Annotated in this window: 51 protein-coding genes; 25 read left to right on the forward strand and 26 right to left on the reverse strand. The window is 58.9% G+C overall.

Annotated elements, in window-relative coordinates:
• Nucleotides 1–75 precede the first annotated feature (75 nt).
• The 3 genes from rpoD to rpsU all read right to left on the reverse strand — a co-directional run bounded on the left by rpoD (nt 76) and on the right by rpsU (nt 4,673).
• Nucleotides 76–1,923 (reverse strand): RNA polymerase sigma factor RpoD, encoded by a 1,848-nt coding sequence (rpoD, locus tag BK662_RS00005; protein WP_123355685.1) that lies wholly within the window; start codon nt 1,921–1,923, stop codon nt 76–78.
• A gap of 67 nt (nt 1,924–1,990) precedes the next feature.
• Nucleotides 1,991–3,976 (reverse strand): DNA primase, encoded by a 1,986-nt coding sequence (gene dnaG, locus BK662_RS00010; RefSeq protein ID WP_123355687.1) that lies wholly within the window; start codon nt 3,974–3,976, stop codon nt 1,991–1,993.
• 481 nt (nt 3,977–4,457) lie between these two features.
• Nucleotides 4,458–4,673 carry a 30S ribosomal protein S21 gene (rpsU, locus tag BK662_RS00015; protein ID WP_002551877.1) on the reverse strand — a complete coding sequence of 72 codons (216 nt, stop codon included), beginning with the start codon at nt 4,671–4,673 and terminating at the stop codon, nt 4,458–4,460.
• A 199-nt stretch (nt 4,674–4,872) separates the two neighbouring features.
• Here rpsU and tsaD point away from each other — a divergent pair, with 199 nt between their 5' ends.
• Entirely contained in the window at nt 4,873–5,898 is a 1,026-nt protein-coding gene (gene tsaD / locus BK662_RS00020) for a tRNA (adenosine(37)-N6)-threonylcarbamoyltransferase complex transferase subunit TsaD (RefSeq protein WP_095052664.1), read from the forward strand.
• A 23-nt stretch (nt 5,899–5,921) separates the two neighbouring features.
• Here tsaD and plsY read toward each other — a convergent pair whose 3' ends face one another.
• Nucleotides 5,922–6,491, reverse strand: coding sequence for a glycerol-3-phosphate 1-O-acyltransferase PlsY (plsY, locus tag BK662_RS00025; RefSeq protein ID WP_123355689.1), 570 nt, complete (start codon nt 6,489–6,491; stop codon nt 5,922–5,924).
• 74 nt (nt 6,492–6,565) lie between these two features.
• Between plsY and folB the strand changes: the two genes are divergently transcribed.
• The gene (gene folB, locus BK662_RS00030) at nt 6,566–6,919 is read left to right on the forward strand and encodes a dihydroneopterin aldolase (RefSeq protein ID WP_123355691.1); all 354 of its coding nucleotides are present in this window, start codon (nt 6,566–6,568) and stop codon (nt 6,917–6,919) included.
• Complete coding sequence (folK, locus tag BK662_RS00035; RefSeq protein ID WP_123355693.1) at nt 6,910–7,428, forward strand: 2-amino-4-hydroxy-6-hydroxymethyldihydropteridine diphosphokinase; 519 nt, start codon at nt 6,910–6,912, stop codon at nt 7,426–7,428. The genes folB and folK overlap by 10 nt, the downstream gene beginning before the upstream one ends.
• A gap of 81 nt (nt 7,429–7,509) precedes the next feature.
• Here folK and BK662_RS00040 read toward each other — a convergent pair whose 3' ends face one another.
• The 11 genes from BK662_RS00040 to BK662_RS00090 all read right to left on the reverse strand — a co-directional run bounded on the left by BK662_RS00040 (nt 7,510) and on the right by BK662_RS00090 (nt 21,693).
• The gene (locus BK662_RS00040; protein ID WP_123355695.1) at nt 7,510–8,739 is read right to left on the reverse strand and encodes a multifunctional CCA addition/repair protein; all 1,230 of its coding nucleotides are present in this window, start codon (nt 8,737–8,739) and stop codon (nt 7,510–7,512) included.
• Between the two features lie 64 nt (nt 8,740–8,803).
• On the reverse strand, nt 8,804–10,366 hold the full coding sequence (locus BK662_RS00045; protein ID WP_123355697.1) for a SpoVR family protein: 1,563 nt from the start codon (nt 10,364–10,366) through the stop codon (nt 8,804–8,806).
• The gene (locus BK662_RS00050; protein WP_123355699.1) at nt 10,363–11,634 is read right to left on the reverse strand and encodes a YeaH/YhbH family protein; all 1,272 of its coding nucleotides are present in this window, start codon (nt 11,632–11,634) and stop codon (nt 10,363–10,365) included. Before BK662_RS00050 ends, BK662_RS00045 begins: the two co-directional genes overlap by 4 nt.
• A 202-nt stretch (nt 11,635–11,836) precedes the next feature.
• Nucleotides 11,837–13,759, reverse strand: a complete 1,923-nt coding sequence (locus BK662_RS00055) for a PrkA family serine protein kinase (protein ID WP_007904259.1) — start codon at nt 13,757–13,759, stop codon at nt 11,837–11,839.
• A 297-nt stretch (nt 13,760–14,056) separates the two neighbouring features.
• Nucleotides 14,057–14,386, reverse strand: a complete 330-nt coding sequence (glpE, locus tag BK662_RS00060; protein ID WP_030130002.1) for a thiosulfate sulfurtransferase GlpE — start codon at nt 14,384–14,386, stop codon at nt 14,057–14,059.
• 33 nt (nt 14,387–14,419) lie between these two features.
• Nucleotides 14,420–15,301: a symmetrical bis(5'-nucleosyl)-tetraphosphatase gene (locus BK662_RS00065; protein ID WP_123355702.1), complete on the reverse strand. Its 882-nt coding sequence runs from the start codon at nt 15,299–15,301 to the stop codon at nt 14,420–14,422.
• Nucleotides 15,301–15,681 carry a Co2+/Mg2+ efflux facilitator ApaG/CorD gene (gene apaG / locus BK662_RS00070; protein ID WP_123355704.1) on the reverse strand — a complete coding sequence of 127 codons (381 nt, stop codon included), beginning with the start codon at nt 15,679–15,681 and terminating at the stop codon, nt 15,301–15,303. Before apaG ends, BK662_RS00065 begins: the two co-directional genes overlap by 1 nt.
• 115 nt (nt 15,682–15,796) lie before the next feature.
• Nucleotides 15,797–16,615 carry a 16S rRNA (adenine(1518)-N(6)/adenine(1519)-N(6))-dimethyltransferase RsmA gene (rsmA, locus tag BK662_RS00075; RefSeq protein ID WP_123355706.1) on the reverse strand — a complete coding sequence of 273 codons (819 nt, stop codon included), beginning with the start codon at nt 16,613–16,615 and terminating at the stop codon, nt 15,797–15,799.
• The gene (gene pdxA, locus BK662_RS00080) at nt 16,612–17,601 is read right to left on the reverse strand and encodes a 4-hydroxythreonine-4-phosphate dehydrogenase PdxA (RefSeq protein ID WP_123355707.1); all 990 of its coding nucleotides are present in this window, start codon (nt 17,599–17,601) and stop codon (nt 16,612–16,614) included. Before pdxA ends, rsmA begins: the two co-directional genes overlap by 4 nt.
• Nucleotides 17,598–18,914, reverse strand: a complete 1,317-nt coding sequence (gene surA / locus BK662_RS00085; RefSeq protein WP_148057901.1) for a peptidylprolyl isomerase SurA — start codon at nt 18,912–18,914, stop codon at nt 17,598–17,600. The genes pdxA and surA overlap by 4 nt, the downstream gene beginning before the upstream one ends.
• A complete protein-coding gene (locus BK662_RS00090) occupies nt 18,895–21,693 on the reverse strand; it encodes an LPS-assembly protein LptD (protein WP_123355709.1) in 2,799 nt (932 codons plus the stop codon). Before BK662_RS00090 ends, surA begins: the two co-directional genes overlap by 20 nt.
• 130 nt (nt 21,694–21,823) lie before the next feature.
• On the opposite strand from BK662_RS00090, the gene BK662_RS00095 reads away from it, so the two are divergent.
• The 3 genes from BK662_RS00095 to BK662_RS00105 are packed head-to-tail and all read left to right on the forward strand — an operon-like array spanning nt 21,824 to nt 24,280.
• On the forward strand, nt 21,824–22,843 hold the full coding sequence (locus BK662_RS00095) for an aminoglycoside phosphotransferase family protein (RefSeq protein WP_123355711.1): 1,020 nt from the start codon (nt 21,824–21,826) through the stop codon (nt 22,841–22,843).
• Entirely contained in the window at nt 22,840–23,511 is a 672-nt protein-coding gene (murU, locus tag BK662_RS00100) for an N-acetylmuramate alpha-1-phosphate uridylyltransferase MurU (protein ID WP_123355713.1), read from the forward strand. Before BK662_RS00095 ends, murU begins: the two co-directional genes overlap by 4 nt.
• A 1-nt stretch (nt 23,512) precedes the next feature.
• Nucleotides 23,513–24,280: a TerB family tellurite resistance protein gene (locus BK662_RS00105; protein WP_123355715.1), complete on the forward strand. Its 768-nt coding sequence runs from the start codon at nt 23,513–23,515 to the stop codon at nt 24,278–24,280.
• Between the two features lie 142 nt (nt 24,281–24,422).
• Here BK662_RS00105 and BK662_RS00110 read toward each other — a convergent pair whose 3' ends face one another.
• Entirely contained in the window at nt 24,423–25,415 is a 993-nt protein-coding gene (locus BK662_RS00110; protein ID WP_123355717.1) for an alpha/beta hydrolase family protein, read from the reverse strand.
• A gap of 73 nt (nt 25,416–25,488) precedes the next feature.
• On the opposite strand from BK662_RS00110, the gene BK662_RS00115 reads away from it, so the two are divergent.
• The 10 genes from BK662_RS00115 (at nt 25,489) to trpE (ending at nt 38,248) form a co-directional block, all read left to right on the forward strand.
• Nucleotides 25,489–27,882 carry a PAS domain-containing sensor histidine kinase gene (locus BK662_RS00115; protein WP_123355719.1) on the forward strand — a complete coding sequence of 798 codons (2,394 nt, stop codon included), beginning with the start codon at nt 25,489–25,491 and terminating at the stop codon, nt 27,880–27,882.
• Nucleotides 27,883–27,985: 103 nt separating this feature from the next.
• Nucleotides 27,986–28,615, forward strand: a complete 630-nt coding sequence (locus BK662_RS00120; protein WP_003210977.1) for a response regulator — start codon at nt 27,986–27,988, stop codon at nt 28,613–28,615.
• A gap of 387 nt (nt 28,616–29,002) precedes the next feature.
• A complete protein-coding gene (locus tag BK662_RS00130; RefSeq protein WP_123355723.1) occupies nt 29,003–30,130 on the forward strand; it encodes an ABC transporter ATP-binding protein in 1,128 nt (375 codons plus the stop codon).
• A 308-nt stretch (nt 30,131–30,438) separates the two neighbouring features.
• Nucleotides 30,439–31,482: an ABC transporter substrate-binding protein gene (locus BK662_RS00135; RefSeq protein WP_123355725.1), complete on the forward strand. Its 1,044-nt coding sequence runs from the start codon at nt 30,439–30,441 to the stop codon at nt 31,480–31,482.
• Nucleotides 31,483–31,664: 182 nt separating this feature from the next.
• Entirely contained in the window at nt 31,665–32,912 is a 1,248-nt protein-coding gene (locus BK662_RS00140; protein ID WP_123355727.1) for an ABC transporter permease, read from the forward strand.
• A gap of 12 nt (nt 32,913–32,924) precedes the next feature.
• Nucleotides 32,925–33,749, forward strand: coding sequence for an ABC transporter permease (locus tag BK662_RS00145; RefSeq protein WP_123355729.1), 825 nt, complete (start codon nt 32,925–32,927; stop codon nt 33,747–33,749).
• 222 nt (nt 33,750–33,971) lie between these two features.
• Nucleotides 33,972–35,120, forward strand: coding sequence for an iron-containing alcohol dehydrogenase (locus BK662_RS00155; protein ID WP_123355731.1), 1,149 nt, complete (start codon nt 33,972–33,974; stop codon nt 35,118–35,120).
• A gap of 86 nt (nt 35,121–35,206) precedes the next feature.
• Nucleotides 35,207–35,881: a ribulose-phosphate 3-epimerase gene (gene rpe / locus BK662_RS00160; protein ID WP_007906892.1), complete on the forward strand. Its 675-nt coding sequence runs from the start codon at nt 35,207–35,209 to the stop codon at nt 35,879–35,881.
• Complete coding sequence (locus tag BK662_RS00165; RefSeq protein ID WP_123355733.1) at nt 35,878–36,696, forward strand: phosphoglycolate phosphatase; 819 nt, start codon at nt 35,878–35,880, stop codon at nt 36,694–36,696. The genes rpe and BK662_RS00165 overlap by 4 nt, the downstream gene beginning before the upstream one ends.
• A 70-nt stretch (nt 36,697–36,766) precedes the next feature.
• On the forward strand, nt 36,767–38,248 hold the full coding sequence (trpE, locus tag BK662_RS00170; RefSeq protein ID WP_123355735.1) for an anthranilate synthase component I: 1,482 nt from the start codon (nt 36,767–36,769) through the stop codon (nt 38,246–38,248).
• Nucleotides 38,249–38,346: 98 nt separating this feature from the next.
• Here trpE and estP read toward each other — a convergent pair whose 3' ends face one another.
• Nucleotides 38,347–40,257 carry an esterase EstP gene (gene estP / locus BK662_RS00175; RefSeq protein WP_123355737.1) on the reverse strand — a complete coding sequence of 637 codons (1,911 nt, stop codon included), beginning with the start codon at nt 40,255–40,257 and terminating at the stop codon, nt 38,347–38,349.
• Nucleotides 40,258–40,667: 410 nt separating this feature from the next.
• Between estP and BK662_RS00180 the strand changes: the two genes are divergently transcribed.
• The 4 genes from BK662_RS00180 (at nt 40,668) to BK662_RS00195 (ending at nt 44,004) form a co-directional block, all read left to right on the forward strand.
• Nucleotides 40,668–41,261 carry an aminodeoxychorismate/anthranilate synthase component II gene (locus BK662_RS00180; protein ID WP_123355739.1) on the forward strand — a complete coding sequence of 198 codons (594 nt, stop codon included), beginning with the start codon at nt 40,668–40,670 and terminating at the stop codon, nt 41,259–41,261.
• A gap of 10 nt (nt 41,262–41,271) precedes the next feature.
• Entirely contained in the window at nt 41,272–42,321 is a 1,050-nt protein-coding gene (gene trpD, locus BK662_RS00185) for an anthranilate phosphoribosyltransferase (protein WP_007906883.1), read from the forward strand.
• Nucleotides 42,318–43,154, forward strand: coding sequence for an indole-3-glycerol phosphate synthase TrpC (gene trpC, locus BK662_RS00190; protein WP_123355741.1), 837 nt, complete (start codon nt 42,318–42,320; stop codon nt 43,152–43,154). Before trpD ends, trpC begins: the two co-directional genes overlap by 4 nt.
• A 148-nt stretch (nt 43,155–43,302) precedes the next feature.
• Nucleotides 43,303–44,004, forward strand: coding sequence for a lipoate--protein ligase family protein (locus tag BK662_RS00195; protein WP_123355743.1), 702 nt, complete (start codon nt 43,303–43,305; stop codon nt 44,002–44,004).
• A gap of 24 nt (nt 44,005–44,028) precedes the next feature.
• Here the strand turns inward: BK662_RS00195 and crp are convergent, their stop codons facing one another.
• On the reverse strand, nt 44,029–44,673 hold the full coding sequence (crp, locus tag BK662_RS00200) for a cAMP-activated global transcriptional regulator CRP (protein WP_007941656.1): 645 nt from the start codon (nt 44,671–44,673) through the stop codon (nt 44,029–44,031).
• Between the two features lie 249 nt (nt 44,674–44,922).
• On the opposite strand from crp, the gene BK662_RS00205 reads away from it, so the two are divergent.
• The gene (locus BK662_RS00205; protein WP_007941657.1) at nt 44,923–45,345 is read left to right on the forward strand and encodes an OsmC family protein; all 423 of its coding nucleotides are present in this window, start codon (nt 44,923–44,925) and stop codon (nt 45,343–45,345) included.
• A 238-nt stretch (nt 45,346–45,583) separates the two neighbouring features.
• The gene (speD, locus tag BK662_RS00210) at nt 45,584–46,378 is read left to right on the forward strand and encodes an adenosylmethionine decarboxylase (RefSeq protein WP_123355745.1); all 795 of its coding nucleotides are present in this window, start codon (nt 45,584–45,586) and stop codon (nt 46,376–46,378) included.
• A 115-nt stretch (nt 46,379–46,493) separates the two neighbouring features.
• Here the strand turns inward: speD and coq7 are convergent, their stop codons facing one another.
• The 6 genes from coq7 to hemJ form a co-directional block, all read right to left on the reverse strand.
• Nucleotides 46,494–47,141 (reverse strand): 2-polyprenyl-3-methyl-6-methoxy-1,4-benzoquinone monooxygenase, encoded by a 648-nt coding sequence (gene coq7 / locus BK662_RS00215; RefSeq protein ID WP_008008345.1) that lies wholly within the window; start codon nt 47,139–47,141, stop codon nt 46,494–46,496.
• 202 nt (nt 47,142–47,343) lie between these two features.
• Nucleotides 47,344–47,682: a histidine triad nucleotide-binding protein gene (locus BK662_RS00220; protein ID WP_007906873.1), complete on the reverse strand. Its 339-nt coding sequence runs from the start codon at nt 47,680–47,682 to the stop codon at nt 47,344–47,346.
• Nucleotides 47,683–47,763: 81 nt separating this feature from the next.
• Complete coding sequence (locus BK662_RS00225; protein WP_123355747.1) at nt 47,764–48,552, reverse strand: SDR family NAD(P)-dependent oxidoreductase; 789 nt, start codon at nt 48,550–48,552, stop codon at nt 47,764–47,766.
• A gap of 62 nt (nt 48,553–48,614) precedes the next feature.
• Complete coding sequence (locus BK662_RS00230) at nt 48,615–49,592, reverse strand: DUF805 domain-containing protein (RefSeq protein ID WP_123355749.1); 978 nt, start codon at nt 49,590–49,592, stop codon at nt 48,615–48,617.
• 93 nt (nt 49,593–49,685) lie between these two features.
• Complete coding sequence (locus BK662_RS00235) at nt 49,686–50,654, reverse strand: NAD(P)H-dependent flavin oxidoreductase (protein ID WP_123355751.1); 969 nt, start codon at nt 50,652–50,654, stop codon at nt 49,686–49,688.
• Nucleotides 50,655–50,687: 33 nt separating this feature from the next.
• Nucleotides 50,688–51,119, reverse strand: coding sequence for a protoporphyrinogen oxidase HemJ (gene hemJ, locus BK662_RS00240; RefSeq protein ID WP_123355753.1), 432 nt, complete (start codon nt 51,117–51,119; stop codon nt 50,688–50,690).
• Between the two features lie 136 nt (nt 51,120–51,255).
• On the opposite strand from hemJ, the gene argC reads away from it, so the two are divergent.
• Together argC and erpA are read left to right on the forward strand one after the other, a co-directional pair.
• Nucleotides 51,256–52,290 (forward strand): N-acetyl-gamma-glutamyl-phosphate reductase, encoded by a 1,035-nt coding sequence (gene argC, locus BK662_RS00245; RefSeq protein ID WP_007941665.1) that lies wholly within the window; start codon nt 51,256–51,258, stop codon nt 52,288–52,290.
• Nucleotides 52,291–52,458: 168 nt separating this feature from the next.
• Complete coding sequence (gene erpA / locus BK662_RS00250; RefSeq protein ID WP_007906865.1) at nt 52,459–52,809, forward strand: iron-sulfur cluster insertion protein ErpA; 351 nt, start codon at nt 52,459–52,461, stop codon at nt 52,807–52,809.
• Between the two features lie 73 nt (nt 52,810–52,882).
• Here erpA and BK662_RS00255 read toward each other — a convergent pair whose 3' ends face one another.
• Both BK662_RS00255 and BK662_RS00260 read right to left on the reverse strand, forming a co-directional pair.
• Nucleotides 52,883–53,974 carry an anhydro-N-acetylmuramic acid kinase gene (locus BK662_RS00255; RefSeq protein WP_123355755.1) on the reverse strand — a complete coding sequence of 364 codons (1,092 nt, stop codon included), beginning with the start codon at nt 53,972–53,974 and terminating at the stop codon, nt 52,883–52,885.
• A gap of 3 nt (nt 53,975–53,977) precedes the next feature.
• Complete coding sequence (locus BK662_RS00260) at nt 53,978–55,414, reverse strand: peptidoglycan DD-metalloendopeptidase family protein (protein WP_123355757.1); 1,437 nt, start codon at nt 55,412–55,414, stop codon at nt 53,978–53,980.
• Nucleotides 55,415–55,610: 196 nt separating this feature from the next.
• Between BK662_RS00260 and tyrS the strand changes: the two genes are divergently transcribed.
• Nucleotides 55,611–56,810, forward strand: coding sequence for a tyrosine--tRNA ligase (gene tyrS / locus BK662_RS00265; RefSeq protein ID WP_123355759.1), 1,200 nt, complete (start codon nt 55,611–55,613; stop codon nt 56,808–56,810).
• Nucleotides 56,811–56,899 lie beyond the last annotated feature (89 nt).

Consider the following 56,899-nt stretch of genomic DNA (forward strand, 5'->3'; position numbering starts at 1 on the left):
GATTTTCGAGTAAGCCCTGCTGAGACTCAAATGCTTAAGTGAACAGCATTACGGCCTGGGCCGGGGGTTCTGTGATCACTCGTCGAGGAAGGAGCGTAAATGCTCGCTTCTCGTCGGGTGGCGCAGCTTGCGCAGCGCCTTGGCTTCGATCTGGCGAATCCGTTCACGGGTCACGTCGAACTGCTTACCAACCTCCTCAAGGGTGTGGTCGGTATTCATGTCGATACCGAAGCGCATGCGCAGAACCTTGGCTTCACGGGCAGTGAGGCCGGACAGGACTTCGCGAGTCGCTTCTTTAAGGCTCTCAACAGTGGCGACATCGATTGGCGACTGCATGGTCGAGTCTTCGATGAAGTCACCCAGATGAGAATCTTCGTCATCACCGATCGGGGTTTCCATGGAGATCGGCTCTTTAGCGATCTTCAATACCTTGCGGATCTTGTCCTCAGGCATTTCCATGCGTTCGCCCAGCTCTTCCGGGGTCGGTTCGCGACCCATTTCCTGCAGCATCTGCCGGGAAATACGGTTGAGCTTGTTGATCGTCTCGATCATGTGCACCGGAATACGGATGGTGCGGGCCTGGTCGGCGATCGAGCGAGTGATCGCCTGACGGATCCACCAGGTGGCATAAGTCGAGAATTTGTAGCCGCGGCGGTATTCGAACTTGTCTACCGCTTTCATCAGACCGATGTTGCCTTCCTGGATCAGATCGAGGAACTGCAGACCACGGTTGGTGTACTTCTTGGCGATGGAGATCACCAGACGCAAGTTCGCTTCGACCATCTCTTTCTTCGCGCGGCGGGCCTTGGCCTCACCGATCGACATGCGACGGTTGATGTCCTTGATCTCGGCGATCGTCAAACCGGTTTCGGTTTCCAGCGCGGTCAGCTTCTGCTGGCAACGAATGATGTCCGGTTGCAGGCGACCAATGGCTTCAGCGTATTTGCTTTTGCCTTTGGCCAGTGCATCGGTCCAGCTTTCGTCGACTTCGTTGCCCGGGAACTGGCGCAGGAAGTCGGCACGCGGCATACGGGCATCACGAACGCACAGTTGCATGATCGCGCGCTCTTGCTGACGCAGACGATCCAGGGCACTGCGAACACGCTCGACCAGGCCTTCGAATTGCTTCGGCACCAGTTTGATCGGCATGAACAGCTCAGCCAGGGCGATCAGCTCGGCGATTGCCAGCTTGTTGCCACGACCGTGCTTTTTCAGGGCCTTACGGGTGATTTCCATCTGATCGGAGACAGCGCCAAAGCGCTGTGCGGCGATGACCGGATCCGGACCGCTTTCGGCTTCTTCTTCGTCATCAGTCGCTTCGGCATCATCGTCGTCGGTGTCGTCATCCGCTTTCACGGCTTTCGGGTCGACAGGCGGTGGCACTTCGGCTGCAGGCGGCGCAATGCCGTCGTCCGGGTCGATATAACCGCTCAGGACGTCGGACAGGCGGCCACCTTCGGTGGTGACGCGAGTGTACTCGGAGAGAATATGGTCAACCGTGCCAGGGAAGTGCGCGATTGCGCCCATCACTTCGCGGATGCCCTCTTCAATACGTTTGGCGATTTCAATTTCGCCTTCACGTGTGAGGAGCTCTACCGTGCCCATTTCACGCATGTACATGCGCACTGGGTCGGTGGTGCGACCAATGTCGGTCTCGACCGCTGCCAACGCTGCTGCTGCCTCTTCGGCCGCGGCTTCGTCGGTATCGGCGTCGGCCAGCATAAGGGAATCCTTATCTGGCGCAACCTCGAATACGTTGATCCCCATGTCATTAATCATGCGGATGATGTCTTCCACCTGTTCCGGATCTGAAATATCCTCCGGCAGGTGGTCGTTGACCTCCGCGTAAGTCAGGTAGCCCTGCTCACGACCAAGTGTGATCAACTCTTTGATACGAGACTGCTGTTGCGCTTTTCCGGACATAACACCCTATCCACTGAAGGTCTTGGCGGGCAAAAAACAAGCCGAGGATTATACCTGAGCTATGACCTCACGCGCCAGTTGAGGTCGGGGTTGATACAGCCATATTGCGTTTTAATAGGTCGCGCATCTGATTTGCGATCTGATTTGCTTCCTCCGCGGTCAGTCCTGGCTGCCTTGCTTTTCTGATAAGTGCTTCCAGGCTATCCGTGTGTTGAGCTGCTGATAGCCTAGTAATGGTGTCTAAAAACTGTTGTTCAAGGTTGTCGCCGTCAATCAGCCATTCCTTTTCTGCCAATGCCTTGAGCAACCGTCCCTGTTCGGTCCCGTGCCAACGCGCCATTAGCTGAATTGAGTTTAGCTTAGGATTTTTTTGCACCGCCTCGATCAGGGCCACAAGCAGTTGTGCGTAGGTATTGCTCTCATTGGCAAAATGGTTGGCGGTTTCTACCCGGCCAGCCAGATCTGGATGATGAATCAGGGTGCGCAGTGCGATCAGCGTGGGCGCTTCTACGGCAATCGGCGTGCGCGGTGCGCTCGGTTGATCACGATCACCGCCGCGCTTGCCATTCTTGTCCCACGGCTTCTTGTCCCATTTCTTGCCGCCTGCGCCAGGCTTTTTCGGCGTCCATTCCTGCTGCGGCACGTACATCTCTTGCGCCTGCGGCTGATGGTAGTCGCTGTAATCCGGCATGGCGTCGTAATCGATGCCCGGATCGTAAGCGGGTGGCGCTTCCTGATGCTGAGGCGTGCTTTGCACGAGTTGGCTCACGGCTTCACCGCTAAGCCCGGTAATTTCGCTCAAACGCTGGCGCATCAGGATGCGCAGGTTGGCACCCGGGACTTTGTCGATCAGCGGCGCGGCGAGGGTAGCCATGTGGGCCTTGCCTTCGAGGGAGCGCGGGTCCGATTCCTCGGTCAACTGTTGAAAAAAGTAATCGGCCAGCGGCTGGGCGTGCTGATTGATTCGCGCGCGGAAGGCATCAGTGCCCTCGGAGCGGACCAGGGTATCCGGATCCTCGCCCTCGGGCAGGAACAGAAAGCGCGCCCGACGCCCGTCCTGCAGACATGGCAGGGTTGCCTCCAGTGCCCGCCAGGCGGCATTTCGGCCCGCCTGGTCGCCATCAAAGCAGAACAGCACGCTGGGCACGACGCGAAACAGGCGCTTCATGTGCTCTTCGCTGGTGGCGGTGCCCAGGGTTGCGACGGCATTGCGCAGGCCTTGCTGGGCGAGGGCGATGACGTCCATGTAGCCTTCGACGACAATGATTTCGTCGAGGTTTCGGTTGTTCTTGCGTGCTTCGTAAAGGCCGTAGAGTTCCTGGCCCTTATGGAAAACCGGGGTTTCCGGTGAGTTCAGGTATTTCGGCTTGTCGTCGCCCAGTACCCGGCCGCCGAAGGCGATGATGCGCCCGCGACTGTCACGGATCGGGAACATCACGCGATCGCGGAAGCGGTCATAGCGCTTGCCGGTTTCGGCGTTCTCGATCAGCAGGCCGGCATCGATCATGGCTTTTTGCTGCAGGGTATCGCTGCTCAGGTGCTTGAACAGATTGTCCCAGCCAGGTGGAGCAAAACCGAGCCCGAAGTCCCGGGCGATTTCTCCCGTTAGTCCACGACCCTTCAAGTAATCTACGGCGGCTTTACGCGACGGATGGCTTTTCAGGGCTTGACGATAAAAATCGGCGGCGGCGGTGAGCAGCGGATACAGCGGCGAATCGGTGGGTTGCCGCGGTTTGTGCGGTCGGCCACTTTCTTCGCGGGGAATTTCCATGCCGGCGGCTTTGGCCAGTTCTTCGACAGCCTGGACGAAATCCAGGTTGTCATGGTCCATCATGAAGCCGAGGGCGTTACCGCCAGCGCCGCAGCCGAAGCAGTAATAGAACTGTTTGTCGGGGCTGACGCTGAAGGAGGGGGTTTTCTCTTTGTGAAACGGGCAGCAGGCGGTGTAGTTCTTGCCGGCTTTTTTCATTTGCAGGCGCGAGCTGACCACGTCGACGATGTCGGTGCGGTTCAGAAGGTCGTCAATGAAGCTCTGGGGAATTAGCCCGGCCATGGCGTTCTCGTCATCTGCGCTGAAATGGACCCAAAACGAAGGGCGGCCGAACGCGGGTCGTTGTTTGAGGCGCGCAGGGTGTGCGGCTCGACCGGTGTCGTCTGCGTATCGCTGTCGGGAAGTGTATCTGCCGAAAATCCACTGACGTTAGTACCAATCAGTATTCGACTATTTGAAAGTGTTTCGCTGAATCCGGCGACGGCCAGTCATTGGCCTCGGATAGCTCATAAGCGGGCACGCAAGAAGGTGCCTTGGGCTGATCGTCGTGAGAGGAATCAGTGGGTGTGCTCGTCAGTAGCCTTGGAAGGCTCGTCAGAAAAGACGTGCACCGCTGGCAGAAGAGCCAGGTCTGACGCTGTGAAGCAGATTTGTCTCGGTCGCGTCTGCGGCTTTGACGGTGAAGCATCAAGCGATGTCCGCAAATGCCATTAGCCCGGCTGAGGGCCGGGCTTGGCAGAAGCTTGCTACGATCGTCTGTGTATTAGTACAGACGAACGGCGCGGCGCTGTTCGCGCTGAACTTTCTTGGCGTGACGCTTAACAGCGGCTGCTGCTTTACGTTTACGCTCAGAAGTTGGCTTCTCGTAAAATTCGCGGCTACGAACTTCAGCCAGTACACCGGCTTTTTCGCAGGAGCGCTTGAAACGACGCAGAGCTACGTCGAAGGGTTCGTTCTCTTTTACTTTGACGGCTGGCATCCAGAGCTACCTTCATTCATTACCGGGGTCAACATCCTCGCGGCAAAAGAGCACTTGAAGACGTCGGTTTTTAAGGGTTGCGGATGTTAACCCCTCATCGCTCGGAATGCAAAGCCTCTGATCGAAAACCGCTGGTCGGGGCATCACGCGACGACTATTATGCGCGCCTTCGAATTCAGCCTCTACAAGGCGCAAACCCATGCTAGTACTGGGATTAGAAACCTCTTGCGACGAAACCGGTGTCGCACTTTACGACAGTGAACGCGGGTTGTTGGCCGACGCGCTGTTCAGTCAGATCGATCTGCATCGTGCCTATGGCGGCGTGGTGCCGGAGCTGGCGTCGCGTGATCACGTCAAACGCATGCTGCCCTTGATTCGTCAGGTCCTGGCCGAGGCCGACTGTGTACCGACCGAGATCGACGCCATCGCTTATACCGCGGGTCCTGGCCTGGTCGGGGCATTGCTGGTGGGGGCTTCGTGCGCCCAGGCGCTGGCCTTTGCCTGGGGCATTCCGGCCTTGGGTGTGCATCACATGGAAGGCCACTTGCTGGCGCCGATGCTGGAGTCGCAACCTCCGGAGTTCCCGTTCGTCGCTTTGTTGGTGTCGGGTGGTCATACGCAGCTGGTTCAGGTCGACGGGATCGGTCAGTACACGCTCTTGGGCGAGACCCTCGACGATGCCGCCGGCGAAGCGTTCGACAAGACCGCGAAGATGATGGGCCTGAATTATCCAGGCGGCCCGGAGATTGCTCGTCTGGCAGAGCAGGGCGTTGCAGGGCGTTTCACTTTTCCGCGTCCGATGTGTGATCGTCCAGGCTTGGCTTTCAGCTTCAGTGGCCTGAAAACCTTTGCGCTGAACACCTGGCAGCAGAGCGTCAACGCCGGGGACGACAGCGAGCAAGCCCGTTGCGACATCTCGCTGGCGTTCCAGCAGGCCGTGGTGGAGACTTTGACCATCAAGTGCAAGCGTGCCCTGAAACAGGCGGGTCTCAAGCGTCTGGTGATCGCAGGGGGCGTCAGCGCCAATAAAGCGCTGCGAGCTTCACTGGAGAAAATGCTCGGGGACATGAAGGGCGATGTGTTTTATGCCCGTCCGGAGTTCTGCACGGATAATGGCGCGATGATTGCGTTTGCCGGCTGCCAGCGTTTGCAGGCCGGCCAGCATGAAAGCCTGGCGATCAGCGTGCAGGCGCGCTGGCCGATGGAGCAACTGTCGGCGCTGTGATGAGCGGCGCTCACGTGCGGTATTTAAAAATGCCGTTCGCGCCCGGCAAACAGGTCGCGTAGATTGCCGCGATGACGCCAGACGATCAGGCCCGTGAGCGCGCTCATGGGTAGCAGTGCCGCCGGTTCTTGCCAGGCAAGCAGCGGCAGGGTCAGTGGTGTGGCAATCAGGGCTGCGAGTGAGCTGGTGCGGGTCAGGTAGAACGTCAGCAGCCAGGCGCAGACCGCCAGCAGTGCGGCGGGCGGATAAAGCCCCAGCAGCATGCCGGCTGCGGTAGCGACGCCCTTGCCACCACGAAAGCGGAAGTACAGCGGAAACAGGTGGCCGATAACGGCACAGACGCCGATCCAGGCCTGTTCTTGTAGTGAAAGGCCTATTGCACCCGCGATCAATACGGGCAACAGGCCTTTGTTCAGGTCGCCGAGCAAGGTCAGGATGGCGAGTTTCTTGCCGGCCACGCGCAACATGTTGGTGGCACCGGCATTGCCCGAGCCACTCATTCGCGGATCGGGGTTACCGGTCAGGCGGCTGAGCAAAATGGCGAAGGACAGAGAGCCGAGCAGGTAGGCGAGGATCGCCAGTAACCAAAACATGCTAACTATTCCGGGCGAGGACGCCCTGATTCTAACGGCGCATTGCGCCCTTGTCGTGCAGTGGAGAGAAGTGCTTGGACAGAGTGTTTATCGAGGGCCTGGAAGTCGACACCGTGATTGGTGCCTACGACTGGGAACGAGGCATCCGACAGTGTCTGCGACTTGATCTGAGCTTCGCCTGGGACAATCGTCCGGCCGCCGCCGGTGATGACCTGGCCCTGGCGCTCGACTACGCGAGCGTTTCGTCGCGCGTCCAGGCGTTCGCCGAGCAGGCGCAGTTTCAGCTGGTCGAGACCTTTGCCGAGCGACTGGCGGAAGTGCTGATGAGCGAATTCAAAATCACCTGGATGCACCTCAAGCTGACCAAGCCAGGTGCCGTCCCGGCGGCCACGGGTGTGGGCGTGGAGATCGAGCGCGGATGTCGCTGACTCAGGTGTACCTCGGGCTCGGTAGTAATATCGAGCGCGAAACCCATTTGCAGGCAGGCCTGGACGCCCTGGCGGGTTTCCTGGTGGATATGCGCTGCTCGGCGGTATTCGAAAGTCTGCCGGTGGGGATCAAGAGCGGGCCGTTTTTCAACTTTGTGGTTTCGGCCTTCACCGATCTGTCGCTGATGGAGCTGGATCGACGGTTGAAATTCATCGAAGCGGATAACGGCCGTTACGCGCCGGACCGCAAGGGCTTGCCGCTGGATATCGACGTGCTGCTGTTCGGCGATCTGGTGGGCAACTTCGATGGTTTGATCTTGCCGCGGGCAGAGATTCTGAAAAATGCCTTCGTGCTGTGGCCGTTGTCGCTGATTGCACCGGATCGTGTGCATCCGGGCGTAGGCAAGAGCTTTGCGACCCTGTGGGATGAAGCGCAGATCGATCAGGTGCTGGCGCCGGTGGCTTTTGAGTGGCGCGGCCAACAGCTGACCCCTTTGAATTTGTTGTGAGGCGGATGACGCCATCGCGAGCAGGCTCGCTCCCACAGGTTTACGCTAACCCTGTGGGAGCGAGCCTGCTCGCGAAGCTTTTCAAACAGACGCCGCCTCTTTGTAAACCTTCAGCGCCTTGAGCCGCTCGCCCTTGATCGCCTCGCCCAACTCCGGTCCCTTGAATCCCTTCTCCAGCAACGGTTGAACGGCAACACTTCGCGCCGCAGTTGCCGCCCCACGCAAATAATCCGCCTGTGGATAATTTCTCTGCTCCAGGCCTTTTCGCCCCCGAGCGTCCATTTCACACGCCGCGATAAACTCCTCAAAGCGCTGAGGTCGACGATAGACGTCGAAACTCTGCAGCAACTCCAGCAAGGTCGACGGCTTAAGCTCCAGAGCACGATGGCCATGGGTATGATATTTGCCCACCAGCAGCGCCAATTCCTGACAGTCCTTCGGTGCCTTGAAGCGCTCGTTAACCGCTTTGATCAGCTTCAGGCCTTTGTGCTCGTGGGCGATGTGGCGGGGCCATTCTTCCTCGGGCGTCAATCCTTTGCCCAAATCATGCAGCAAGCAGGCCCAGCGTACGGTTAGCGGTTGTTTGTGCAGCGCCGCTTGCTCCAGCACGCTCAGGGTATGCACGCCCGTGTCGATTTCCGGGTGATGGGCTGCCGGTTGCGGTACACCGAACAGCGCGTCGACTTCCGGCAGCAGTACCTTGAGCGCGCCGCACTCGCGCAGCACCTCGATGAATACTTGGGGTTGGTCTTCCATCAGCGCGCGGGCGATTTCTTTCCAGCTGCGTTCGGGGGTCAATGCCTCCAATTCACCCGATTCGCTGAGTTGGCGCATCAGCTCCAATGTCTCGGGGGCGACGGTGAAACCCAGTTCCGCATAACGCGCGGCAAAGCGGGCAACGCGCAGAACACGGAGCGGATCTTCGGCAAACGCGGGGGAAACGTGACGAAGCAGGCGCGCCTCTAGATCCCGCTGGCCATGATAAGGGTCGGTCAGATTCTGCTGATCGTCTTCGGCCATGGCGTTGATCGTCAGGTCGCGACGAATCAGATCGTCTTCGAGCGTGACGTCGGGGCTGGCGTGAAAAATGAAACCGCCGTAGCCACGCCCGTTTTTGCGTTCGGTGCGGGCGAGGGCGTATTCCTCACCGCTTTTGGGGTGAAGAAATACCGGGAAGTCCGCGCCCACTGGGCGAAAGCCCTTGGCGAGCATTTCTTCGGTGGTGGCGCCTACAACGACCCAGTCGATATCGGTAACAGGTTTGCCCAACAGGCGATCGCGGACCGCTCCACCGACTTTATAAATCTGCATAAAAAACCTCCGTTAGCCCGACAGAATAACCTTTGCGTCGAACTTCCGGAGGCAGAAAACAGGATCAAAGATGAATGACTGCCAAGTCCAGCCGGCCGTAATCACCCTCGCCATGCTCGCTTCTGGGTGGAACATGGTGGGTTTTCATCACCTGATCCCCTTGCAGGGTTTCCAGGTGAATGTCGAAGCCCCAGAGGCGGTGCAGGTGCTTGAGTACTTCGTCAGTGGAATCGCCCAGCGGTTTGCGGTCGTGTTGCTGGTGGCGCAAGGTCAGGGAACGGTCGCCACGCCGGTCAATGCTGTAGATCTGTATGTTGGGTTCGCGATTGCCCAGGTTGTATTGCGCCGCCAGGGTTTCACGAATGGTTCGATAGCCGTCTTCGTCGTGTATCGCCGGAACCAGCAGATCGTCCTTCTGATCGTCATCGAGGATGCTGAACAACTTGAGGTCGCGGATCACCTTGGGTGACAGGTACTGAAGGATGAAACTCTCGTCCTTGAAGCTGCTCATGGCGAATTTGATGCTGGATAGCCAGTCGGTGCCGGCGATTTCCGGAAACCAGCGATAGTCCTCTTCGGTGGGCTGTTCGCATATCCGGCGGATATCGCGATACATGGCAAAACCCAGGGTGTAGGGGTTGATGCCGTTGTAGTAGGGGCTATCGAAGCCAGGCTGAAAGACCACGCTGGTGTGGGAAGTCAGGAACTCCATCATGAAACCGTCGGTGACGAGGCCTTCGTCATACAAGTCGTTCATCAAGGTGTAGTGCCAGAACGTGGCCCAGCCTTCGTTCATTACCTGGGTCTGGCGCTGTGGATAAAAATACTGGGCGATCTTGCGCACGATCCGCACGATTTCGCGCTGCCAAGGCTCCAGCAACGGGGCGTGTTTTTCGATGAAATACAGGATGTTTTCCTGAGGTTCGGCGGGGAAGCGTGCGTTGTCCTTGTCGCTGTATTTGTCCGCGCCTTTTGGAATGGTCCGCCACAAATCGTTGATCTGCTTCTGCAAATGCTCTTCCCGATCCTTCTGCCGACGGCGTTCTTCTTCGGCGGAGATCGGATAAGGGCGTTTGTAACGGTCGACGCCGTAATTCATCAGCGCATGGCAGGAATCGAGCAAGTCTTCTACCGCGTCGATGCCATGGCGTTCTTCGCACTGCATGATGTACTGCTTGGCGAACACCAGGTAATCGATGATCGAACTGGCGTCGGTCCAGGTGCGGAACAGGTAGTTGCCTTTGAAGAAACTGTTATGGCCATAGCAAGCGTGAGCCACCACCAGCGCCTGCATGCAGATGGTGTTTTCTTCCATCAGATAGGCAATGCAGGGGTCAGAGTTGATCACAATCTCGTAGGCCAGACCCATTTGGCCGCGACTGTAGGATTTTTCGGTGCTGAGGAAGTGTTTGCCATAGGACCAATGGTGATAACCCAAGGGCATACCGACAGAGGCATAGGCGTCCATCATCTGCTCGGCGGTGATCACTTCGATCTGGTTAGGGTACGTATCCAGCGCGTAGCGGGCCGCGAGACGACTGATTTCGCGGTCGTAGGCCTGGATCAGCTCGAATGTCCATTCGGAGCCGGTGGAAATGGGTTGGCGCTTCTGCTCTTTGGCGGTCATGTCACTAACCTGCGCTGGAAGAGTTCACGAAAGACCGGATAGATATCCCCGGCCGAGACCAGTTGCTGCTGGGCAAAAGTGTCAGAGAAGGCTTCGGCGATGCGTTCGTATTCGAACCACAGGGCCTGGTGTTCGCGCGGGGTAATCTCAACATAAGTGTAGTACTGCACGAACGGCATGATCTGATTGATCAGGATGTCGCGGCAGATCGGCGAATCGTCGTTCCAGTTGTCGCCGTCGGACGCCTGGGCGGCATAGATGTTCCATTCGTTGCTCGGATAACGCTCGGCCATGATCTCCTGCATCAGTTTCAGGGCGCTGGAGACAATGGTGCCGCCGGTTTCCCGTGAGTAGAAAAACTCCTCCTCATCCACTTCACGGGCGCTGGTGTGGTGGCGAATGAACACGACGTCGATTTTGTCGTAATTCCTCTTGAGGAACAGGTACAGCAGGATGAAGAAGCGTTTGGCGATATCCTTGGTCGCCTGGGTCATGGAGCCGGACACGTCCATCAGGCAGAACATGACTGCCTTGGAGCTGGGGTTCGGCTGCTTGATGAGCAGGTTGTACTTGAGGTCGAAGGTGTCGAGAAATGGCACTCGGTGAATGCGCGCGCTGAGTTTCTCGATTTCTGCTTCGAGCTCCTGGATATCGCCGAAGTTGTCCGGTTCTTCCCGTTTAAGCCGCAGCAGTTCCTCTTTGACTTCGCGCAATTTCGCCCGGCTGCTGCCGGACAAGGCAATGCGCCGGGCATGAGCCGAACGCAGCGTGCGGATAATGTTGATTCGCGACGGGTTGCCCTCGTTGCTGATGCCCGCGCGTACGGTCTTGAAGGTGTCGGTGCCGGTCAGATGGCGTTTGACCAGATTAGGCAGTTCAAGGTCCTCGAACATGAATTCGAGGAATTCCTCCTGGGTAATCTGGAAGACGAATTCGTCCATCCCTTCACCGGTGTTACCGGCCTTGCCGGGGCCTCTGCCGCCGCCACCTCCGGGCGGGCGGGCAATGTGCTCGCCGCTGATGAATTCCTTGTTGCCTGGATGCACGATGGTTTGCTTGCCGCCGCGACCGTGGTGAAGCACCGGCTCGTCGATGTCGCGACCGGGAATGCTGATCTGCTCGCCGTGTTCCATATCGGTAATGGAGCGCCGGCTGACCGCCTCTTCGACAGCCTTTTTGATGTGATCACGGTAGCGCCGCAGAAACCGCTGACGGTTTACCGTGCTCTTGTTCTTGCCATTGAGACGTCGGTCGATCACATAGCTCATGACTGCTCCTTAGAAGCTGTCCTGAAAGGGGCGAGCGTTAACGCAGCATAAGGCCGGTGCCGGAGGGTGTACACGCTCCCCCCAAGCGCTTCGATGCTGCCTGAACCTCGCTACCGCATTTCGGACACCTCCAGAGGCCTGTGTAACAGAAAAAACGTAAACAGGCCTCGGGCTAACGACAACCGGTCTGACCGGCAGCAGGTTACTGTGATTTTCTGACCCGCAAGTACCACTCGGACAGCAGTCGTACCTGTTTGTCGGTGTAGCCCCGCTCGACCATCCGTGTGACGAAGTCGTTGTGCTTCTGCTGGTCCTCTTTGCTGGCCTTGGCGTTGAAGCTGATGACCGGCAGCAAGTCCTCGGTGTTGGAAAACATTTTCTTCTCGATGACCACCCGCAGTTTCTCGTAGCTGAGCCAGGTTGGGTTCTTGCCGTTGTTGTTGGCTCGGGCGCGCAGTACGAAGTTGACGATCTCGTTGCGGAAATCCTTCGGATTGCTGATGCCGGCCGGTTTTTCGATTTTCTCCAGTTCTTCGTTAAGGGCTACGCGGTTGAGGATCTCGCCGGTTTCCGGATCGCGATATTCCTGATCCTGAATCCAGAAGTCGGCGTACAACACGTAGCGATCGAAGATGTTCTGACCGTACTCGCTGTAAGACTCGAGGTAGGCAGTCTGGATCTCCTTGCCGATGAATTCGATATAACGCGGCGCCAGGTACTCTTTCAGGAAGCGCAGATAGCGTTCGCGGGTCTCCGCCTGGAACTGTTCCTGCTCGATCTGCTGTTCCAGCACGTAGAGCAGATGCACCGGGTTGGCGGCGATTTCATGGGGATCGAAGTTGAAGACCTTCGACAGAATCTTGAAGGCGAAGCGGGTCGACAGACCGTTCATGCCTTCGTCGACACCGGCTGCGTCGCGGTATTCCTGGATCGACTTGGCCTTCGGATCGGTGTCCTTGAGGTTTTCGCCGTCATACACGCGCATCTTGGAGTAGATGTTGGAGTTTTCCGGCTCCTTGAGGCGCGAGAGCACGGTGAACTGAGCGAGCATTTTCAGAGTGTCGGGCGCGCAATGGGCCTTGGCCAGCGAGCTGTTGAACAGAAGCTTGTCGTAGATCTTCACCTCGTCGCTGACGCGTAGGCAGTACGGTACTTTGACGATATAGATCCGGTCGATGAATGCTTCGTTGTTCTTGTTGTTCCGGAAGGTGTGCCATTCCGATTCGTTGGAGTGGGCCAGCAGGATCCCGGTGAACGGAATCGCCCCCAGGCCTTCGGTACTGTTGTAGTTGCCTTCCTGAGTGGCCGTCAGCAATGGGTGCAGCACCTTGATCGGTGCCTTGAACATTTCGACGAACTCCATCAGACCCTGGTTGGCCCGGCACAGGGCCCCCGAGTAGCTGTAGGCATCGGCGTCGTTCTGTGGGAACTCTTCCAGTTTGCGAATATCGACCTTGCCCACCAGTGCCGAGATGTCCTGGTTGTTTTCATCTCCCGGCTCGGTTTTCGCGACCGCAATCTGGTTGAGGATCGACGGATAGAGTTTCACCACGCGGAACTGGCTGATATCGCCGCCGAATTCGGCCAGGCGCTTGGTAGCCCATGGCGACATGATGGTATTGAGATAGCGCCGGGGAATGCCGAAGTCTTCTTCGAGGATCGCGCCATCTTCGGTGGCGTTGAACAGACCCAGGGGCGACTCGAAAACCGGCGAGCCCTTGATTGCATAGAAGGGCACTTTCTCGATCAGTTGCTTGAGCTTTTCGGCCAGGGACGATTTACCGCCACCGACAGGGCCCAGCAGGTAGAGGATCTGTTTCTTTTCTTCCAGACCCTGAGCGGCATGGCGGAAATACGACACGATCTGGTCGATGCATTCTTCCATCCCGTGGAAGTCTTCAAAGGCCGGATAGCGGCGGATCACCTTGTTGGAAAAGATTCGCGACAGCCTCGAGTTGGTCGAGGTGTCGAGCAGCTCCGGTTCACCGATGGCCAGCAGAAGTCGCTCAGCTGCGGAAACGTAGGCGCTGCGGTCCTTTTTGCACAGCTCCAGGTACTCCTGCAGAGAGAGTTCTTCCTGGCGCGTGGACTCGAAGCGTTGTTGGAAGTGGCTAAAGATACTCATGACGTCACCTCGCTCGATACGTGGAGCCGACGCCGGATCAGTCAGTCGATGCTGGCAAGCAACTGAATATGCAGTTGCTGTTTACCCCCCAGAACACCTCCAGGGTATCAACCCCGAAAGCTACTCCCGATGACCCGCGCGCCGGTGTACCGGCTCTCCCCTGTTTTGGATGGCCTGCGCTTAAGGATAGTTCGGAATCTTGAAGGTAAAGGCGCAATAAGTAATTAGTTGTGGCAGACCGTTCGTCAGCCAGCGCGCGAGCCCACGGGGGCCGGGCCTTGCGCGCCTTGAAAAAAATTATTCGGAAGTGCCTTGCGCCGTTTCCGAAGGATAGGTCGTACGCCACAGTTCAAAACCGCCATCCATGCTGTAGACGTCGGAGAAGCCCTGACTGATCAGATAGGCAGCCGCGCCCTGGCTGGAATTGCCGTGATAGCAGACCACTACTGTTGGCGCATCCAGGTCGGCGCCCTGAATGAAAGCATGCAGGGAATGGTTGTCCAGATGTTTGGAGCCGGCAATGTGCAGCGCGGCAAAAGTTGCGGGGTCGCGTACATCGACCACCACCGCGCCTTGTTCGCGCAGGGCTTGGGCCTGTTCTGGGGGGATACGTTTGAATTCGCTCATGGCGGGCTCCTGTGGCTCGGCTGAAAGCGCAGTCTAGCGCGGGGTGCTGGCTGACGTTTGTTCGGGAATAGAGGCGGCGACAGCCGGCCGGGTATGGCCATGGGGGTCGCATTTACATTGCAGGCGCTCGCCGGTGTCGACGTTCATCAGGGTCATGGCGCCACCCCAGACGCAACCGGTATCGAGTGCAAACAGACCTGGCTCGTTGCACTGGCCTTCAAGCGCCGCCCAGTGACCGAAGATGATCTTCAGGCCTTTGGTCTTGCGCTCCTTGTGGGTGAACCACGGCGCATAACCCGGCGGTGCGGTGTCGATGCCTTCCTTGCCCTTGAGATCAAGCTTGCCGTCACTGGTGCAAAAGCGCATCCGGGTGAAATAGTTGGTGATGACTCGCAAGCGCGCCGCGCCTTTGAGGTCGTTGTCCCATTTCACCGGTTCATTGCCGTACATGCCGTCAAGGTAAGGCGCGAAGCGGTTGTCGTCGCGCAGGGCTTCTTCGACTTCGGCGGCGCACTTCAAGGCTTTGCGCAGCGACCATTGTGGCGGGATGCCAGCATGGACCAGGGCGATATCGCGCTGTTCGTCGTAATGCATGAGCTTTTGTTGCCGAACCCACTCCAGCAGCTCCCCGCAATCGGGTGCTTCAAGAATTTCGCGCAGCGTATCGGCTTTCTTCAAGCGCTCGATGTTTTGCCCGACGGCGAGCAAGTGCAGGTCATGGTTGCCGAGCACGCAGATCAGCGATTCGCGCAGGCTATAGAGGAAGCGCAAGGTTTCCAGCGACTGGGGGCCTCGGTTGACGAGGTCGCCCACCAGCCACAGACGGTCCCGGGCAGGGTCGAAGGCGACTTGCTTGAGCAGGCATTGCAGCGGTTCAAGGCAACCTTGCAAGTCGCCGACGGCATACGTCGTCATCAGTGCAGGGCTCCGGGTACTGCCAGACGAAACGGAGCGATGACGGCGTCGAAGTGCTTACCGTCCTCGGCGACCATTTCATACGTGCCCTGCATCGTACCGACCTTGGAGGTCATGACCGTGCCGCTGCTGTAGGTGTGGCTCTTGCCCACGTCGATCAACGGCTGCTGGCCGACGACGCCTGCACCGCGAACCTCCTCGACATGCCCATCACCGTCGGTGATCACCCAGTGCCGCGACAGCAGCTTGGCCGGTAACTCGCCATTGTTATGCACGGTGATGGTGTAAGCGAAGGCAAAGCGGTTTTGCTCGGGTTGCGATTGTTCTGCCAGATAGCGGGTGACGACGCTGACGTCGACCTGATAACGAGGATCGGACATGCAAAAGGCCTTAAAAACGAAGCGGGACGCGGGGCGTAGCTGATTGATCTCAGTCTAGGCCAAGTATCGGGTAGTAAACCAGAGTGGCGCCCTACCCGATAGCGCTCATCGCCTGTCAGTCGGTGGCAGGCCTTTGTAGGACTTGTTCACTGAGCTTGTCAGCCAGGCGCACGAAGGCGGCCAGGTCGAGCTGCTCGGGACGCAGGCTGCCATCGACGCCGGCGGCTTCGATTTCGGCGTTGCTCAGCAACAGTTTCAGCGTGTTTCGCAGGGTCTTGCGGCGCTGGTTGAAGGCTTCGCGTACGACGCGTTCCAGCAGCTTGTGATCTTTGGCTGGATGCGGGAGTACCGCGTGAGGCACCAGGCGAACGATCGCGGAATCGACTTTCGGCGGCGGATTGAATGCGCCCGGGCCGACGTTGAACAGATGCTCGACCCGGCAATGGTACTGAACCATGATCGAGAGACGACCCCAGTCACCACCACCAGGCCCCGCCGCCAGACGCTCGACCACTTCCTTTTGCAGCATGAAGTGCATGTCACGAATCAGACTGGCGTTATGCAGCAGATGAAAAATCAGCGGCGTAGAGATGTTGTACGGCAGGTTGCCGACCACTCGCAGGCTGTTCGGCGCGGCGTTCAGGCTGTTGAAGTCGAACTTCAGCGCGTCGCCCTGATGCAGGTGGAAATTGCTCTTGCTGGCGAACTGCTGGTTGAGGATCGGGATCAGGTCCTTGTCCAGCTCTACCACGTCCAGTTGGGCGCCGCTGTTGAGCAGGCCTTCGGTCAATGCACCCTGGCCCGGGCCGATTTCCAGCAGACGGTCTTCAGGTTTGGCATGAATGGAACGCAGGATACGGTCGATAACGCCGGCATCGTGCAGGAAGTTCTGGCCGAAGCGCTTGCGCGCTCGGTGTTGGTAATGCTCGGTCATAAACGGGTCTCGGCCATCTGGTAGGCGGTTTCCAGGGCGACTTGCAGGCTGCCGGTGTCGATTTTGCCGCTACCGGCCAGATCCAGGGCGGTGCCGTGGTCGACCGATGTGCGGATGATCGGCAAGCCGAGGGTCACGTTGACTGCCGCGCCGAAGCCTTTGTATTTCAGCACGGGCAGGCCCTGGTCGTGGTACATCGCCAGCACTGCGTCGCAGTGCTCCAGATATTTGGGGGTAAACAGAGTGTCGGCGGGCAGGGGGCCGCGAAGGTCCATGCCCTCGCCGCGCAGGCGCTCTAATGTAGGTTCGATGATGTCGATTTCTTCATGGCCCAGGTGACCGCCTTCACCGGCGTGCGGGTTAAGCCCGCAAACCAGGATGCGTGGCTGGGCAATGCCGAATTTTTCTTGCAGGTCGGCGTACAGGATCCGCGTGACCCGCTCCAGGCGCTCCGGCGTGATTGCATCGGCAATCTCGCGAAGGGGCAGGTGAGTGGTGACCAATGCCACGCGCAAGCCGCGGGTGGCGAGCATCATTACCACTTGCGCGGTATGAGTCAGGTCTGCGAGAAATTCCGTATGCCCGGAAAAGGCGATCCCGGATTCATTGATCACGCCCTTATGCACAGGGGCGGTGATCATGCCGGCGAAATGCCCGTCCAGGCAGCCCTGGCCAGCACGCGTCAGGGTTTCCAGGACGAAAGCTGCATTGGCCTTGTCCAGTTGCCCGGCGATGACCTTGGCGTTGAGCGGCGTATCCCACACATACAGGCTGTTGGCAGGTGCGGGAGCATCCGGCCAGCTGTCTGGCGTTACCGGCAGCAGATCGACAACCACGCCCAGCTGCGCGGCCCGCTCGATGAGCAGGTCACGGCTGGTAATGGCAATCAGAGGGTGTGGCTGGGCTTGCGAGGCGAGCAGCAGGCACAGGTCAGGACCTATGCCGGCCGGTTCGCCGGGGGTCAACGCGAAACGCTTGGGTTTCACTGCGTTGCCTGGTCTGCACCAGGGAGCTTGATTTCTACATACGCTTCGTCACGGATCTGACGCAGCCAGGTTTGCAGCTCTTCGTCGTATTTGCGGTTACGCAGTACGGTCATCGCTTGCTGTTCACGGGCCTGGGTGGTGCTGTCGGTGGCGCGGCGGCCAAGGACTTCCAGGACGTGCCAGCCATATTGGGTCTGGAACGGCTTGGACAGCTGACCTTGTGGGGTCTTGGCCATCACTTCGCGGAATTCAGGAACCAGCGCGTTCGGGTCGATCCAGTTCAGGTCGCCACCGTTGAGGGCGGAACCTGGATCTTCCGAGAAGCTTTTCGCCAGTTCGCCAAAGTCTTCGCCCGCTTCGATACGGGAGTAGAGCGATTGAGCCAGGGCCTTGGTTTTTTCTTCGTCGCGGATCGGGCTTGGTTTGACCAGGATGTGACGCACATGCACTTCGTCACGCACCTGGGCTTCGCCGCCACGCTTGTCGAGGATCTTCAGGATGATGAAGCCACCCGGAGTACGCATTGGCTGGGTCACGTCACCCACCGCCATGGTGCTCAGCATGCGATCGAACGGAGGTGGCAGTTGAGCGGCTTTACGCCAGCCCATGTCGCCGCCTTCCAGCGCGGTTTCGCTGGCGGATTTGGCAATTGCCAACTGACCGAAGTCAGCGCCTTGCTTGAGTTGCTGGTAAACCGCGTCGGCTTGTTTGGCGGCATTCTGAATGGCGTCGGAGTTGGCGCTTTCCGGCGTAGGAATCAGGATGTTGGCCAGACGAAATTCTTCGGACAGCTGCATCTTGCCCAGGTCGGACGCCAGGAAGTTCTTCACTTCCTGCTCGGACACCTGAATGCGTTCAGCGACACGGCGTTGACGCACACGGCTGATGATCATTTCGCGGCGGATCTGGTCACGGGCGTCGTCATAGGACAGGCCGTCGCGAGCCAGGGCGGCGCGAAATTGTTCGATCGACATGTTATTGCGCTGGGCAATGGTGCCGACTGCCTGGTTCAGCTCTTCATCGGTGATGCGGATGCCGGAGCGTTCGCCGATCTGCAGTTGCAGGTTTTCGACGATCAGACGCTCGAGCACCTGCTGATCCAGCACGCCGGCAGGCGGTACGGCAGCACCGCGTTTGGCGATGGTTTGCTGAACTTCGTGAACACGCTGGTCCAGTTGGCTCTGCATGACCACGTCGTTGTCGACGATGGCCACCACTTTATCGATGGACTGTACCGCGGCGTTGGCCGCGGTACCCAGGAACAGCGCGCCCAGCATCAGCGGGCGCAGACAATCAGAAAGCTTGGTCTTCACGTTCACGATAACCTTGGATGCCTTTGTCGAGGAAGCTCTCTACCTTGGCGCCGGTGAGGCCGCCGAGTCCCTTCAGAACAATTTGGAGGAAGACGCCGTGGTCGCCTTTTTCGTTTTCCGGGGCGTTCTGACTGAACTCGTCATAGCTGACCCAGTAACGGTTGATCAGGCGCAATTTCCAGCAGCAGTTGTCGTATTCGAAACCACCGAAGGCTTCCAGAGTACGGTTGCGGTTGTAGTCATACTGCCAGCGGCTGATGGCGTTCCATTGCGGCACGATCGGCCAGATCACCGAGAAGTCGTGCTGTTTGATCTTGTAGTAGTCCTTCACGTAGCCAGGAGTACCCGGGGTGCCATAGTCACCGCCACCCACCGACCATTTGCCGGTGTTCTGGTCATAACGAACCTGGTCATTGCGATAGCGATAACCGGCGTTGATGACCTTGTTCGGGTTGTCTTCAGGCTGGTAGTGGAACATCGCGCTGCCCGAGCGAGGGCTGCGGCTGTCCGGGTCCCAGTTGTAATCGGCGGTGGTGCGCCAATCGCGGTTCCAGCGGTATTCGTATTCCAGCGCATAAGGCGAAACACTGGATTTTGCATCGTCGCGGGTTTTCGCATCGATACCTGGCAACTGGACTTCGCGGTCCTTGAAGTACAAGGCCTGGCCGACGCTGATGCGTTGACGTTCAAAGCCGTTGTCTTCGATCCAGCGGTTGGTGATGCCCAACGACAGTTTGTTCTCGTCGCCGACACGGTCGGAGCCGGAGAAACGGTTGTCGCGGAACAGCGACGCGTAGTTGAAGGTGTATTCGCTGGTGTCGAATACCGGAATATCCTTCTGGTCTTCCTCAGGTACATAGAGGTAGAACAGGCGCGGTTCCAAGGTCTGGCGGTAGTTTTTGCCGAACCAAGTAGTATTGCGGTCGAAATACAGGCCGCTGTCGATGCTGGCGATTGGCACGCCACGGTTTTGTGAACTGCTGAACGATTCGCCGAGTGCTGATGCACCATTTCGATTCGTCACTAGATCGTTTTCGCCGGTGCCATCAAGATCGAGATCGTATTGGGTGTATTGGTACTTGAGCGATGGCTTGAGGAAACCATAGGTCGCGTTCATTGGCAGGCTGACACCCGGTTTCAGGTTCAGACGGGTGCCATTGGCTCGGGCCAGGCCTGCAACGTTGTTATCAAGACGTGGTTCGACGGTACCGTCTTCGTTTACGAAGTTGCCATTCTTCAAATCACGATCAAACCGCACGACCTCTGTCTCGTAATCGAAGTTCAGCCCTTCCGGGTGATAAGGCAGCTGTCCATTGAAGGTGATCTGGGGCAAACGATCATAAGGCGTAATGTTCGAAACGGTCGCCAGCTGATAAGCCTGGGCATTCAAACGAGCGGTATAGCTGTCGCCGCGATAGGTGACAGAACCCTGCTGGTTCACGTAATCGGAGCTCTTCACACCAATCTGGTCAGTCTGCAGATCCTGGAAGTAATACGGATCGCTGATCTTGGTGTAATCGACTTGCGTAAAGACGCGCGAGTCCAGACCACCCTTGTGCTGCCAGTTGTACATGTAGCGGGTTTTTTCGTAGTCGGTCTGCAGCTTGCGATCGTCGTTCTCGTCGTTGAGGTACGCGGCGCCGAACTGACCTTCGCTGGACTTGGTCAGGTAGCGGAATTCGCCTTCCATCAACAGGCCACGCTTGGTCATATAGCGCGGGTACAACGTGGCATCGTAGTTCGGTGCCAGGTTGAAGTAATACGGGGTGACCAGCAGGAAGCCGGTATCGCTGCCAGTGCCAATGGTTGGCGGCAGGAAGCCGGACTGGCGACGGTCGTCGATCGGGAAATAGATGTATGGCGTGTACAGAACCGGAATGTCCTTGACCCGCAGCGTCACGTTGGTCGCGGTGCCGAAACCGGTCGCCGGGTTCAAGGTGATGTTGTTGCCCTTGAGCTGCCAGGCATTGCTGTTCGGTTCGCACGTGGTGTACGTACCATCCTTGAGGCGGATGATCGCGTTTTCGGCACGTTTGGCGTACAGCGCGTTACCGCGGATACGGGATTTGTGCATCACGTATTCGGCGTTGTCGACCTTGGCTTCACCGGTGTCGAGCTGCACGTCGGCGTGGTCGCCCACGATCAGCGCGCCGTTGTCGCGAACACGGACGTTGCCGCTCAGTTCGCCACGGCTCTCGGCCTGGTAGAGGTTCGCTTCGTCGGCTTCGACCTGCATGCTGCCCTGACGCATGACCACGTCACCGGCCAGGGTAGCGACCTGCTCATCCTGCTTATAGCGAGAGGCTTTTGCACCGAGAAAGGTTGGAGCGTCACTTTTATTCGTCTTGTCATTCATGCCAGGACGAGTTGGTTCGATATAGGAACCAGAGCAGTAAGGACCGGTTTCGGCCAATTGCGCTGCAGTGAGCTTCTCGCGCGGAACCCAGTCGAGGTGGCTGTAGTCTTCACTACGCGACTTCAGGCCGCGACCCTTGGACTCGGTAACCAGCACAGGTTTGGCGCCGGTGTCTGCGCTGGAGCCGGTGTCTGCCGGGGCTTCGCCAGTGGCGGAAACTGCGCTGCCGTCATGGACGGGGCGTGGCGGCAATGCAGCAGCCGGCGCCTTTGGCGCACAGTCCCAGGCACCCGAAGCAGAGACAGAGCAGTCATACTGTTCCGCGGCGACTACGAACGAAGTGGCTAGAGGTTGCAGGGCCAGCAGACTGCCGGTCACCAACAACGGAAATTTTTTACGAAACGCGGGGGATTTCAATGCCATCTTATTAGTCCGGGCTTCCTGCGTGCCATCTGCCCGCGGTGTGGGCCGCACGCCTCTCGATGGTCTGAAAAAGATGCTGGATAATAAAGCATGACCCGCTTGACGGCTAGCGCCGTCGGAGACCCTTGCAATGCCTGACCAAGATGTACGCTTGCAACACCTGAAAGTTTGGCTCGATGAACAGTTGGCTATCCTCTTTGCAGAACAAGGTTGGGGCACCGTGCCCCCGGCCACGTTGACTGCGGCCAGTAGCGATGCGAGTTTTCGGCGCTATTTCCGCTGGGAAGGCGCAGGCCGAAGCTTCGTTGTGATGGACGCGCCGCCACCCCAGGAAAACTGCAAACCCTTCGTGGATATCGCTTTTCTGCTGGCGAAATCCGGGATAAACGTGCCGAAAATTTATGCCGAAGACCTCGAACGTGGTTTTCTTTTGCTCAATGACCTGGGCAACAAGACTTACCTGGACGTGATCGGCAGCGAAAACGCCGACGACTTGTTCAAGGATGCCCTACAGGCGCTGCTGGCTTTCCAGCAGTTGCCGATGGTGGCGCCGCTGCCGAGTTATGACGTGGCACTGCTGCGTCGCGAGCTGGAACTGTTCCCCGAGTGGTACGTGAAGCGCGAACTGGGCATCGAGTTCGACTCGACGCAGCAAACGCTCTGGCAACAGGTCAGCGATCTGCTGATCGACAGCGCCCTGGCTCAGCCCAAAGTCCTGGTGCATCGCGACTACATGCCACGCAACCTGATGCTCAGCGAGCCGAATCCCGGCGTGCTGGATTTCCAGGACGCGGTTTATGGCCCGGTGACCTACGACGTGACTTGCCTGTTCAAGGACGCCTTCCTCAGCTGGCCTGAAGAGCGTGTGCGTGGCTGGCTGGAAGATTACTGGCAGCAAGCCAGCGCGCTCGACATCCCGGTTCAGCCTGACTTCGAAGATTTCCTGCGCGCCAGCGACCTGATGGGCGTGCAACGGCACCTGAAAGTCATCGGCATTTTCGCCCGTATCTACCATCGCGACGGCAAGCCGCGCTACCTCGGTGATGTGCCGCGCTTCTTTGCCTATATAGACGCGGTCATCGCCCGACGCCCTGAACTGGCGGATCTGGGTGAATTGCTGGCCGGTCTGCGTGCTGGAGCAACGGCATGAAGGCAATGATTCTGGCCGCGGGTAAAGGCGAGCGCATGCGTCCGCTGACCCTGACCACGCCAAAACCGCTGGTTCGCGCCGGTGGAGTGCCCCTGATCGAGTATCACCTGCGAGCGTTGGCGGCTGCTGGATTTACCGAGATCGTGATCAACCATGCCTGGCTCGGTCAGCAGATCGAGGATTACCTGGGCGATGGCTCGCGGTATGGCGTGAGCATTCAGTACTCGGCGGAAGGCGAGCCGCTGGAAACCGGTGGCGGTATTTTCCGTGCATTGCCGTTGTTGGGTGACGAGGCCTTTGTGGTGGTCAACGGTGACATCTGGACCGACTACGACTTCAGCGTGTTGCATCAACCCATCGTCGGGCTTGCTCATCTGGTATTGGCGGACAACCCGGCGCATCACCCGAGTGGAGATTTCACTTTGGTCGATGGCCTTGTGCAGGACGGCCGGCCGGATACATCGACCCTGACCTACAGCGGCATCGCCGTGTTGCACCCGCAGCTGTTTGACGGGTGCTCGGCCGGTGCCTTCAAACTTGCGCCACTGCTGCGCAAAGCCATGGCTGACGGGCAAGTGACCGGAGAACGCCTGAATGGGCATTGGGTAGATGTCGGCACTCACGAGCGTCTGGCTGAAGTAGACACTCTGATAGAAGCGAGACGCTGACATGTTGTGGCCAGGGACTCTGATTGGAGCCGGAGCGGGCTTTGCCATAGCCAGCATTCCGGGGGCCATGCTCGGTGCTTTATTGGGACAGGCGCTGGACCGGCGCTTGCACCTGCAGAGCTGGGCGCATTTATGGGAAAAATTCGGTGGTCGCTCGGTGTTGCGCAACGATGAACTGCTGTTCGTGTTGCTGGGCCGATTGGCCAAGAGCGATGGGCGTGTAGTGGATGGCCACATCCAGCAGGCGCGGCAGGAAATGCGCTCGCTGGAGATGACCGAATCGGCGCAACGTCGGGCGATTGCGGCGTTCAATCGCGGTAAGTCGGGGCATGACCGGTTGCGCGGCTATCTGCGACGCCTGAGTGCTCAACCCCATGCGGCGGAAGGTGTGTTGCGTGCCTGTTGGCGCATGGTCTGGGCCGATGGCCGCGCCGGTAGCCGTGAGCGCGAGCTGATTGCCCAGTGGGGCAAATGGCTGGGGTGGACGCGGCAACAGGTACAGGCCTTGGCGACTGACTATGAGCCGCAGAAACGCCCATCGGTCAGCAGCGCCGTGACTTATCAAGACGCCTTGCGGCTATTGGGAGTGTCAGCGACCAGTGAGCCGGCGCAAATCAAGCGCGCCTATCGACGCCTGCTCAGTCGTCATCACCCGGACAAGATTGCCGGCAGCGGTGCGACGGCGTTGCAGGTTCGCGAGGCCACGGACAAGACTCGTGAATTGCATACTGCCTATACGTTGATTCGTGAGCGGCGGGATTTTCGTTAGAGCAGCAGAGTTGTGTTGTCTCTGATGACGCCATCGCTAGCAGGCTCGCTCCCACATTTGATTTTCGCCGGACATAGAGTTTATGTTCGCTGAAGATCCACTGTGGGAGCGAGCCTGCTCGCGATGGCATCGCCTCGGTCTATCAATCCGCCGCGTTCTGCGGATTCAACCAACCCCGCACCCGACGGACCAATTGCTCTTGCTCGGCCTTGGCATTCCCCGGCAAAGCCTTGAGCGAAACCTGACTGAACCCTGAATTCTTCAAGCGTTTGCTGGCCTGCAAACGTTCCAGCGCCGCGTTACGATCCCCCGGCTTATCCATATAGAAGATATCTGCGGTAGGCAGCTTCAAGGTGGGTGTGAGCTCAGCCAGCCCCGGCGTCGCCGTAACAGGCGTCTGAGCGGCGACCATCACCAACTTCTCGACTTGCGATGGCTGCTTCTCGCTCAGATAACGCGCGGCCCAGTAAGCGCCGGTACCATGACCCAACACGACGATACTGCGAGCGCTTTGCTGTTCGGCGTAGGCGATGGCTGCATCAATGCGGGAGAAGATTCGCTCCGCGTCGGCTTTGGCCTGTTCTTCGGTGGTTTCGACGATGGCCTTGTCGGCCACATCCGCTTCGCCGCCGGCCGCCTGTTCGATGGGCGCCGCAGTCGTGGAGTCTTTGCTGCCGGCATCAGGCGTTTTGGGCGCTGGCGCCACTTCGACGATACGTGGCGCAATGGCTTCGCTTTGCAGGTCCGGCAAGGTAATACTCAGACTGCTCCACTCGACGTCCGGCAACTTGCGCCGCAATGGGCTGATTGCTTGCGGCCAGTCAACGGTTTCGCCGGCGCCCGGGATGATAATCACCGCGCCTTTGGGGGCGGCGGTATTGGCCGGTTTCCACAAGGCGAGAAAGCTGTCGGTGCCGGCTTGCAGTTGTTGCTGTTCCTGTGCAGGGATTTTTCGCTCAAGTGCTGCCGCTTCTTCCTGACTACGCTCAAGCAGCGGCTGGCGTTCGACCGGTTTTTCTTCTGCGGGTTTTTCCGCAGCGGCAGGTGCCGGGTCGGCGGCCTCGACGGAAAACGCGCAAGGCAGGATCAACGACAGGCACAATGCTGGCAATGCCAGGCGGTAGACAGGGGGCATCGGATATTCCAGGCCAGAAGTTAATCCGGCAGCCTAATGGGTTGGTCAGTATTTGTCAGTGTGTGAGACTTCGATGATGCATTTTCGCTGCCTGTGGGTTATCGGCTGTTTGTGGTTTCCCTTGATGGGCTGGGCGGCGCCCGCGCCACCGGCGCACGTCGTGCAACTGTCGCCGGCGCAACAGCAATGGCTGGTTCAGCATGGCGAGTTGCGGGTCGGGGTGGTGCTGCAAACGCCCTATGCCCAATACGATCGCCGCTTGCAGCGCCTGTCCGGGGTTAACGTCGAGCTGATGAAGTGGCTGGCCAAGGCCCTCAAGATCGAACTGAGCTGGCGCAATTATCCTGATCTTGCGCAACTGGAAGCCGCGGCGCGTGAAGGCGACATCGATATCGCGCCAGGGCTGACGCAAACCCCCGCGGGTTTACGGCTCTGGCAATTTTCCGACCCTTACATGCGGGTGCCGCAACTGGTGGTCAGCGACCAGAAGAGCACCGGTGCGGTCGAGCTGGAAAAGCTCGACAGCCAGACCCGCGTCGCCGTGCGCATGCCCAGCGTCACCGCCGATTATCTGCGCAGCACTTATCCCCATCTGAACCTGCAAGGCGTGCCTCTGGAGCGCCAGGCGTTGCAACTGTTGTTGAGTCAGCAGGCCGGTTACGCCGTGGTCGATGAAGCGCAGTTCGGGCGTCTGTCTGCCGAGCCCGAGTTCTCCGGGCTGGTTGTGGTGGGCGATATCGGTTTCCCGCAACTGCTGCGAGTGGCCACGCGCCGGGACTGGCCGGAGTTGGCCGGCATCGTCGAAAGTGCACTACGGGCGATCCCGGCCAAGGACCTCGAACAACTGCACGATCAATGGCTGCAACCCAAGTATCCACGGCTGTCCGAGTCGCCGGGTTTTTGGCAGAACCTCAGCCTGCTTTTGGTGGTGTTGCTGTTGAGCGGCATGGCCATTGTGTTTTGGCAACGTCGCCAACAACACAGTCTGGAGCAACGATTGCTGGCGGCGCGCGAAGACATTGCCCTGCGCGAGGCCAGCGAAGAGGCCTTGCGCCTCACGCAGTTTTCCATCGATCAGAGCACTGTCGGCATCCTCTGGGTCAACTGGGACAGCCATGTGCGCTATGCCAACCGAGCGGCCGAAACCATGCTCGGCTACCCGGCGGGCGGGATCATTGATCGGCCATTGATCGACTTCGAACCCGGTTTGCACATGGACCGCTGGCTGAGCCTGTGGAAACGCGCTCGGGCCAGTGACGAAGGGCCGCAGAGTTTCGAAACCAATTGCGTGCGAGCGGATGGCAGTATTCTGCCGGCGGATGTTTCGTTGAGCTTTTTGCGTTTTCGCGATGGCGAATACCTGGTGGTTTACCTCAATGATGTCACCGAACGTCGTCGCGCCCTGGCCGCGTTGCAGGAAAGCGAAGCGCGTCTGCAAGGGATCGCCGCCAACGTCCCCGGCCTGGTCTTTCGTCTGGAGCGCGCGCCGGTGACCGGGCAGATCGACTTTGCCTACATCAGTGAAGGCAGCGAGAGCCTGGTGGGGTACTCGCCGGCCACGTTGGCCCATCGGGACAAAGGCCTGCGCAGCCTGGTGCATCCGGATGACAAGGCCAGTTATCACCAGACTCAAGACCATGCACTGGACACCGACAGTGACTGGTCGTGGCAGGGTCGGATTCTGACCCGTCAGGGCGAGCAGCGCTGGGCCGAGATCAAGGCCATTACCCGCCGCCTCGAAGACGGCGCCTATGTCTGGGACGGGATTGTCTGGGACATCACCGAGAGCAAGCGTATCGAACTGGAACTGGCCAGTTCCCGTGCGCAATTGCGCGAGTTATCCGCCCACCTGGAGAGCGTACGGGAAGAGGAAAAGGCCCGCATCGCCCGGGAGGTTCACGACGAGTTGGGTCAGATGTTGACCGTATTGAAGCTGGAAACGTCCATGTGCGAATTGGCCTACGCCCAGCTCGATCCTGGCCTGCACGAGCGCTTGAACAGCATGAAGCGTTTGATCGCTCAATTGTTTCAACTGGTGCGCGATGTGGCCACGGCGCTACGGCCACCGATTCTCGATGCCGGGATCGCCTCGGCGATCGAGTGGCAGGCGCGGCGGTTCGAGGCGCGCACGCAGATCCCGTGCCTGGTGCAAGTGCCGGATAACTTGCCGGTGCTCAGCGATGCCAAGGCCATCGGGCTGTTCCGGATCCTTCAGGAAGCGCTGACCAATGTCATGCGCCACGCCCAGGCGCATACTGTTGAACTGACGCTGACCCTTGAGGGCGATGAACTCTGTCTGACTGTCAGCGATGATGGCGTAGGATTTGTCGCCGCTACTGGCAGGCCGACATCCTTTGGTGTGGTTGGCATGCGTGAGCGGGTGTTGATCATGGGCGGGCAGTTGTCGCTTGAGAGTGAGCCGGGGGAGGGCACGACCCTGAGTGTGCGAGTGCCGCTGGACCGCTAAAGATCGCAGCCTTCGGCAGCTCCTACGCCGAACGCGTATCCCTGTAGGAGCTGCCGAAGGCTGCGATCTTTTCGGCGACAAGGCAATTATTGAGGAGAGGCAAGTGATCCGTGTACTGGTAGCCGAAGACCACACCATCGTTCGCGAAGGCATCAAGCAATTGATCGGCCTGGCCAAGGACTTGCTGGTGGTAGGGGAGGCGAGCAATGGCGAGCAGTTACTCGAGACCTTGCGCCATGTTCCCTGCGAAGTGGTGTTGCTGGATATCTCCATGCCCGGGGTCAACGGCCTGGAAGCGATCCCGCGGATTCGCGCGCTGAACAATCCCCCGGCGATTCTGGTGTTGTCGATGCACGACGAAGCGCAAATGGCCGCACGGGCGTTAAAGGTTGGCGCTGCAGGCTATGCGACCAAGGACAGTGATCCGGCATTGCTGCTAACGGCAATCCGCAAGGTCGCGGCGGGCGGGCGATACATCGACCCGGACCTGGCCGACCGCATGGTCTTCGAAGTCGGCCTGACTGATTCGCGACCGTTGCACTCGTTGCTGTCGGAGCGTGAGTTCTCGGTATTCGAACGCCTGGCCCAAGGCGCCAACGTCAACGACATCGCCCAACAACTGGCCCTGAGCAGCAAAACCATCAGCACCCACAAGGCGCGGCTGATGCAGAAACTCAACATCACCTCCCTGGCCGAACTGGTGAAGTACGCGATGGAACACAAACTCCTCTGACACACCCAATCCCACTGATTCACTGCAATCCAATGTGGGTGCGGGCTTGCTCGCGAAGGCGGGCTACCTGTCGATACGTGCGTTGAATGACACACCGCCATCGCGAGCAAGCCCGCTCCCACAGGGAATCTCCGTTGAACATCCAATCGTGGGCATATCCAATAACGACACCCTTTACGCATAGCTTTTTGCCTGTTTTTGTGGCTTGCAGCTCACCGCCTGTCGTGATCCCGAATCGACATATCCATCCCCGCCATCCTTGTAGGGCAATCCCTACCCCCAACCTTCCATCCGGCTGAGGCGATTCTCTCCTGCGCCCCGATTTGCGCGGCTCCCAGCGTCCACTAGGCTTAGTCCACAGCAGTCATCAATAACAAAGGTGTGGGTATGAGCCAGGTTGATTCAAGCGCAGGGGCCAGCGATATTCTGGTCAGCTTTCGTGGAGTGCAAAAGAGCTACGACGGCGAGAACCTGATCGTCAAAGACCTCAACCTGGATATTCGCAAAGGCGAATTCCTCACCTTGCTCGGGCCGTCCGGCTCTGGCAAGACCACCAGTCTGATGATGCTCGCCGGTTTCGAAACGCCGACCGCCGGGGAGATTCAACTGGCCGGGCGTTCCATCAACAACGTGCCACCGCATAAACGCGACATCGGCATGGTGTTCCAGAACTACGCATTGTTTCCGCACATGACGGTCGCCGAGAACCTGGCGTTCCCGCTGACAGTGCGCGGTTTGAACAAGAGCGATGTCAGTGACCGGGTCAAACGTGTTTTGAGCATGGTTCAGCTAGACACTTTCGCCCAGCGTTATCCGGCACAACTGTCCGGCGGCCAGCAGCAGCGTGTGGCCCTGGCTCGCGCCTTGGTGTTCGAACCGCAACTGGTACTGATGGATGAACCCCTCGGCGCACTGGACAAACAACTGCGCGAACACATGCAGATGGAAATCAAACACCTGCACCAGCGCCTCGGCGTGACTGTGGTTTACGTGACCCACGACCAGGGTGAAGCCCTGACCATGTCTGACCGCGTCGCCGTGTTCCACCAGGGCGAAATCCAGCAGATCGCGCCACCGCGCACACTCTACGAAGAACCTAAAAATACCTTCGTCGCCAACTTCATCGGCGAGAACAACCGCCTCAACGGCCGCTTGCACAGTCACACCGGCGATCGTTGTGTGGTCGAGCTCGGTCGCGGCGAAAAGGTCGAAGCACTCGCAGTCAATGTCGGCAAGACCGGCGAACCCGTCACGCTGTCGATTCGCCCGGAGCGCGTGAGCCTCAATGGTTCGAGCGAGTCCTGCGTCAACCGCTTCTCAGGGAGGGTGGCGGAATTCATCTATCTGGGCGACCACGTCCGGGTTCGCCTGGAAGTCTGCGGCAAGACCGACTTCTTTGTGAAACAACCGATTGCCGAGCTCGATCCCGCGCTCGCCGTCGGCGATGTGGTACCGCTTGGCTGGCAGGTCGAACACGTTCGCGCGCTCGACCCACTAGGGGGCGTTCTCAATTAGTTTCCACACCGCGCCGGGTCTGCTGTTGTGCAGGGCAAGGCGCGAGAAGCGTGGTTTGGTCATTCCAAATAAGCTTCGAGCAACGCAGCCCTGCACAACAGCAGGCCCGGCCCTTCGGGTTGTGCCTTAAAGCGGGCCAGGCTGCGTTGCAGGCCTTGGAAAGGGAACAACCATTCCCGGCGGCCTGCGCCTTGCCTGGCCCGCTTTAAGGCGACAACGCGGCGGGGAAACTAATTGAGAACGCCCCCGGAGGCGCATTGATCGCCCCCTGCTTCACCAACACTAACCCTGCAGTTGGAGAACAATAAATGTTGAGATCCCTGAAATTCACCGCCCTGGTCGTGGGCATGATGGGTGCGGCACACGCGATGGCGGCGGGCCCGGACCTGACCGTGGTGTCCTTTGGCGGGGCGAACAAGGCGGCGCAGGCCAAAGCCTTCTACGCACCGTGGGAAGCGGCGGGCAACGGCAAAATCGTCGCTGGCGAATACAACGGTGAGATGGCCAAGGTCAAAGCCATGGTCGACACCAAGAGCGTGTCCTGGGACCTGGTGGAAGTTGAATCGCCAGAACTGTCCCGTGGTTGCGACGAAGACATGTTCGAGCAACTCGACCCTGCGCTGTTCGGCAAGACCGAAGACTACGTCAAAGGCGCTATCCAGCCGTGCGGCGTGGGCTTCTTCGTGTGGTCGACCGTGCTGGCCTACAACGCCGACAAACTGAAAACCGCTCCGACCAGCTGGGTGGATTTCTGGGACACCAAGAAATTCCCGGGCAAACGCGGCCTGCGTAAAGGCGCCAAGTACACCTTGGAATTCGCCTTGATGGCCGATGGTGTTGCACCGAAAGACGTCTACAAAGTGCTGGCCGGCAAAGATGGTCAGGATCGCGCGTTCAAGAAACTTGATGAGCTCAAGCCAAGCATTCAGTGGTGGGAAGCCGGCGCGCAACCGCCGCAATACCTCGCCTCCGGTGACGTGGTCATGAGCTCGGCCTACAACGGCCGGATCGCGGCGGTACAGAAAGAAAGCAACCTGAAAGTGGTGTGGAACGGCGGTATCTACGACTTCGACGCATGGGCGATTCCAAAAGGCCTGGATAAAACCCGTGCTGAAGCGGCGAAGAAATTCATCGCGTTCTCGGTGCAACCGCAGCAGCAGAAGACCTATTCGGAAAACATCGCTTACGGCCCGGCCAACACCCAAGCCGTGCCATTGCTGGCCAAGGATGTTCTGAAGGATATGCCGACCACCCCGGAAAACATCGCCAACCAGGTGCAGATCGACGTCAGCTTCTGGGCTGACAACGGTGAGCAACTGGAGCAGCGCTTCAATTCCTGGGCTGCGAAGTAATCCTTCGCCTGTAGGAGCTGCCGAAGGCTGCGATCTTTTGACTTTGGCTTTTTTCAAGATCAAGAGATCGCAGCCTCGTTGCACTCGACAGCTCCTACAGGAGCGAGGCGTTTTTTGAGTATTGATGTAATGCGGCATCGCTGTGTGCGATGCCGCCCATCCAAAGATTTCCGGAGTACGCCATGGCTATCGCCGTTCCCGTGAACGCGGGCACTGACCCCACCTTGAAGCAGCGGCTCAAGCACGCCGAGCGGATCAACCGCTGGAAAGCACAAGCCTTGATCGCGCCGTTGGTGCTGTTTCTGTTGCTGGTGTTCCTGGTGCCGATCGTGGCGCTGCTCTACAAAAGCGTCGGTAACCCGGAAGTGGTCGGCGTCATGCCGCGCACCGTGGCCGCCATCGCCAGTTGGGATGGCCGAGGCCTGCCGGCAGAGCCTGTATACAAGGCGGCCAGCGAAGACCTCGCCGAAGCCCGCAAGAATCAGACCTTGGGCGACTTGTCCAAGCGCTTGAACATGGAGTTGGCCGGCTACCGCAGCCTGCTGACCAAAACCGCACGCGCCTTGCCGTTCGCCACTGAGCCGGCTTCTTATAAAGAAGCGCTGGAAGGCCTCGACGAGCGCTGGGGCGACCCGGCCTATTGGCAGGTCGTGCGCCGCAACACCAGTGGCGTGACACCTTATTACCTGCTGGCCGCTGTCGATCACCGTATCGACGACCTCGGCGAACTGGCCCCGGCCACCCCCGATCAAGCGATCTACCTCGATATCTTCGCCCGGACCTTCTGGATGGGCCTGATCATCACCGTGATTTGCCTGGTGCTGGCTTATCCGTTGGCCTACCTGTTGGCGAACCTGCCATCTCGGCAAAGCAACCTGTTGATGATTCTGGTGCTGCTGCCATTCTGGACCTCGATTCTGGTGCGAGTCGCCGCGTGGATCGTGCTGCTGCAATCGGGCGGCCTCATCAACAGCGGTCTGATGGCCATGGGGATTATCGATAAGCCGCTGGAGCTGGTGTTCAACCGCACCGGGGTTTACATCTCGATGGTGCATATCCTGCTGCCATTTATGATTCTGCCGATCTACAGCGTAATGAAAGGCATCTCGCCGACGTACATGCGTGCGGCGATTTCCCTCGGCTGCCACCCGTTCGCCAGTTTCTGGCGGGTGTATTTCCCGCAGACCTATGCCGGTGTCGGTGCCGGTTGCCTGTTGGTGTTCATCCTCGCCATCGGCTACTACATCACCCCGGCGTTGCTGGGCAGCCCGAACGATCAGATGGTCAGTTATTTCGTCGCCTTCTACACCAACACCAGCATCAACTGGGGCATGGCGACCGCACTCGGTGGGCTGTTGCTGCTGGCGACCGTGGTGCTTTATCTGATTTACAGCTGGCTGGTGGGCGCCAGTCGCCTGCGCCTGAGCTAAGGGGAGAATGAAATGCTGAGTCCTTATATGTCGCCCATCGAACGGGTGTGGTTCTACGGTTTGCGCATTCTCTGCGGGCTGGTCCTGTTGTTCCTGATCCTGCCGGTGCTGGTGATCATTCCGCTGTCGTTCAATTCGGGGAGTTTTCTGGTCTATCCGCTGCAAGGCTTCTCGCTGCACTGGTACCAGGACTTTTTTGCTTCGGCGGAATGGATGCGTTCGTTGAAGAACAGCATGATCGTGGCCCCGGCAGCGACGGTACTGGCAATGATCTTCGGCACGCTGGCGGCGATCGGCCTGACCCGGGGTGATTTCCCGGGTAAACCGCTGGTGATGGCGCTGGTGATTTCGCCGATGGTGGTGCCGGTAGTGATTATTGGTGTGGCCAGTTACCTGACCTTTGCCCCACTGGGATTTGGCAACAGCTACATCTCGCTGATCGTCGTGCATGCCGTCTTGGGTGTGCCGTTTGTGATCATTACGGTATCGGCGACCTTGCAGGGGTTTAACCAGAACCTGGTACGGGCCGCTGCAAGCCTGGGGGCTTCGCCGCTGACCGCGTTTCGTCGGGTGACATTGCCGTTGATTGCGCCGGGGGTGATTTCCGGTGCGCTGTTTGCTTTCGCCACCTCATTCGATGAAGTGGTGGTGACGCTGTTCCTCGCCGGTCCAGAACAAGCGACCTTGCCTCGACAAATGTTCAGCGGCATTCGCGAGAACCTCAGCCCGACGATTGCCGCTGCCGCGACGCTGTTGATCGCGTTCTCGGTGATCCTGTTGCTGACCCTGGAGTGGTTGCGCGGGCGCAGCGAAAAATTGCGCACCGCGCAGGTCTGAAATTACACACAGCTCAAAATGTGGGAGCGGGCTTGCTCGCGAAGGCGGTGGAACATTCGACATACACGTCGGCTGACACTCCGCTTTCGCGAGCAAGCCCGCTCCCACAGGTGTTTTGTGTGGTTTTCAGAATCGGCGGTCATTCACGAACTTAATAGCAGACAAACCCCAATCCCCAGCTACTCTTGTGCCCAGCTCCCCTATCTATAAGAGGCTGCGCACATGAGTCTTTCCTCTTTCAAAATCGCTCACAAACTGATCACCGGCGCAGGTGCCATCGAGCAACTGGCGGCCGAACTCATACGCCTGGACATCGATAACCCGCTGATCGTCACCGACGCCGCACTGGTCAAGTCCGGCACGGTAGAGCTGGCACTGGCGCAGCTGGGCGAGCGCAGTTACGAGATTTTCGACCGGGTGTTGCCGGACCCGGAAATCGCCATCGTCGAAGATTGCATGCGGGTTTACCGTGAAGGCGGGCATGACGGACTGATCGGCCTTGGTGGCGGCAGTGCAATCGACATCGCCAAGAGTGTTGCAGCCTATGCCGGTTACCATGGTGCCCTGGAGGATTTGTTCGGCATCGATCAGGTGCCGCGCAAAGGCCCGCCGCTGATTGCCATCCCGACCACTGCCGGCACCGGTTCGGAAGTGACTAACGTGGCCATCCTCTCCGACAAGGTCGCGCAGCTGAAGAAGGGCATTATCAGCGATTACCTGTTGCCGGACGTGGCGCTGGTCAGCCCGCAAATGACCCTGACCTGCCCGCGCAGTGTCACCGCTGCCAGTGGCGTCGATGCGCTGGTGCATGCCATCGAGTCCTACCTGTCGCTCAATGCCTCGCCAATCACCGACGCCCTGGCCATTGGCGCGATCAAGCTGATTACCAAGGCGCTACCCAAGGCCTACGCCAATCCATCCCATCTGCAAGCCCGCGAAGACATGGCCACCGCCAGCCTGATGGCCGGCATGGCGTTCGGCAATGCCGGGGTCGGCGCGGTGCATGCGTTGGCGTATCCGCTGGGTGGGCGTTTCAACATTGCCCATGGCGTGAGCAACGCCTTGCTGCTGCCGTATGTCATGACCTGGAACAAGATGGCTTGCGTGGAGCGTATGCAGGATATTGCCCAGGCCATGGGGGTGAAGACTGCTCATCTGAGCGCGAACGAAGCGGCGGACAAAGCCGTGGAGGCGATGACCGAGCTGTGCGCCGCGGTGGAAATCCCGCTGGGCCTGCGCAGTTTCGGGGTGCCCGAGGACGCGATCCCGGCCATGGCCGTGGAAGCCGCCGGCATCGAGCGCCTGATGCGCAACAATCCGCGCAAGCTGAGCGCCGGCGATATCGAGAAGATCTACCGAGCGGCCTATTAGTACCCAATCATCGCAGCACGGTGCGCGCGTCAAAGCATGAGGTATACAATGCGCGCCATCGTGATTCTGCTCAAAAAAGGTGCGTCATGCAGCCCTTCGTCATTGCTCCGTCGATTCTCTCCGCCGACTTCGCCCGCCTGGGCGAGGAAGTGGACAACGTCCTGGCCGCCGGCGCCGACTTCGTGCACTTCGATGTCATGGACAACCACTACGTGCCCAACCTGACCATCGGCCCGATGGTCTGCGCCGCGCTGCGCAAGTACGGCGTGACTGCGCCGATTGATGCGCACCTGATGGTCAGCCCGGTGGACCGCATCGTCGGTGACTTCATCGAGGCCGGTGCGACCTACATTACTTTCCACCCGGAAGCCACGCAGCACGTCGACCGTTCCCTGCAACTGATCCGCGAAGGCGGCTGCAAGGCGGGCCTGGTGTTCAACCCGGCGACCCCGCTGGACGTGCTCAAGTACGTGATGGACAAGGTCGACATGATCCTCCTGATGAGCGTCAACCCGGGTTTCGGCGGGCAGAAGTTCATTCCTGGTACCCTCGACAAGCTGCGTGAAGCGCGGGCACTGATCGATGCCTCCGGTCGTGACATTCGCCTGGAAATCGACGGCGGCGTGAACGTGAACAACATTCGCGAAATCGCTGCTGCTGGCGCCGACACCTTCGTCGCCGGTTCGGCGATCTTCAATGCGCCGAACTACCAGGAAGTGATTGAAAAAATGCGCTCCGAACTGGCGCTGGCTCGCCCATGAGTGGTTTTGAGCAGCTGTTCCCCGGGCGTCTGCCGCGGCTGGTGATGTTCGATCTGGATGGCACGCTGGTCGATTCGGTCCCTGATCTCGCGGCGGCTGTGGATAACATGCTGCTCAAACTCGGGCGTCAACCTGCCGGTATCGAACCGGTGCGCGAGTGGGTTGGCAACGGCGTACACATGCTGGTACGCCGGGCCTTGGCCAACCACATCGACGGCGAGGGTGTCGATGAGGCCGAGGCCGAGCATGCCCTGGAATTGTTCAACGGCTTTTATGAGGACGGTCACGATCTGACGGTGGTTTACCCCGGCGTGCGTGACACCCTCAAGTGGCTGAATAAACAAGGCATCGAAATGGCGCTGATCACCAACAAACCGGAGCGCTTTGTCGCACCGCTGCTGGATCAGATGAAGATCGGCCGTTACTTCAAATGGATCATCGGTGGCGACACCCTGCCGAATAAAAAACCTGACCCGGCCGCGCTGTTTTTCGTGATGAAAATGGCCAACATTCCGGCGTCGCAATCGTTGTTCGTCGGCGACTCGCGCAGCGATGTGCTGGCGGCGAAAGCGGCGGGGGTCAAATGCGTGGCCCTCAGTTATGGCTATAACCACGGTCGGCCGATTGCCGAAGAATTGCCGGCGCTGGTGATCGATGATCTGCGCAAACTAATTCCCGGTTGCCTGGATCCGGCCGCTGAGATAACGTTGCCCGACGCTGCTCAACCCCCTTCTGGAAACGCCATCGTGGTGGTCACCCGCAAACTCTGGATGAAAGTCATCAAGGCCCTGGCCCGTTGGCGTTGGCGCGCCTGACTTGTTCCTGGCCGGCGTACCGGCGCGTTTGCACACCTGACCGTTAGACCCTCAAGCCACGAGGCACCTCATGATCCGCGAAGAATTCCTGCGTTTGGCCGCTGCCGGCTACAACCGCATCCCGCTTGCCTGCGAAACCCTGGCCGACTTCGACACGCCGCTGTCGATCTACCTGAAACTGGCCGACGAGCCCAACTCCTACCTGCTGGAGTCGGTGCAGGGCGGCGAGAAATGGGGCCGTTATTCGATCATCGGCCTGCCATGCCGCACCGTGCTGCGGGTTCATGATCACCACGTCAGCGTGACCCACGACGGCGTCGAGATCGAAAGTCACGACGTTGAAGACCCGTTGGCCTTCGTCGAAGCCTTCAAGGCGCGCTATAACGTGCCGACCATCGCTGGTCTGCCACGTTTCAATGGCGGTCTGGTGGGGTACTTCGGTTATGACTGCGTGCGTTATGTGGAGAAGCGTCTGGGCAAGTGCCCGAACCCGGATCCCCTGGGCGTACCGGACATTCTGCTGATGGTGTCTGACGCGGTGGTGGTGTTCGACAACCTGGCCGGCAAGATGCACGCGATTGTCCTGGCCGATCCGTCGCAGGAAGATGCCTTCGAGCAAGGTCAGGCGCGTCTGCAAACGCTGATGGAACAACTCCGTCAGCCCATCACTCCGCGCCGTGGCCTGGACTTCAGCAAGCAGCAATCGGCTGATCCGGTATTCCGCTCGAGCTTCACCCAGAACGATTACGAAAAAGCCGTCGACACCATCAAGGAATATATCCTGGCCGGTGACTGCATGCAGGTCGTGCCGTCCCAGCGCATGTCGATCGACTTCAAGGCTGCGCCTATCGACCTGTACCGGGCGCTGCGCTGCTTCAACCCGACGCCCTACATGTACTTCTTCAACTTTGGCGACTTCCACGTCGTCGGCAGTTCGCCGGAAGTGTTGGTGCGGGTCGAAGACAACCTGATCACCGTGCGCCCGATTGCCGGCACCCGTCCGCGAGGCGCCAACGAAGAGGCTGATCTGGCGCTGGAAAAAGACCTGCTGTCGGACGACAAGGAAATCGCCGAGCATTTGATGCTGATCGATCTGGGGCGCAACGACACTGGTCGCGTTTCGGAGATCGGTTCGGTGAAACTCACCGAGAAGATGGTGATCGAGCGTTACTCCAACGTGATGCACATCGTGTCCAACGTTACCGGCCAATTGAAGGCCGGGCTGACAGCCATGGACGCTCTGCGGGCGATCCTGCCGGCCGGCACCTTGTCGGGCGCGCCGAAGATTCGCGCGATGGAAATCATCGACGAGCTGGAGCCGGTCAAGCGTGGCGTCTACGGCGGCGCGGTCGGTTACTTCGCCTGGAACGGCAACATGGACACGGCGATTGCGATCCGCACCGCAGTGATCAAGAACGGCGAGCTGCATGTGCAGGCTGGCGGCGGCATCGTCGCTGATTCGGTACCGGCGCTGGAATGGGAAGAAACCCTGAACAAACGTCGCGCCATGTTCCGTGCCGTGGCCCTGGCCGAGCAGACGCCGGACAACTAAGTACGCAAAACCTGTGGGCGCGGGCTTTTGCACAATAAGTGCTCACCATAAAAAAACGCGGCACCTGTGAGGGCGCCGCGTTTTTTATTGCCCGGGATTTAGAAGTCCAACGCTACCCCAACGTTAATACCTTGCTGGGTAAAGTCATCATCCTTGCGGATATCGTAGCTGGCGCGCAACGCCAGGTCCTTGGTGAGGTTGTGGCTCACGCCCAGGTTCAAACGGTTCAGGTTGGTCTGCGGAGTGTAGCCGGCCAGGGTGTAGCGGTTGTTCGGCAGACTGTTGAGGTTCATGGTCACGTCCTGGGTGTCGTCGTTGTACTCACGTTCGTGAGCCAGTTCGCCAAACACCTGGGTCTGCGGGGTGATCTGGTACTTGCCCTGAATCCCGAGACCCAGGCGCCGAGAGATGCGCGACTGGTCATCGAAGGTCAGCGCGGTGGAGTCAGCGCCATTTTCTGAGTACCCGTCGACTTCTACCTTGGCGAAATCAGCGCTGACGAACGGTGACAGGTGCCAAGGGCTGGTTGCTTCTGGTGCGATGTCGTAACCCACCCGGCCGCTGAAGGCCAGTACATAACCGTCGGTATCGCCTTTCTCCCCTCGCTCGTTGACCCCCAGTTGGAATTTGCGTTTGAGGCTGTCGTAGTCCAGATGCCCGGCCGTCAGTGCCGCGTCACCCCACCAGCGGTTCTTCTGGTACTGGGCGAAAGCCGTACCCATGTACGTGTTGAGCTTGTAGTCCGAATCGTTATCACCGGCTTCGAGTTTCTGGTTGTAGAAGCCAGCCGCCAGGCCAAGACGCCACGCTTCATTCAGCCGGTAGCTGCCACCGACGTTCAGGTTGTAGCCATTGCCGTCAGCACTGGCGCCGCTGCGCTGACTGTCGAAATCCTGATGCTGGCCACCGCCGGCGACAATCGCCCGCCATTGACCCACGCCTTGCCAGTTTTCCCAATCGGCCAGCCACTGGTTGCGCAATTCATCCTGATGCGCACGCAGAGTGCCCTGAGCCATTTCCGGCAGGAGGGTCGCTTCCCATGGCGCGGCCAGCAGCGAGTAGGCGTAATCGGCAATCAGGCGTTGCCCGGCTTCGGTCGGGTGTACCGAGTCGTTGTAGATCAGTTTGGTCGGGTCCGGGGTGGCACTGTTGATCCCGTAGCGGCTGTTCTCGGTGCAACTGTTGCCGCTGAAGCAGGTGGCGCTCAGGTTCTGGTCGGCGGCCAGACCGAATTGCGTCGGGTTGGCGAATGTTTCTTTGAGCAGCACCGGAATGTTCAGCGGAATGACGTTGGCATTAACGCTTTGCAGCTGGCTCACCAGTTCGCTGTTGAACTGGTTGCTGAGCTGGGAGGTGAACGCTTGCAGAGACGTGCCGTTGAAAGCCGGGGTAAAGCCGATGTCCGGCAGCAACCAGACCATGATGTAGCGGGCACCGGCCTGTTGCAGGGTTTGCACGCTGCTGGCCAGGCGATCGGCGGCGGCGCTGGCCTGGGGCAGACTGGTCACGCGACCTTGAAGGAAGTCGTTACCACCGCCCGAGAGGTAATACAGTGCGTTCGGGTCGGCGCGGAAGTTGTTCGACGGCAGATAGCCTGCGCGTGTGCGTTCGCCGGTGGCGGAGGTGCCGGTGATCGAGTCGAGAATCTGGTCGGTGCGATAACCGCCAACCGCCCAGTTGTTGCCATCGGGCAAGCCTTCGTTGGCGCGTACCGCCGAGGAAGAAGACGCCGTCTGGTCCGGTGAGAACCCCAGTCTCCCGCCGAGAATTTGCGTGGCATTGAGCGAGCGTACTTCACCGCTGCCGTCCAGGTAGGCCGGGCCGGTACGATTGGTGAAACGCTGGGTCGCCCCGGCAGGCCCGCCGGTATCGGTGAAGGTCCCGGCATCGCTGAGGCTGTCGCCGAAGACGACGAAATTCGAATAAGGGTTGGGCGCGGCGATCGCCTGGGCACAGGCAGCAGCGAGCAGGCATCCGGCGAGCGGTACAAACAACGTCTGTTTGATCATGAGCAAGTCCGTTTATTTATTGTTGTAGTGAACGAAACGACAGTACCAAAAACTTCCGGCCTTTTGCCATCTGTCGTGAACCCTTCGATTGTTTCGCCAGCTGTCGCCCCGGCCATATTGCACGCTCTGCCCAGCTAAGTTACTGTGCCGAGACGTATGAATGAGACCTTCCCCCGTGTTGATCGTCAGCAAACTCCTGGATCAAGTCATCAAGGCACACGCCCGTTGGCGTTGGCGCGCCTGAATCTTTTCTGCCGGCCTGGCCGGACCTGTACCGCTTTGCCTTCTTTACCTGTATGAAATGCCGCTTTGCTGGCGCCACTCCAGCCCCTGACAAAGCGCAGCGCACTGCGGGTAAATCATTCGAAGGCTGTATTAAAAGTCAGTGAATTCAAGAGGTTCTTCACGCCATGTTGCTGATGATCGATAACTACGACTCTTTTACTTACAACGTTGTGCAATACCTTGGCGAGCTGGGCTCCGAGGTCAAAGTCGTGCGCAACGATGAACTCACCATTGCCGAAATCGAAGCGCTCAAGCCTGAGCGCATTGTCGTGTCTCCCGGTCCTTGCACCCCGACCGAAGCCGGTATTTCCATTGAGGCAATCAGGCACTTCGCCGGCAAGTTGCCGATTCTCGGCGTTTGCCTGGGTCACCAGTCCATCGGCCAGGCCTTTGGTGGCGATGTGGTCCGTGCCCGTCAAGTCATGCACGGTAAGACTAGCCCGGTATTCCACGAGGACAAGGGCGTCTTCGAAGGTCTGAATCACCCGCTGACGGTTACCCGCTACCACTCGCTGATCGTCAAGCGCGAAACCCTGCCCGATTGCCTGGAACTGACCGCCTGGACCCAGCTCGAAGACGGCTCGGTCGACGAGATCATGGGCCTGCGCCACAAGACGCTGAACATCGAAGGTGTGCAATTCCACCCTGAGTCTATCCTCACCGAACAGGGCCACGAGCTGTTCGCCAACTTCCTCAAACAAACCGGCGGCACGCGCTAAGGACTTTCTCATGGATATCAAGACAGCCCTGAGCCGTATCGTCGGCCACCTCGACCTCAGTACCGATGAGATGCGCGATGTCATGCGCGAAATCATGACCGGGCAATGCACGGATGCGCAGATCGGCGCGTTCATGATGGCCATGCGCATGAAGAGCGAAAGCATCGACGAGATCGTCGGCGCCGTGACGGCGATGCGCGAGTTGGCGGACAAGGTTGAACTCAATACCCTCGACGGCGTGGTCGATGTGGTCGGCACCGGCGGCGACGGTGCGAACATTTTCAACGTCTCCACCGCGTCATCGTTTGTCGTCGCCGCGGCCGGTTGCACCGTAGCCAAGCACGGTAACCGTGCGGTGTCGGGCAAAAGCGGCAGCGCTGACTTGCTGGAAGCGGCCGGTATCTACCTGAACTTGACCCCGGTCCAGGTGGCACGCTGCATCGACAATGTTGGCATCGGTTTCATGTTTGCCCAGACTCACCATAGCGCCATGAAGCACGCCGCCGGCCCACGCCGCGAGCTGGGTTTGCGCACGCTGTTCAACATGCTCGGCCCGCTTACGAATCCGGCCGGTGTGAAACATCAGGTGGTGGGTGTGTTCAGTCAGGCGTTGTGCCGGCCATTGGCCGAAGTTTTGCAACGTCTGGGCAGTAAACACGTGCTGGTGGTGCATTCGAAGGATGGCCTGGACGAGTTCAGTCTGGCGGCACCGACCTTTGTGGCGGAATTGAAGAATGACCAGATCACCGAGTATTGGGTCGAACCCGAAGACCTGGGGATGAAGAGTCAGAGCCTGCACGGTCTGGCGGTGGAAAGCCCGGCGGCCTCCCTTGAGCTGATTCGCGATGCCTTGGGCAAGCGCAAGACCGAGAACGGCCAGAAAGCCGCCGAGATGATCGTGCTCAATGCCGGTGCCGCGCTGTACGCCGCCGACCATGCCAGCAGTTTGAAAGAAGGCGTTGCCCTGGCGCACGATGCGCTGCACACAGGCCTCGCTCGGGAGAAACTTGAGGAATTGGGTGCATTTACCGCGGTATTCAAAGTGGAGAATGAGGGATGAGTGTACCGACGGTTCTGGAAAATATTCTGGCCCGCAAAGTTCAGGAAGTCGCCGAGCGTAGCGCTCGTGTGAGTCTGGCGGAGCTGGAAAATCTGGCCAAGGCGGCCGATGCACCCCGTGGTTTTGCCAAGGCATTGATCGATCAGGCCAAGACGAAGCAGCCGGCGGTCATTGCTGAAATCAAGAAGGCTTCGCCAAGCAAAGGCGTGATTCGCGAGAACTTCGTGCCTGCGGATATTGCCAGAAGTTACGAAAAGGGCGGGGCCACTTGCCTGTCGGTGCTCACCGACATCGATTACTTCCAAGGCGCCGATGCGTATCTGCAGCAGGCTCGGGCGGCGTGCAAATTGCCGGTGATCCGCAAGGACTTCATGATCGATCCTTACCAGATCGTCGAATCCCGGGCTCTGGGCGCTGACTGCGTGCTGTTGATCGTCTCCGCACTGGACGACGTGAAGATGGCCGAGCTGGCGGCCGTGGCCAAAAGCGTCGGGCTTGATGTGCTGGTGGAAGTCCACGATGGCGACGAGCTGGAGCGGGCCTTGAAAACCCTCGACACGCCGCTGGTGGGCGTGAACAACCGCAACCTGCACACCTTCGACGTCAATCTGGAAACCACCCTAGACCTGTTGCCGCGTATCCCGCGTGATCGTCTGGTGATTACTGAAAGTGGCATTCTTAACCGGGCCGATGTCGAACTGATGGAAATCAGCGATGTGTATGCGTTCCTGGTCGGCGAAGCGTTCATGCGTGCTGAAAGCCCCGGTACCGAATTGCAGCGCCTGTTCTTTCCCGAGCGTGGCATTCCAGTGAGCGGTTCTACGCTCGACTGATTGAAAATCGGGGCGCTCCCTTCGCGAGCAAGCCCGCTCCCACATTAGCCCGCGTTCATCCAGACAACGCGGGTCAACTGTGGGAGCGGGCTTGCTCGCGAAGGCGGCATAAGATGCACCACAGACTGACCGTCCTATGGAGTACCTTATGACCTCACCAACCCCTCTGACCATCGAAGCCGGCCTGCTCGCCGAACAGGATCTGTTGGCCCATGTATGCACCGGTGAGTCGGAGTTCGGGCTGCTGTTCTGGCAACCCACTGACCGCGCGTTGGTCATGCCCCGTCGCTTGAATCGTTTGCCACTGTTCGACGCCGCGTGCGAAATATCCGCTGCCGCCGACTGGCCGGTACTTTTGCGTGAAACCGGCGGTGAGCCAGTGCCGCAATCGGCCTCGACGATCAACATCGCACTGGTTTATGCCCCACCGCGCGGCGAAGGCGATCTGAACCGCATCGAAACCGGCTACCGGCGTTTGTGCGATCCGATCTGTCAGTTACTGGATGAGCTGGGCGGCACTTCGTCGTTGGGCGAAATCGAGGGCGCGTTCTGCGACGGCCGTTTCAACGTCAATCTCGACGGTCGAAAGATGGTCGGTACCGCCCAGCGTTGGCGCCAGAGTAAAGGCGGTCAGCGTCCGGTCGGCCTGGTGCATGGGGCGATGTTGATCGATGACGAGCGAGAGTCGATGGTCGCGGCGGTCAATCGCTTCAATGAAGCCTGTGGCCTGGAACAGCGGGTTCGCGCTGAAAGCCACATCGCCCTGCATGAAAAGTTTGCCGCTCCTGAGGCACTGGAACGGCTCGATGCACTGTACCGACAGTTGCTGGCAGAAATGCTCGGGGCTTAAGTTTAGGAACTTGAGTTTTCGAGCTTAGCGCGTACCGAAGACCACCATGGTCTTGCCTTTGACGTCGACCAGGTTGCGCTCTTCCAGATCCTTGAGCACGCGGCCGACCATTTCACGGGAACAACCGACAATCCGGCCGATTTCCTGACGGGTCACCTTGATCTGCATGCCGTCCGGGTGAGTCATGGCGTCAGGCTGCTTGCACAGTTCCAGCAGGCAGCGCGCAACGCGACCGGTCACGTCGAAGAACGCCAGGTCGCCGACCTTGCGCGTGGTATTGCGCAGGCGCTGTGCGATTTGTCCGCTGAGCACGTAAAGAATGTCTGGATCTTGTTGGGACAGCTCGCGAAATTTCGCGTAGCTGATTTCCGCGACTTCGCATTCGACCTTGGCACGTACCCAGGCGCTGCGCTCCTGTTCCAGGCCGGCTTGCTCAAACAGACCCAGCTCGCCGAAAAAGTCGCCGGAATTGAGGTAGGCAATGATCATTTCACGGCCGTCGTCATCCTCAATCAGGATGGTTACCGAACCTTTGATGATAAAAAACAGCGTGTCCGAGCGGTCACCTGCACAAATGATGTTGCTCTTGGCGGCATAGCGACGGCGCTGGCAGTGCATCAACAGTTTGTCGAGGTTCTTGATTTTGGGTGTGGGAGTAATAGCAACCATGGTTGTATCCCGAAAAGACTGCACGGTGTATTTGTTTTTTGTAGGAGCTGGCGAAGCCTGCGATCCTTTTTATTCGCTACAAAGCTGGCTATTCGCCATTGAATTGGCGTCAGCTTAACAGACGCATTCCTTCAAGATTCGAGAATTTGCCTACGACGCAGATGGTTATGTCCTAGGAAGGTGAAGCACTGCCAATCAAGGGCCCTGTGCTAAGCTGGCGACCCTTTTTTATACAGTGGAGTCTTGGCGATGAAGGCACGCATCCAATGGGCTGGCGAAGCCATGTTCCTCGGTGAATCTGGCAGCGGTCATGTCGTGGTCATGGACGGACCGCCCGATGCCGGCGGTCGTAATCTGGGTGTCCGGCCGATGGAAATGCTCCTGCTGGGTGTTGGCGGTTGCAGCAATTTCGATGTGGTCAGCATCCTCAAGAAGTCCCGTCAGGCCGTCGAAAGCTGCGAAGCCTTCCTCGAAGCCGAACGTGCGACCGAAGATCCGAAGGTTTTCACCAAGATCCACATGCACTTCGTGGTCAAGGGACGCGGGCTGAAAGAAGCCCAGGTCAAGCGCGCCATCGAGCTGTCGGCCGAGAAGTATTGCTCGGCCTCGATCATGCTCGGCGCGGCTGGCGTGGCGATTACCCACGACTACGAAATCATCGAACTCGGTTGAATCGACATTCAACTATCATAAAAGCAGTGCAGACTCTGGCGATCCATAGCTGACGTCTGCATAATGCGCCACTTTTTTCAGGGCAGTGATCGGTCAGCCGACAGGTCGCTTGCCTGAACAGACAACCAAAATCGCCATCGCGAAGAGGTGTTAACCGTCCTACGCAGGTGCGTCGTTCGCATCTGACGGGCATGCTTGATCACGCGGCCAGCCCGCAATACATAGAGAGTTTTTAACGGTGAAAAGCAAACTCAAGCTCCACGGGTTCAATAACCTGACAAAGACCTTGAGCTTCAACATCTATGACATCTGCTACGCGGAAACCCCGCAAGACCAACAGGCTTACGTCGAGTACATCAATAAAGAGTACAACGCCAAACGCCTGACGCAGATCCTCACAGAAGTTGTCGATATCATTGGTGCCAACATCCTGAACATCGCCAGTCAGGACTATGAACCCCAAGGCGCCAGCGTCACGATTCTGATCTCTGAAGAGCCGGTGACCCCGACCGACAGTCAGATCGAAGAGTCTCCGGGCCCATTGCCCGAAATCATCCTGGCCCACCTCGACAAGAGCCACATCACGGTGCATACCTATCCGGAAATCCATCCGGTGGACGGTATCGCGACGTTCCGTGTGGATATCGACGTGTCGACCTGTGGTGTCATTTCACCGCTCAAAGCGCTTAATTTCCTGATTCACCAGTTCGATTCGGACATCGTGACTGTGGATTACCGCGTGCGCGGCTTCACCCGTGACGTTGAAGGCAAGAAGCACTTCATCGACCACGAGATCAACTCGATCCAGAACTACCTCTCCGATGACACCCGCGACGCGTACCAGATGACCGACGTGAACGTGTACCAGGAAAACCTGTTCCACACCAAAATGCTGTTGAAGAACTTCGAACTGGATAACTACCTGTTCGGCGACGCCACCAGCAACCTGTCCTCTGAGCAACGTGCCCAGGTGACTGAGCGTGTGAAACACGAAATGCTCGAAATCTTCTACGCGCGCAATATGCCGAGTTAAGATTTCCGGGTACAAAAAAAGGCGACTACTGCGAAGTAGTCGCCTTTTTCATGCCTGTCGAAAAACCCGTGGAGCGGGCTTGCCCGCGAAGAGGTCCTGCCTGACGACGCTGAGCTCAGATCCGGTAAGTACTCTTGGTCATCACCTTGGCCAACAAACTCATCCCGAACTTCACCGGTGCAGGAAAACGAAACCCACCCGCATCCAGCGCGCTTTCGGCGTGGTGTTCTTCATCGATGCGCATTTGCTCCAGGATCGCCCTGGATTTCTCGTCCTCGGCGGGCAGTTGTTCAAGGTGTTCGTTCAGGTGTTTGCAGACCTGATGCTCGGTGGCGGCAACGAAACCCAAGCTGACTTTGTCGCTGATCAACCCGGCGACTGCGCCAATCCCGAACGACATGCCGTAGAAAAGCGGATTGAGGATGCTGGTATGGCTGCCCAACTGATGAATGCGTTGTTCGCACCAGACCAGGTGGTCGATTTCTTCTTCGGCGGCGTGCTCCATGGCCGCGCGTACTTTTGGCAGCTTGGCGGTCAGGGCCTGACCTTGATACAGCGCCTGGGCGCAGACTTCACCGGTATGGTTGATGCGCATCAAACCGGCGACGTGCCGGGTGTCCTCGTCGCTCATTTGCGCATCCGGCTGCACGATGGCAGGCGACGGACGGTAGGGCTGCCCACTGAAGGGCAGCAAAGTCCGCATCGCGGCATCGGCTTGCAGCAGAAGACGGTCAATCGGCGAGTAGTGACGTTGGGTAGTCATGCTGACCTCCGGGAAGAATCTCGGCGGCCAGTTTAACCCAATCGGCCGAGGGAGGGTTTGCGCTGAGTCATCTGTGGCGAGGGAGCTTGCTCCCGCTCGGCCGCGAAGCGGTCGTAAATTCAGCCCATCGATAGGGCTGAAAAATACGGCGCATGGATTGGGGCTGCTGCGCAGCCCAATGGGAGCAAGCTCCCTCGCCACATCAGCCCGGCGGCCAGTGCATCTGGCGCTGACCCAGCACGTGCATATGAATGTGATAGACGGTCTGCCCGCCCAATTCATTGCAGTTCATGACCACCCGGAAACCTTCTTCACAGCCCAATTCCAGAGCCAGACGCTGGGCCGTGAACAGAATATGCCCGGCCAAAGCCTTGTCGTCCTCGGTGAGGTCGTTAAGGGTGCGCACCGGCTTCTTCGGGACTACCAGGAAATGCACGGGGGCCTGTGGCGCGATGTCGTGGAAGGCCAGTACCTGGTCGTCCTCGTAAATGATCTTCGCCGGGATTTCCCGGTTGATGATCTTGGTGAACAGAGTATCCACAGCTGTTTTCTCCGTTGTTTGGGCTGGCCTGAGTGTAACCATGGGTTATGTCAGAGCCCAGTCTTTTGCCTTGAGGATTGATCAGCGCGGGCAATAGGCTTTGTTGACCATGCCCGCGATTGTCCGGGTCAGCCAGCGCGAGCCGAGCCGCGGCAGGAATGCGAACCAGCGATTCAGGCGACCGGGGACAATAATGGCGCGATTTCGCTCCAGGGCGCGCACGGTATAAAGCGCGACTTCCTCGGGGCTCATCAGCCTTTTGCTCTCGTCCAGTTTGTCGGTGTCCATTTGCGCGTTACGAAAAAACGCCGTACGGGTCGGGCCAGGGCAGAGCACCGACACCTTGACCGCGCATTTCTTCAGTTCGACGCGCAAGCCTTCGGAAAAATGCAGTACGTAAGCCTTGCTGGCGTAATAAGTGCTCATCCATGGACCGGGATGAAACCCCGCGACCGAGGCGACGTTCAGAATCTGTCCGCCGCCCTGCAAGGCCATACTGTTGCCGATGGCATGACACAGGCGCGTGAGGGCCAGAATGTTCACTTCGATCAAGTCCTGCTCGGTCATCCAGTCCTGAGCCAGGAACGGACCGCAAGTACCGATGCCGGCACAGTTGACCAGCAAATCTATCTGCCGGTCGCCTTCCTCCAGCTCCAGCAAAAAACCGGACAGCCTCAGCGGCTCACCCAGGTCACAGGCACGAAACAGCACTTCCACACCAAAACGTTGAGTCAGTTCAATCGCGATACTTTCCAGCTGATCACGTTGTCGGGCCACCAGAATCAGGCTACGGCCGCGCCGGGCCAGCGCTTCGGCCATCGCCAGGCCGATGCCGCTGGAGGCGCCAGTGATCAGAGCGTAACGGGTCATGCAGTTCTCCATCGAAACCGCTCCGCGCCGGCGACGCAGGTGTCACGGGCGGGGAGCGCTGTTCATTCTTTCGCAGAGTCTACAGGGGGCTCAGCTGCTTCGGCTGCATCATCGGATGAATTTGGCGCTTGTTCGGCCTCTTCGGCCGGTTCGACTTCAACTTCGTCGGTGATCACCGAGCTGCTTTGATAGGTGCTCTCGGTGGCGTTTTCGTACTCATCCTGAATCGCGGTGAGGCCTCCAGTCAGCCCGCCGACGAACATGATCGCGATAAACACCAGCCACAGCGAAGCCAGCACCCTGACCGCGTTGCTGTTGGGCGGTGGTGGTGCGCCATATCGGTTGGCCGTGTTGTTACCCGGCACGATCATTATTACAAACGGAAAAACGCTGCCCACGACCGGTACAAGGTTCAGCAGCCAGAGCCAGCCGGACCAGCCGATATCGTGCAGGCGCTGGACGCTGAACTGGATGCTGATGAATGCGAGCACCACGACCAGGATTAAAGCCAGCAGACAAGCGAGGATCAGTCCCGCAGTGGAGTCCGTGCTGATGAGCGCGAAGCCGAAAATAGCCAACACGGAGCCAACGCCAAGCGTCACCAGCGTAAGAGCCATCGTCCAGGCCAGAAAGCGCAAGCGACCGATGCGGCCGACGAAACTGAATGCCTTGAGTGCAGAAAACTCCGGCAGTGTTTCGCCGACAGAGGCTCGGGGCGGTGCATAGGGAGAATCGGGATCTGCCGTGACAGGTTGGCTGTTGGCAGGGGCGTGTTCGTGAACGTCGGACAGGTTCAGCTCGATCGAGGGTTCTGTTTCGATTCGGGCATCGATGCCGGTTTTCGTCAGCGCCTGAAGGTAAGTCTGCGCGTCGGTGTGTGACAGGTCGCGCTTGAGTGCAACTGTCCGGCCACTGAACAGGCGCTCGATAGCCGCGACATCGCTTTTGAACAGCTCGGCGAGATTGAGCTTCGCGGTGGTGGCGTCAACACCTGGCTGCAGAGCGCCATCGAAGACGATCTTGAAACGGTTTTCGCTCATGGCCGAGGCATCCTTGTCGCGAGAGTTTGTAATAGACGGTGTTGCAAGTATGGAGTGTAGGGCCAGCCGGATTGGGCGGGCCAAGTTTTTCTGTCAGCGCGGCCAGCGCTTGGGCAATGCCGCCGCCAGTTCCAGCGCCTTGCGGTATTCGGCGTCGAGACGTGCGACCAGTTGATCGACACTCGGCAGGTCATCGATTTCTCCGACACCCTGGCCTGCGGACCACACGGTTTTCCAGGCTTTGGCTTCATCGCTCAACGGCTTGAGCTTGGCGCCGAAGTTCACCTCACCCTTGCCTTGCAGGGCTGCCATGTCGAAACCGGCGGCCTCCAGGCTCCGGCGCATGAAGTTTGCCGGTACGCCCGACACCGCTGGAGTATGGACGATGTCTGCGGCTCTGGAAGTCAGGAGCATCTCCTTATATGCGTCAGGCGCATGACTTTCAGTGGTACCGATAAATCGCGTACCGAAGTAGGCCAGATCCGCACCGAGCACTTGCGCGGCAAGAATCTCATGGCCATGGTTCAGGCAGCCGGCCAGCAGCAGGGTCTTGTCGAAAAACTGTCGAATTTCGGCGATCAGCGAAAACGGGCTCCAGGTCCCGGCGTGACCACCGGCGCCCGCAGCCACGGCGATCAAACCGTCCACGCCGGCCTCGGCGGCTTTTTCTGCGTGGCGACGCGTCGTCACGTCGTGAAACACCAGGCCGCCATAGCTATGCACGGCGTCGACTAATTCCTTCACGGCGCCGAGGCTGGTGATCACGATCGGTACTTTGTGCTCGATGCAGATCGCCAGGTCGGCCTGCAATCGCGGGTTGCTGTTGTGGACGATCAGGTTCACCGCGTAAGGCGCAGGGTTTTCCAGTATCGCCAGTCCTGCTTCGATTTCTTCCAGCCAGGCCTTGAAACCGCTGCTCTCACGCTGGTTCAGCGCAGGAAAGCTGCCCACCACGCCATTACGGCAGCAGGCGAGCACCAGTTCAGGGTTGGAAATCAGGAACATCGGCGCCGCCACCACCGGCAGACGCAAGCGTTGTTCGAGCAAAGCGGGCAGCGACATTGGAAGTACCCCGGGTGAATGATGCTTGTTGGATTAAAACGGCCGAACGACGACCAGAATTACGATAGCCAGCAATATCAGAACCGGCACTTCATTGAACCAGCGATAAAAGACATGGCTGCGGGTGTTTTCGCCACGGGCAAAACGTTTTACCTGTGCGCCGCACATGTGGTGATAGCCGATCAGGATTACCACAAGGGTCAATTTGGCATGCATCCATGCACCTTGGGTGAAGTAGGCGCTTGGGTTGAGGCTGATCAGCCAGATGCCGAACACCAGGGTGGCGATCATCGCCGGGCCCATGATGCCCCGGTACAGCTTGCGCTCCATGATACTGAAGCGTTCCTTGCTGATGGTGTCTTCGCTTTGAGCGTGATAGACGAACAGGCGCGGCAGATAAAACAGGCCGGCAAACCAGCAGACCATGCTGACGATATGAAGCGCTTTGAGCCACAGATAAAGCATTTTCAGGTATTCCCAGGGTTCACGGTAGCGGGAATAGTAGAGGCTTGAGCCGCCACACGTCACCTTGACGGTTGTCGCAGGGCCGCGCGGCCCCTATTATCGACGGCTTTCCAGTGGGTTCGTTGAGGGCAGGTTTATGGTCAAGGTCGGTATCGTCGGCGGCACGGGTTACACCGGTGTCGAACTGCTGCGTCTGTTGGCACAGCATCCGCAAGCTGAAGTGGTAGTGATCACTTCCCGATCCGAGGCCGGCCTGGCCGTGGCCGATATGTACCCGAACCTGCGAGGCCATTACGACGGCCTGGCTTTCAGCGTTCCGGACATCAAGACTCTCGGGGCCTGTGACGTGGTGTTCTTCGCCACGCCGCACGGTGTCGCTCATGCTCTGGCGGGTGAGTTGCTGGCTGCCGGGACCAAGGTCATCGACCTGTCGGCAGACTTCCGTCTGCAAGACGCCGATGAGTGGGCCAAATGGTACGGCCAGCCGCACGGCGCGCCGGAACTGTTGGAGGAGGCGGTTTACGGCTTGCCGGAAGTCAATCGCGAGCAAATCAAGCAAGCGCGCCTGATTGCTGTGCCGGGTTGCTACCCGACTGCCACGCAATTGGGTTTCCTGCCATTGCTTGAAGCCGGTCTGGCAGATACCACTCGTTTGATCGCAGACTGCAAATCCGGCGTCAGCGGTGCCGGTCGTGGCGCTTCTGTAGGTTCGCTGTACTCCGAGACGTCGGAAAGCATGAAGGCTTACGCCGTCAAAGGGCACCGTCACTTGCCGGAAATCCGCCAGGGGCTGCGTCGTGCAGCGGGCAAGGACGTGGGGCTGACCTTCGTTCCACACCTGACACCAATGATTCGCGGTATTCACTCGACGCTCTACGCGACTGTTGTGGATCGCTCGGTGGATCTGCAAGCGTTGTTCGAAAAGCGCTATGCCAACGAACCGTTCGTCGATGTGATGCCTGCCGGCAGCCATCCGGAAACTCGTAGCGTGCGCGGCGCCAACGTTTGCCGTATCGCCGTGCATCGTCCGCAGGATGGTGATCTGGTGGTGGTATTGTCGGTGATCGACAATCTGGTCAAAGGCGCGTCCGGTCAGGCGGTGCAGAACCTGAATATCCTGTTCGGTCTGGATGAGCGTCTGGGCCTGTCCCATGCGGGCATGCTGCCGTAAGGCTTTATCCCGCTCAGCAAAAAGGCCCGTCGAACGGGCCTTTTTGCATTGTGGTCTGACAATTGGGTTGATTGATATACCGTAACAATAGTTGACCGATTTTCTGGGAGAAGCGGATAATGCGCGTCATCACGCATTATGGCGGCGTAACGCCGGGAGATAGTCAGCATGAGCGTCGAATCCTTCACCCCCACGGCTTTGCAATTCACCCACGGTGCCGCGCACAAGGTGAAGAGCCTGGTCGATGAAGAGGGGAATGATCGCTTGAAGCTGCGCGTATTCGTTACGGGCGGCGGTTGTTCAGGGTTTCAGTACGGCTTCACCTTCGATGAAGAAGTGGCCGATGACGACACCATCGTCGAGCGCGAAGGCGTCAGCCTGGTGGTCGATCCAATGAGCTTCCAGTACCTGGCAGGTGCCGAAGTGGATTACCAGGAAGGTCTGGAAGGTTCGCGTTTCGTGATCAAGAACCCGAACGCTACCACCACGTGTGGCTGCGGCTCTTCGTTCTCGATCTGATCGCACCTCACCGCATTACCAGGCGCCGCAGGGTCTCAGGACTCTGCGGCGTTTTGCTGTCAGGGGTTCAGGCTCAGGCGGGGTAGATGGCGCCGAGTACGCGTAGGCCGCGGGCACCGGTGACACTCGGACGGTTGGCCGCGATACCTTCCAGGCAGCAATGAGCCAGCCAGGCGAAGGCCATGGCTTCGACCCAGTCCGGGTCTACGCCGTAAGCAGCAGTGCTGCTGACTTTCGCATTCGGCAACAGACTGGCCAAGCGTTTCATCAGCGTGGCGTTGTGCGCGCCGCCACCACAAACCAGCAGCTCCCGGGTACCCGATTGGGCGCTCTGCAATGACTCGACAATGGTCAGCGCAGTCAGCTCTAGCAGCGTGGCCTGTACGTCTTCGGCAGCGAAGGTCGGTAGCTGCGACAGATGCTGCATCAGCCATGGCTGATTGAACACTTCGCGGCCGGTGCTCTTCGGGCCCTGAGTCACAAAGAATGGATCGCTGAGCAGCTCGTTCAACAGAGCCGGTTCAACCTTGCCGCTGGCGGCCCATTGACCGTCACGATCGAAGTTATCGCCGCGTTGCTGGTGAATCCAGGCATCCAGCAGGACATTCCCGGGGCCGCAGTCAAACCCGGCAACAGGCTTGCCGGGTTCGATCAGGCTGAGGTTGCTGAACCCGCCGATGTTCAATACCGCGCGGTTGCCAGGCCGTTCTTCAAACAGGGCTTCGTGAAAGGCTGGAACCAGTGGCGCGCCTTGTCCTCCAGCGGCTACATCGCGGCTGCGGAAATCGCTGACCACGGTGATGCCGGTCAGCTCGGTGAGTAAGGCCGGGTTACCGATTTGCACCGTGAACCCGCGCGCCGGCTCGTGGCGAATGGTCTGGCCGTGGCTGCCAATCGCGCGAATGTCGGCGGGTTTCAGGTTTTGTTGGTCGAGGAGAGTGTGAATGCCCTGTGCGGCCAGTTTCACCCAGTTCTGCTGGGCAATGGCGGAGCGGGCAATTTCGTCCGGGCCGCTGGCGCACAAGCCAAGCAGCTCGGCGCGCAGGGAATCAGGCATAGGGATGTAATGGGTGGCGATCAGCTTGATTGCCGGGGCTTGCTCGATCAGCGCAATGTCCAGGCCATCAAGGCTGGTCCCGGACATCACACCTATATAGAGCGCCATGGCTTAGCGTTTACTCGAAGCCAGCATAGTGGCTTTTTCTTGATCCATGCGCGCCATCAACGGTTGGCTTTGCGCGAGGAAGCGTGCGCGTTCGGCTTTGGAGATCGGATCGGCCATCGCTACTTTCTGGCCCAGTGGATCGACATGCACACCATTGACCTGGAACTCGTAATGCAAGTGCGGGCCGGTGGAGAGACCGGTGGTGCCGATGTAACCGATCACCTGACCTTGCTTGACGCTGCCGCCAGTCTTGATGCCTTTGGCGAAGCCCTGCATGTGGCCGTACAGCGTGCGGTAGGTGCTGCCGTGCTGGATGATCACGGTATTGCCGTAACCGCCGCGGCGACCGGCCAACAGTACCTGGCCGTCGCCGGCAGCCTTGATTGGTGTGCCGCGCGGTGCTGCGTAATCGACACCCTTATGGGCGCGGATCTTGTTCAGGATCGGGTGCTTGCGGCCCATGGAGAATTTCGAGCTGATGCGGGCGAAGTCAACCGGGGTACGGATAAACGCCTTGCGCATGCTGTTGCCGTCAGCTGTGTAGTAGCTGCTGTTGCCTTGTTTGTTGGTGTAGCGCACCGCGGTGTAAGTCTTGCCGCGGTTGGTGAAGCGTGCGGAGAGGATCGGGCCGTTGCCGACCGCTTTGCCGTTGACGACCTTCTGTTCATAAATCACGTCGAACTCGTCACCCTGACGAATATCCTGGGCGAAGTCGACGTCATAGCCAAATACACTGGCCATATCCATGGTCAGGCTGTGGGACAAGCCGGCCCGGGCGGCAGATTGCGACAGCGAGCTGTTGATCACGCCATGAACGTAGGCGGAGCGAACAGTGGGCTTGGCGGTAATGCGGTTGAACGTGTAACCCTTGTCATTCTTGGTCAGGCTGATGCTTTCCATGTCGCTGACTTTGCTGTGCAAATTGGTCAGCTGGCCATCCGGGCCCAATTCGAATTCAAGCTTCTGGCCATGTTTGAGCTGGCTGAACTGCTTGGCCTGCTTGTCGCTGGCCAGTACTTCATGTACCGAAGTGGCCGGAAGGCCGACTTTCTCGAACAAAGTCGAGAGAGTGTCGCCTTTGCTAACGATCACTTCCTTATGGCCTGGCGCCTTCTTCTCTTCGACGACTGGCGCGGGAGCAGGCGCGGGGGCGGGGGCGACCTGGGCGGTTTCTTGGGGCTCTTCGGCGCTGTTTTCGATCTGTGCGAAGGGGGAGGCGGCCGGCTCATTTGTGGCTTGGACGGCTTCGGCGGCGTCTTGATCTTGTGTCAGTTGTTCTGCAGGGCTTTCCAGTTCAAGACTCAGGGTCGTCTTTTTGGCTTCAACATCACTGGAAGGGAATACCAGAAGCGCCAGGCTGAGAAGGGCGGCGATGCCACTTGCTGCGAGCAGGTGGGTCTTCGGGTAAAGCGGCGGCGCTTTAGACGGTTCTGTGGTCATAGGTAATTTTGACTTTGAAAAGATGAATGACATGATGAAGACGAAATAACTGTATAAAATATAACCAAATCATCTCTGAAGCAAGTCTGCGAACGCTCTGTCCGTGGATTGGCGTCCGTGCGCCGGGCAAAACTTGTATTTGGTGCGCGATCTTGTATGGTTGTTCCCCTTTGAATCTGAGTCTTGCGGGTCTGTTATGAAGTCGGTTGAAGAGCAGCTAGCGCTGATCAAACGTGGTGCAGAAGAACTGTTGGTCGAGTCCGAGCTGATCGAGAAACTCAAGCGTGGCCAGCCGCTGCGTATTAAGGCAGGCTTCGATCCGACCGCGCCGGATTTGCACCTGGGGCATACCGTGCTTATTAATAAGCTGCGTCAGTTCCAGGATCTGGGGCACCAGGTGATCTTCCTTATAGGTGACTTCACCGGGATGATCGGTGATCCGAGTGGCAAGAGCGCGACACGTCCTCCGCTCACTCGTGAGCAGGTTCTCGAGAATGCCGAGACCTACAAGACTCAGGTCTTCAAGATTCTTGATCCGGCCAAGACCGAAGTGGCGTTCAACTCCACCTGGATGGATAAGATGGGGCCGGCCGACTTCATTCGCCTGACTTCGCAATACACCGTGGCTCGCATGCTTGAGCGCGACGATTTCGATAAGCGCTACACGACCAATCAGCCAATTGCTATTCACGAGTTCCTCTATCCGCTGGTTCAGGGTTATGACTCGGTCGCGTTGCGCGCGGATGTCGAGCTGGGTGGTACCGATCAGAAGTTCAACCTGCTGATGGGGCGCGAGCTGCAGCGTGGTTATGGTCAGGAGGCTCAATGCATTCTGACTATGCCGTTGCTCGAAGGTCTGGATGGCGTGAAGAAGATGTCCAAGTCGCTGGGCAACTACGTCGGTATCCAGGAGGCGCCGGGTGTCATGTACGGCAAGCTGGTCTCTATCCCTGATGTGCTTATGTGGCGTTACTTCGAATTGCTCAGCTTCCGCTCCATGGAAGAGATCAATGCTTTCCGGGCTGACGTCGAGGCAGGCGCGAATCCGCGTGACATCAAGATCAAGCTGGCCGAAGAGATCGTTGCGCGCTTTCATGGTGAAGAGGCTGCGGCTAATGCTCACCGTGCAGCGGGCAACCGTATGAAAGATGGTGAGCTGCCGGATGATCTGCCAGAGATCGAGTTGACCGCTGCCGAGGATATGCCGATTGCTGCTGTCCTTAATAAAGCGGGCCTGGTGAAGAACTCCGCTGTGGCGCGCGACCTTCTCGGTTCTGGTGGTGTGCGTATAGATGGTGAGGTTGTCGATCGCACCTTTATATACGTACTGGGCGCGACCCATGTTTGCCAGGCTGGGAAGAAGGCATTTGCGCGTATTACGCTCAAATCCGAATAAAGCTGAAATCAGGGGTTGACGGCAGATTCTGGACGTCTATAATTCGCCCCACTTCCGGCGCAGTCGAAACGGAAAACTCCTTGGTAAAC

Source organism: Pseudomonas frederiksbergensis (assembly GCF_003732275.1).
Classification (GTDB): Bacteria; Pseudomonadota; Gammaproteobacteria; order Pseudomonadales; family Pseudomonadaceae; genus Aquipseudomonas; species Aquipseudomonas frederiksbergensis_H.

Bases quoted from the DNA above. Each gene is read 5' to 3' on its own strand.
- rpoD (WP_123355685.1), bottom strand. From the start codon at position 1,923: ATGTCCGGAAAAGCGCAACAGCAGTCTCGTATCAAAGAGTTGATCACA.
- dnaG (WP_123355687.1), bottom strand. From the start codon at position 3,976: ATGGCCGGGCTAATTCCCCAGAGCTTCATTGACGACCTTCTGAACCGC.
- rpsU (WP_002551877.1), bottom strand. From the start codon at position 4,673: ATGCCAGCCGTCAAAGTAAAAGAGAACGAACCCTTCGACGTAGCTCTG.
- tsaD (WP_095052664.1), top strand. From the start codon at position 4,873: ATGCTAGTACTGGGATTAGAAACCTCTTGCGACGAAACCGGTGTCGCA.
- plsY (WP_123355689.1), bottom strand. From the start codon at position 6,491: ATGTTTTGGTTACTGGCGATCCTCGCCTACCTGCTCGGCTCTCTGTCC.
- folK (WP_123355693.1), top strand. From the start codon at position 6,910: ATGTCGCTGACTCAGGTGTACCTCGGGCTCGGTAGTAATATCGAGCGC.
- BK662_RS00040 (WP_123355695.1), bottom strand. From the start codon at position 8,739: ATGCAGATTTATAAAGTCGGTGGAGCGGTCCGCGATCGCCTGTTGGGC.
- BK662_RS00045 (WP_123355697.1), bottom strand. From the start codon at position 10,366: ATGACCGCCAAAGAGCAGAAGCGCCAACCCATTTCCACCGGCTCCGAA.
- BK662_RS00050 (WP_123355699.1), bottom strand. From the start codon at position 11,634: ATGAGCTATGTGATCGACCGACGTCTCAATGGCAAGAACAAGAGCACG.
- BK662_RS00055 (WP_007904259.1), bottom strand. From the start codon at position 13,759: ATGAGTATCTTTAGCCACTTCCAACAACGCTTCGAGTCCACGCGCCAG.
- glpE (WP_030130002.1), bottom strand. From the start codon at position 14,386: ATGAGCGAATTCAAACGTATCCCCCCAGAACAGGCCCAAGCCCTGCGC.
- BK662_RS00065 (WP_123355702.1), bottom strand. From the start codon at position 15,301: ATGACGACGTATGCCGTCGGCGACTTGCAAGGTTGCCTTGAACCGCTG.
- apaG (WP_123355704.1), bottom strand. From the start codon at position 15,681: ATGTCCGATCCTCGTTATCAGGTCGACGTCAGCGTCGTCACCCGCTAT.
- rsmA (WP_123355706.1), bottom strand. From the start codon at position 16,615: ATGACCGAGCATTACCAACACCGAGCGCGCAAGCGCTTCGGCCAGAAC.
- BK662_RS00090 (WP_123355709.1), bottom strand. From the start codon at position 21,693: ATGGCATTGAAATCCCCCGCGTTTCGTAAAAAATTTCCGTTGTTGGTG.
- BK662_RS00095 (WP_123355711.1), top strand. From the start codon at position 21,824: ATGCCTGACCAAGATGTACGCTTGCAACACCTGAAAGTTTGGCTCGAT.
- murU (WP_123355713.1), top strand. From the start codon at position 22,840: ATGAAGGCAATGATTCTGGCCGCGGGTAAAGGCGAGCGCATGCGTCCG.
- BK662_RS00105 (WP_123355715.1), top strand. From the start codon at position 23,513: ATGTTGTGGCCAGGGACTCTGATTGGAGCCGGAGCGGGCTTTGCCATA.
- BK662_RS00110 (WP_123355717.1), bottom strand. From the start codon at position 25,415: ATGCCCCCTGTCTACCGCCTGGCATTGCCAGCATTGTGCCTGTCGTTG.
- BK662_RS00115 (WP_123355719.1), top strand. From the start codon at position 25,489: ATGATGCATTTTCGCTGCCTGTGGGTTATCGGCTGTTTGTGGTTTCCC.
- BK662_RS00130 (WP_123355723.1), top strand. From the start codon at position 29,003: ATGAGCCAGGTTGATTCAAGCGCAGGGGCCAGCGATATTCTGGTCAGC.
- BK662_RS00135 (WP_123355725.1), top strand. From the start codon at position 30,439: ATGTTGAGATCCCTGAAATTCACCGCCCTGGTCGTGGGCATGATGGGT.
- BK662_RS00140 (WP_123355727.1), top strand. From the start codon at position 31,665: ATGGCTATCGCCGTTCCCGTGAACGCGGGCACTGACCCCACCTTGAAG.
- BK662_RS00145 (WP_123355729.1), top strand. From the start codon at position 32,925: ATGCTGAGTCCTTATATGTCGCCCATCGAACGGGTGTGGTTCTACGGT.
- BK662_RS00155 (WP_123355731.1), top strand. From the start codon at position 33,972: ATGAGTCTTTCCTCTTTCAAAATCGCTCACAAACTGATCACCGGCGCA.
- rpe (WP_007906892.1), top strand. From the start codon at position 35,207: ATGCAGCCCTTCGTCATTGCTCCGTCGATTCTCTCCGCCGACTTCGCC.
- BK662_RS00165 (WP_123355733.1), top strand. From the start codon at position 35,878: ATGAGTGGTTTTGAGCAGCTGTTCCCCGGGCGTCTGCCGCGGCTGGTG.
- trpE (WP_123355735.1), top strand. From the start codon at position 36,767: ATGATCCGCGAAGAATTCCTGCGTTTGGCCGCTGCCGGCTACAACCGC.
- estP (WP_123355737.1), bottom strand. From the start codon at position 40,257: ATGATCAAACAGACGTTGTTTGTACCGCTCGCCGGATGCCTGCTCGCT.
- BK662_RS00180 (WP_123355739.1), top strand. From the start codon at position 40,668: ATGTTGCTGATGATCGATAACTACGACTCTTTTACTTACAACGTTGTG.
- trpD (WP_007906883.1), top strand. From the start codon at position 41,272: ATGGATATCAAGACAGCCCTGAGCCGTATCGTCGGCCACCTCGACCTC.
- trpC (WP_123355741.1), top strand. From the start codon at position 42,318: ATGAGTGTACCGACGGTTCTGGAAAATATTCTGGCCCGCAAAGTTCAG.
- BK662_RS00195 (WP_123355743.1), top strand. From the start codon at position 43,303: ATGACCTCACCAACCCCTCTGACCATCGAAGCCGGCCTGCTCGCCGAA.
- crp (WP_007941656.1), bottom strand. From the start codon at position 44,673: ATGGTTGCTATTACTCCCACACCCAAAATCAAGAACCTCGACAAACTG.
- BK662_RS00205 (WP_007941657.1), top strand. From the start codon at position 44,923: ATGAAGGCACGCATCCAATGGGCTGGCGAAGCCATGTTCCTCGGTGAA.
- coq7 (WP_008008345.1), bottom strand. From the start codon at position 47,141: ATGACTACCCAACGTCACTACTCGCCGATTGACCGTCTTCTGCTGCAA.
- BK662_RS00225 (WP_123355747.1), bottom strand. From the start codon at position 48,552: ATGACCCGTTACGCTCTGATCACTGGCGCCTCCAGCGGCATCGGCCTG.
- BK662_RS00230 (WP_123355749.1), bottom strand. From the start codon at position 49,592: ATGAGCGAAAACCGTTTCAAGATCGTCTTCGATGGCGCTCTGCAGCCA.
- BK662_RS00235 (WP_123355751.1), bottom strand. From the start codon at position 50,654: ATGTCGCTGCCCGCTTTGCTCGAACAACGCTTGCGTCTGCCGGTGGTG.
- hemJ (WP_123355753.1), bottom strand. From the start codon at position 51,119: ATGCTTTATCTGTGGCTCAAAGCGCTTCATATCGTCAGCATGGTCTGC.
- argC (WP_007941665.1), top strand. From the start codon at position 51,256: ATGGTCAAGGTCGGTATCGTCGGCGGCACGGGTTACACCGGTGTCGAA.
- erpA (WP_007906865.1), top strand. From the start codon at position 52,459: ATGAGCGTCGAATCCTTCACCCCCACGGCTTTGCAATTCACCCACGGT.
- BK662_RS00255 (WP_123355755.1), bottom strand. From the start codon at position 53,974: ATGGCGCTCTATATAGGTGTGATGTCCGGGACCAGCCTTGATGGCCTG.
- BK662_RS00260 (WP_123355757.1), bottom strand. From the start codon at position 55,414: ATGACCACAGAACCGTCTAAAGCGCCGCCGCTTTACCCGAAGACCCAC.
- tyrS (WP_123355759.1), top strand. From the start codon at position 55,611: ATGAAGTCGGTTGAAGAGCAGCTAGCGCTGATCAAACGTGGTGCAGAA.